Source organism: Taibaiella soli, from assembly GCF_003236175.1.
Taxonomy (GTDB): domain Bacteria; phylum Bacteroidota; class Bacteroidia; order Chitinophagales; family Chitinophagaceae; genus QKTW01.
On record NZ_QKTW01000022.1, the window covers coordinates 115,343 to 173,013 of the forward strand.

Sequence of the window (57,671 nt, forward strand, 5' to 3'; positions counted from 1 at the left end):
CAGGATTCCATGCGTTGTATGCAAAATTGCCACCTTGCAGGAAATAACTGTTGCTCATCGACATGTTTCCCGTTCCGAACTGGCAGAGATAAGTTCTCCAGGTATTGAGTGTTGCACTCAGCGTACTGCTTGATGCATCCCAGCCGAGTGTAAGGTCCGCCAGGAAAGGATTGAAATTGTCTGGACTTGGTTTTGCAGCATTGCCCGAACAATTAGGGAGCGGCATAGTCTGCATACCGCCTAAAAGGATGTGATCGTTACCGTCCGCACTTTCCATAGCTTCTAATGACCATGCACCGTCACCAGGATCTTTTACACGCATACGGCTTTTGGCCGGTGTCGCATAGATGTTGAAAGAGCTGTTGATATGTGTGATCATAGTCGATTTCGGAGCAATATTGAGCAGGCCGTATTTAAAATAGTCGGCGCTGTTTGAAACCACGTTATAGCCGCCATTTACCTGATCTTCCATTAAAGCTACACCGTATTCACCATAGGTAAATGGGTTGGTGTAATAATCAGCAATGAAGGATGTGTTACCTGTATTTTGCACGGCGAGTGTATTCGGGTTAAGCGCGAGATTAAGTGTGCCTGCGCCAATATTATATGTGGAGGCTGACGCGATTGGTTGAATTGCATTCGCACTGCCGGTTACATAGAGCGTACCACTGCTCGTAAGTGTAAGGTTTACGCCCATATCGGCATCAAAGTACGCGACGCTGGCGGGTGTGTACACAAAGTCAAAAACCTTGCTGGTCATTACCGTGTTGGTATTGATATTGTAACGCATCACAAAGATCTGCTTCGAGGTGATGCCTCTGAAACTCGGGCTGGTGGGGTCTGTTATTGGTTGATTGCTGACAAACCCGGTAATGTACAGCGTGTCATTGTTGATCAGGCTGTGCATCGGATAAATGTTGGTGTAATTAGTGCCGTTTATTGCCTGTGTGTTTTGAATGATCCTGTGATCAAGCAGACTACCATCGCCTTTTACGAAGTAAAGTTCGAGGACATCGCGACTGGTGCTGGATACCGGCACATCACGACGTAGCGATGTGATGATGTATTCGTTGTCGGAATATGCTACGAGGTTAGTAGTATGGTGCTCGTAATTGCCTAATGGATCACGGTAGTACTCATTGGCAAGCATGTTACCCATTCCACCGACATGAATGAAATGCACGGCCCTGTTTTCCAATGTGCCGGCCATCACATACTCGTCATTGTTCTCGACAGGCAATATGGTATACTGTTTTAAATCGTCGTAACTCCTGAAAGTTTTTACGAAATCCTGAGCATGGCTGGAATTGCTGATGCATGCTGCAAGTGCTACAGGTAGAAGCGCAACGGCCATTTTCCGGAACGGTGTGCGGAAGTGTTTTCTCATAGCGTGTTTTTAAATTATGGTGAAGAAAAAATAGTCGGTAGGTGTAGTAGCAATTTATATTTTATGGGAAATAGATGACACGCTATTTAGTGAATGATGGTATTGTGAATGCGAAATACAAACTTGATACAGACAGCTCAATTGGCCGTTGATAACAGGCAAGTGGCAGTTGTGTTTTTGTGGAATGAAAAGCCCGGTGAAATACGGTGTGGGCTCAGTTTTTTGTGGGTAATTTCCTTTCGGTTGACGGTGGACAGTTGACAGTGAATGCGAGTTTATAAATCACACGGTCATGTCGGCGATAGGGGGAGTTCTGCGATAAAATGAATTTTACTGTTTGAGTACTGGAATGCTTAATCGACACAATACTGTAATGATAAACGACTCATTTAGGTTTTGAATTTTTAATTGATCAATCGTCTGTGATAATTAATTTGTCCCAGGTGATAATTCAAATGGGCCAGCAGATGCGTCAAAACAAAATCAACCGTTTGGTCTTCGGCGAGTGCGAGAACAGGCGGGTAGGGGCCTGCGAGCTGCGCCGGAGAAAGCTTGCGCAATGATTCTTCAACAACCGATTCTGTGTCGGTTAGTAGTAAAATCAAATCAGGTCGTTCGAATCTACGTTCATTAAATTCGGCATCGCGATTACGTTCATAAGGTAGACCACCTAACTCGCGACCGATAAATGTTTTCAGATTACCTACTAAATGCTGGCAGAGATGGCCAGCGGAGTTTTTAATTTCGCCACGAACTAACCAGATGTCAGAATCGTTCTGATATTGATTCAGTTCGTCGATTACTTTGCTGAGTTCTCTTTTGAAGAGTGATGCATATTGTTCCGTGGTCATTTTGATAAGTTAATTGGTTAAATGAGTAATTGGTTTAATCGATAAAATTTAAACATCAGTCGGCTGCAGTAAGTATTCGCGACCATTTATCGCTTTAGCATTTTAACCTTTTAACCGCACTAAGCCAGTGCCTCCCGCGTAAAGGTCACCGTCGTATCATGAACACCCATGATTACAGAATCCGCCATGTTTACAAATAAGCCATGTACAAGGATGCCCTCAATTTCATTAAGATGTCTTGACAGAATAATGGGTTCGTTGATCGGTCCGAAATCGCCGTCGATAATATAATTGCCCTGCTCCGTCACAAACGTCTGACCATCTTTCATTCGAACTTCACCGTTTCCGTTTAGCTTTTTAAGTTGCTGCCGGACATAGTTCACCGCAAAAGGTACGACTTCGATGGGGACTTTAAATTTACCCAGCGCATTTACTTTTTTCGAAGCATCTGCGATAATGATCTTTTCCCGGCTCATAGAGGCTACGATCTTTTCTTTAAAAAGTGCACCGCCGCCACCTTTGATCAGTTGCAGGTTGTCATCAAATTCGTCCGTACCGTCAATGGTGATGTCAATACGCGTCACGTCGTTGATGTTGAGCATGGGAATGCCCAGCGCAATTGCCTGTTGGTACGAAGCATCAGAAGTGGCGACTCCTTTGATTTGCAGGCCGTTTTTTACCAGCGTTCCTATTTCTTCAATAGCAAAAAAAATCGTAGAGCCCGTTCCCAGACCTACGATTTGACCGTCTTTCAATAAAGTGACCGCCTCTTTTGCGGCAAGCTGTTTTTCTTTTTCAGGATTGTTATGCATGGCCGCGAATTTTTTTAGTTATCAGAGATATTGTGCAATCGAAAAACAATTTACACCATCTACCTGTTTAAACGAGTCGGTGGTATAAATTTCATCCACCTCATCAATAGAAACACCTTTGCTGAAAATACCATGACTTACAATCAATACAACTTTCACGGCTCCTTTTTCTTTCAGCATTTTCGCTGTTCCAGCAAAGGTACCCCCGCCGTCGCAGATATCGTCTATGATAAAACAAGTTTGTCCGGAGAGATCCGTTACAGTCGTTTTAAAACTGAGCAACGCGCCGGTTTTTACGTCCCGTTCCTTCATGCATTCCACTACATTGTCGACGTTCAGATATTGTGCGAGCTTATGAATTTTTTTGAGTGCGCCGGCATCCGGAGATACAATGCAGAAAGGTGTTTTACTATTTTTTTTGAAATAATCTGTCAACGCCTCCTTCACATAATCATGGTTCGTCACCGCATAAGAACGGTCAATCAACGCGGTGCTCACTTCGGAATGTGGATCGAAAATGCGGATCTTTTTAAAGCCTGCCAGGTTTAGCAAATTGGCCACCACCTTAAGTGAAAAAGGTTCTCCATCCTGCATCACACGGTCCATTCGGGCAGCCATCAAATAAGAAACATTCAGTTCAATCTGTTCAAATTCAAGATAGTCGAGTGTGTTTTTGGCGAATAAAACCATCATCAGATCATTGGCATTAGCAAGCCTGGTATTGATTTGCAATGGCGCCTTTCTGTCAAGTGCAGCGATGCTGTCCATATCGATTTTTAAATGAGGTTGGCCGTCTGGAAAGATCATTGTCTTGAATCGGATCGTTGATTGCTCCGGATAAATGAAATGAAGTGTGTTCATCGTCTTTTAGTTTCTTCCTTTTTCGTTTGGATAAAATGATTGTACTGGTTCGCTTTGAAAAACTTCTTTTGTATCAACATTCATGCCCGACAGTTTGCCATAATATGCGGCGCCTGTGTCTACGTTCCACACATTGTAACCTTGCATTGGCATCATTTCGTTATAATTAAGCGTTGGCGTATGGCCCACGTAAATTTCGTGAAAATGCCTGAGTCTTTTTGGAAAAAGCATGGAGTCTTTTGGAATTGTTTTATCCATTGCTACCGCCATTTCCCAAAGCGTACGGTCCCACCAGTAATTGCTTTCATGATGTTCCTGTGCGGGGCCGTGTATGGATGTGTACCCTGCGTGGATAAACAAACGGTTTCGCTCATCGATATGATAATTACGCATCCGGTTGAAAAACATCAGATGTGTTCTTTTCTGTTTGGCACTGAATGATTGATAACTGTTAATAGTTGCTTGTCCGCCGCTAAACAACCATTTATCGTCTGGTTGCATGCCCCGGAGCCATTCTTCGCACCAGGCATCATGATTCCCTTTAATAAAAATACAACGGTAGGCAGTATCAAGGTACATCAGGTAGTCGATCAGCATCGCCGCTTCTGACCAGCCGTCTACATAGTCTCCCAGAAAAACCAGGACATCATTTTCCTTCGGCTGCATCCGGTCCATCAATTGCTGCAAGGCTTTCAGCCCGCCATGAATATCGCCGATCACGAAAGTGTTTCCGCTCATTGTTGCAGTTTAAAAGTTAATGTACTTTGCCGGTACTTGATCAGTCAGCCAGACGCCGTTTTCGGAAAGATAGAAAACCACTCCGTCTTGGTGCATTTCCCCGCTTCGTACTGTAAGAATAACAGGTACACCCCGTCTGCTACCTACTTTTTCAGCAGTTGTTTTGTCTTCGCTTAAGTGTACGTGTTGACGACTCATTTTCTGTAGACCTTCTTTTCGAATCGCTTCCACAAATTTGGAAACAGTACCGTGAAAAAGGAACTCTGGAGGCTCCGCTGTTTTTAGGGCCAGATCTACTTCAATTGAATGTCCCTGATTCGCTCTGATTTTAGTATTGTCTTCATTAAATGCATAACGTTGTTTGTCATTCGTTCTTACGATTTCTTCCAGATCTTCCTGGGTAAATGTTTTACCGCGTTTTGCACAACGACTGATCAATTCGGCTGTATCTGCCCAGCCGTTTTCATCGAGTTTTATCTGAATGGTTTCCGGGCTATGTCTCAAGATCAGGCTTAAAAATTTGCCAATCTCTTTCTTTTGTTTTTCGTTCATAGTAGGTTTGTTTTTTAGGAGAACACACGTTCAAAAGCACCAATGTTCTCCTGATTCTTACTTCGGTCATAAACTGCAAATACGATCGATTTAAAGCACTTGCCATATTTTCCGCCTTGATTTAAATAGTGGTGAAAATAGTGTGCAATATCTTTTGGATCATTCTGAAATACGCCACAACCCCAGGCGCCGAGCAATAGATGCTCCACATTGTTTAGTACAAAAAGCCCCAGTACTTTGTCCATCCTGCGCAACATCGTTGCCTCGACATGTTCCATCTCCTCGGGTCTGTTGTTGCGGATCGCACCAATATTTGTTGCCGGACTGGTAATGAACGACATCCGGTAAGGTTGTTCCAGCAATTCACCATCATCGTTTCTAAATACCGGTACTTCCGGGCTATAGATCATGTGGTCTGAGTATAGGTATGTTCTTCGACCACGATTGAATTCATACATTTCGAAGTTTTGCATCAGCGAACCGTAGAGTGCTGAAGATAAAGCCAGACTTTCTTCCTGCGCTTGTGCGCCACCAAGGAACCCACCACCGGGATTGTTAGCGGATGCGAAATTTAAACATCCGATGTTTTGTTTCGTTTGCATCATTTCTTCCGCAGCCGCCAAAACCCTTTGTTGCTGTACGGTAATCACAGTATGCTCGTTTAGCGTTTTTATTTTCTCTGCGGCTGCTAGTAGAATGGGCTCAAACGAGTCTTCCCGATGCAGTACAGCGTGCTGAATACTGTGTTGAATGCATTGTTGTATATCTATTTTTCGGTCGTTGACGAAATAATGTCCTTCTTCTATAATGGAAACCGTTTCTTTCGCTTTTGTAATTCGGGTACTCTGTTTCATTTTCTCTTTGTTTATAGTATTATGTAATTAGTTGGTCGCGCACCGCCATCAATGCGTATCCCAGTAGGTTGTCTCCTCGCCATTTCAACGGATTTTCAATTGCTGGATGATCAGCTGCCATGCCAATTCCCCAGATCGCATCAACTGGACTTGCCTCTACCAGCACACGCTGACCAGTGCTAATCAGGAATTCTCTTAACGGTTCATGCTGCGAAAATTTGTGGAGATTTCCCGTTGCAACGATGTTGAATTTATGTTCATCCCAAACTGTTGGATCGAACCTTGAGATGTTGCGGCCTAATTTTTTAGCTTCGGCAGGTGTTTTTGCCTGAATGACTTTTTCAAGTATTTCTGCATCATTAAACAGTCTCGCCTTTTCAGCCATCATCCAATGTTCTGCTGTTTTGTAGGTGAGGCCATCTACTGTAAACGGTGCGTGCCACCATTGACTAAAGCAGCTTTGGGTAACGTTTCCATCCTTTGCAGGCTGATGCCCCCAGAAGAATAGGAACTTTATTTTGTCGCCGGCTCTGAATTTTTTTATCAACCAGTCGTTATTGTATTTCATCAGTTAATCTTTTATCAAGCAAGCAATTTTTCCAACGCTAAAACAACTTCAGAAAGCGTTTCGTATTGCGGAATGCCATATCGTTCACAAACAATGTCAACGTTTCCTTTCCGGTGAAATCCTTTTTCGCAGAGGACCATTATTTTGTTGCTACGCGCATAAAGTCCAAGCTCCAGCAGCGTAATAGGGGAGATGGTTCCAGCCTGAAGAAAGTATACGATGCAATCCGCATTTTCCAGTCCTTCCAATTCCCAGGATACCTGTTCGTGAAAAGGAGCATTTTCCTTTTCTTGCACCCAGGAGCTATTCCAATCGTCTCTTCTTGGATTTAGTATAAATAAATCCTGATCGCCGAAAACGTTTTTAATTTGTGCGATCAATTCTTCCTGCCATAAAACGGCCTTGCCCATTTCAATGGAACCAGCCATGAATATAGTTTTTAACCTGGTTGCGTCGTAAGGATTCGGCGCTTGAACGATCTGGATCATCGCTGTTTACTTTTGGAAGTGTTTAAGGTTGTCTGCAATCAAAAGATTATCCGGCGTTTCAAAATTTGCTCCAAAAAATGCTGCCACGATTTCAATCTTGCCAACAATATTTTCATTGAAAGTTTCTAACGCTTCTGCCGGTACCCAGAACTCATTGTGCATTTCATTACCTACATTCTGAACTTCATAAACCGCATAATGTGCTGCGTTCAATTCGAATTTGGTGACTATACCGCAATATCCGGAGAAAGCATCCTCCGTATTCCATTCTTGCGCGATCTGACAAGCATAAGCTTTGTTTAACACTGGATAAAATATCGGTTGCCATTCCAATCTCGGCGGATACTTCTGGAAGCCGCTTTCGGCGATCAATTCCAGTTCTTTTAGTCCAACGGGTCTATAAAGTGTCACTGTGTTCATAAGTTTAATTTTCTTCGTTTTCCTTTGAAATGCCAATTCTGTTGCGGGTTTTAGCATCGTTTATATAAGTGGTTCTTTCTACTGGAATCATCAGATGATTTAGCTGTCTCGATTTTACGTACTCATGTTGTTCCTTTACAAAATCAGTGACGTCTTCAATCAATGTGATCTCCTGTTGTCCGAATTGTTCCAGCATTTCGCCTTTCAATCCTAATTGTATCGCTCGTCTTTCCGGTTTTCCACCGTACGGACTATGATCTGGATCCCACTGCAACCGTACTTCTTTTTGTTTTAAGTCTCTTTGCCAATCTTTTATATCCTTGTACAGATGCGGTTTATAGGTTGACGGCACCGCTTCAGAAAGAATCTTTTCCAGGAACGATTTTTTCATCCAGAGTGCTAGTACGCGTTCCTGATTTTCCTTTTCTGCCCAGCCACAACGAAACATCATCCACAGGAAATTCGGTTTAATCCATGACATACGTTCGTAACTGAATTTACTTCCACCGAGCTTCTGATTTGCTACTGTGTAGTTGGCGATACTGTTGTTATAGGCCTGGTATACTACTATTTCATCCAGTTGTTCATGACCTATGATTTGTTTTCCTGCATTTGGTAAATGGAGCAGGGAGGATTCATAATTTTCAATTTCTATTTTCATTGTTATTCTATTGCCGGAATCGCTTCCGTTGCAGCTTTCGTTGTGTAAGCTGCATGTTGTTGTACTGTATTTCTGATCGCTGCCAAAGTCCAGTCTATGGTGAGTTCACCGTCTTTGAAAATTGTTTTCAGTTCGCCCTGAGCTTCTTCTTCCCAGGTACATTGGTCTTTCAATGTTAATTTTCCTGTTACTGCATCTCTATAGATTTGCATCAGACCTTTGGCAGATTTTTTAGTTCCGTCATCCGTTTTAGGATCTTTATAAATGTCGCGGCCAATACCATTTACCTCGCCATAAGTCGCTTTCATCGCGAAACCAAATGTGTCGCGGGTTACATATTCGTAGGTGTAAGAACCAATGCCCAAAACCACGTTGTAACTCGCAAACCCTTTTTGCTTCAGGCTTTCGAGAATAGCCAGCTGGCGTTCTGTTGTAATGCTGTCGCCGTAAATCAAACCGATGTGCCCGTCAAGTAGTTTGTAGCCTTTTTCAGTAATTGTACCACCGAATATTTCCCACATGCATTCAATGGCGCCTTTGTATTCTGGGCTGCCAATCGGTGCTTCCGGATCGCCCGCAATAATCTTTACCGGATCACCACTGTCGGGACGAATCACGACTTTGCCATTGCGTACCAGAATTTTCTCTTTCAGTTCTGGTAAAAATTCGGTGATCACTTGCCAGAAATCCCAGGTGTCGCTTACAATAGAAACCACACCAGCAGGGTAGACTTCAGTGATCAAGCGTTCAAAAGTGCCAATCTCGTTGTCTTGTGTGCCCATACACATCACGCTGTGTTCTGTTGCTGGTACAGATCCGCCGATCAGTTCTGTTTCACAATTTGCGTTGTAATATTGTTCCAGAAAATCAATAGCTGGGATGGTATCACTGCCCGCGAAAGACAACAGATGTCCTGCGCCGCTCATCACTGCGTCTTCGATGCCACTCATGCCTCTGAATGAGAAATCATGCCCCTGCCATGGAATGAAACTATTGTCAGCGCCGACCGTTTCTGCCGCGTAACGGTTGAATGTTTTTAGGTATTGGAAAGCGGTTGTGGCAGAAGTACAAGGTTTCCACAGAATAGCGCTCAGCAAGGTTTCCAGCATATTGGTCAGCCAGAAAAACTCAGGCAATGTATTCTTGATCGTGAAGATTGGCACACGCATTGGTACCAATGTTCCTTCCGGTAATGCTTTTATCTCCAGCGGTAAATAACCTAAGTCATGCAGCGCTGCAATATGATCATAGCTAATGCTGTCTTTACCCAGGTAGTTATCTATGCGGCGCGCATATGTTTTCAGCACTTCGTCTTTTGGTCTTTGAAAGAAGTTGGTATTAAACTGTTCAATCAAATATTCTTTGATAAAGTATTGAAGTCCGAAGAAAACGATCTCCTCAATGCCTTTATCTCTGGATTTGCGTGGTGTAAGGTTAGAATACACCAGGGTAGTGCCTTCTGGGTATTGAAATTTATGTCCTACTTTATAACCGTCTTTTAAGAGAATGGGTAACGTTTTCATTTTAGTTGATGTTTAACTGAAAGTTATTTTGTTTGAGTTTCTTGTTGAATTTATATAAATCCGCTGGTCTGTTTTGCTGGCCTTCGCGGCGGCTGCCTGTTTCAACGATATATTCCGAAGCGAGTAGTTTTCTGCTGAAATTCCTCCGGTCAATTTTAGTTTCCAAAATGCATTCATACAGATGATGTAGTTCAGGCATGGTAAACGTTTCGTCCAATAATTCAAAACCAACGGGGTAATAGAGAATTTTAGATTTCAATCGTTGGTGTGCCGTCTTAAAAATTGTTTTGTGGTCGAAGCCGAGCGCTGGTAATTTGCGCACATCAAACCATTGCACGTCATTTGCCATTTTACCTGCTACGACTTCAAATTTCTTTGGATTGATCAATGCGTAGTAAGTTACTGAAATTACCCGTCCTCGTGGATCACGAGCTGGATCATCAAACGTGAATAGCTGTTCCATGTACACTTTATTCATGCCCAGTTTTGTTCCCAATACACGATCACAAGCGTCCTGAAAACTTTCTTCCATTTGTAAAAATGCGCCAGGTAAAGTCCACTGATCTTTAAACGGTTCGTCTTTCCGATTCAGCAGTAAAACAGAAAGTCGATCGTCGTGATAGCCGAACACCACAAGGTCAATGGCAAGCGCCGGATTTTTATAGGAAGAAAATGATTTCATTTATTCTTGTTTGCGTCAATTTGACACAAAGTAAATGTGTTTTATAGAAACCACAAAAAAAACTTTAAAGGCATAGTAGTACGGTAGATGAAAAGTGCGACGCAACGGAGTTCAATCGGAGTGACTTCGTCGACTGCAAAAGGAGATTCACGAGTGGATATAGGTTCCTGGTCAGAACAGTTTGAATCCTCTGACGAAGAAGAGAAAAATAAAATTTGGAAATTAAAAAATTCTGCCGCTACCTTTGCAAATATGGTCGCCAGACGGCCTTTTGAAACAACAACCTGTATAAAAACAGTATTATGAACAAGCAAACAACAGCCGCTTCTCTGCATCTGACAGTCCGCAACCGTGCAACTGTTATGGCTGCTTGTTGTTGTACTCGTACTTGCTGTTGTTGTTGTATGTAATCTCTTCGTATTCCAGCAATAAGATCGAAATCATGAATGTATAGTGCTCGGCACTTTATCCTTGCGTCTTTGCGCGCCCGTAGGGTACATTTCTGCTGATTTCTTCCATTATTTCCTTTTACAAATCATTCAGAATGAGTACGCAGCTTCAGCATGCGGCTTCATTGCTTGCCCGTGATGTTGCGGGTCAGGATGTTGCCTTTGTTTTGCAGTTATTGTCGGGCAGATTCTCTGGTGCCGTCACATTTTCTACCAGCTTCAGTAAAGAAGATCAGGTCATCACACATTTGCTGCAGCAATATGCACGAGATGTAGCTATTTTCACTTTAGATACCGGTCGTTTTTTTCGTCAGACCTATGATGTCTGGGCCAGTACCAATGCGCATTTCGGCATTCGCGTCGAATCTTATTTTCCCGAACGTCTGGAAGTAGAACAATATCTGGACCAGAACGGCCCCAATGCATTTTATCAATCAGTGGAGTTGCGCAAACAATGTTGCCATATCAGAAAAGTAGAACCGCTGAAACGTGCACTGGCAGGTTATTCTATATGGATCACAGGTTTGCGGGCTGCACATTCTCCATCAAGGCAAAGTTTAAAGCAGATTGAATGGGACGATACACACCAGATTATTAAATACAATCCATTGCTGCATTGGAGTGATGACGAAATAGATAATTATATCCGAAAATTTCAGCTGCCGTACAATTCGCTGCATGACAAGGGTTATATAAGCATCGGCTGCGAACCATGTACGCGTCCCATCAAACCAGGAGAGGATTTCAGAGCTGGTCGCTGGTGGTGGGAAGATAGCGGTAAAAAAGAATGCGGGCTACATACATCTGATGTTTCAATCAAAAACTAAAAATAAAATGAGCAAATATCAATTGGATCATCTGGCACAATTAGAGTCAGAAGCAATTCATATTCTTCGCGAAGTAGCAGGACAATTTGAGCGACCTGCACTGTTATTCAGCGGCGGCAAGGATTCCATAACATTGGTGCATCTGGCGTTGAAGGCATTTCGTCCCGGAAAATTTCCTTTCCCGCTGGTGCATATTGACACCGGACATAATTTTCAGGAAGCACTTGATTTCAGAGATCAGCTGGCGGCAGAGATTGGCGAACGATTAATCGTACGTAAAGTGGAAGACACCATTCGCGCCAAAGGTCTGACGGAGCCCAAAGGGAAATTCGCGAGTCGTAATGCATTGCAGACATTCACACTTTTGGATACAATCAAGGAATTTGCCTTCGATGCATGTATTGGCGGAGCAAGGAGGGATGAAGAAAAAGCCCGGGCGAAGGAGCGTATTTTTTCGGTGCGCGATGAATTCGGTCAATGGGATCCGAAATTGCAACGACCGGAGTTGTGGAATATTTATAACGGTAAAATTCACAAAGGAGAAAACGTTCGTGTATTTCCCATCAGCAACTGGACGGAACTAGACATCTGGAATTATATCCGAAGAGAGCAGATAGCCTTGCCTTCCATTTATTTTTCTCATGAACGGGAAGTGATCGAGCATGAATCACAATTGGTAGCTTATTCACCATTTATCCGGATAGATGAAGCGGATGTGATCGTGAAAAGAAGAGTGCGTTACCGAACGGTCGGTGATATGACTTGTACAGCGGCAGTCACTTCAGAAGCCAGTTCAATAGACGATATTATTCGTGAGATCACTATCTCCAAAACCAGCGAACGTGGTGAAACCCGCATTGATGACAGGGTTTCGGAAGCAGCAATGGAAGATCGGAAGAAGAACGGATATTTTTAAAAGTCAAAAGTCAAAACTCAGAATGGTTAGAAACATTTTAGCGAACCGCAATGAGCTCGCTCGCGTTCGTCATGCTGACAAAGAAAACGTCTCGCGAAAAACGAATGCTAAAACTTAGAACTAAAAAATAAAAAACTTACAACTCAACAAAAAATGGATATACTACGTTTTATAACAGCAGGTAGCGTTGATGATGGCAAAAGCACACTCATCGGACGTTTGCTTTACGATAGCAAAAATATTCTTACAGATCAGCTTGAAGCAATTGAGCGACAAACAAAAAATAAGGAGCAGGGAACGATCGACCTGGCCTTGCTTACAGATGGTCTGCGTGCGGAACGCGAGCAGGGCATTACAATAGACGTTGCTTACAAATATTTTGCGACGCCCAAACGTAAATTCATTATAGCGGATGCGCCCGGTCACATTCAATACACGCGCAACATGATCACCGGAGCATCAAATGCGCAGCTCATCATTATTCTTATTGATGCAAGATCGGGTGTTGTAGAACAAACACGGCGACATTCTATTATTGCGTCCTTATTAAAAATCCCTCACGTGGTTGTTGCCGTAAATAAAATGGACCTGGTCGATTATTCGCAGGAAGTTTTTTTCGACATCGTGAATGATTATGCTTCGGTTGCCCGTTCGCTGGATTTGCCCGATGTGACGTTTATTCCGGTGAGCGCATTAGACGGTGATAACATTGTGGAATCCTCAAAAAACATTCCTTGGTATGAAGGTGCACCGCTCTTAGAACTGTTGGAACGTGTTGAATTACAAAATGATGTAAATTTGGACAATGCCCGGTTTCCTGTTCAGTATGTCATTCGCCCCCAAACAGAAGCCTTGCACGATTATCGCGGGTACGCCGGAAAAATTACGAGTGGTATTTATCGCAAAGGTGAGCAAGTAACCGTGTGGCCTTCGGGTTTGTCGAGTACGATTCAGTCGATAGAAATTGATGGAAAAGAGGTAGCGGAAGCGTTTACACCGCAAAGTGCCGTACTGCGATTATCAGATGATATTGACAATAGTCGTGGAGATGTGATCGTCCCCCAATCACAACAACCGACGGTAGATAAGGAAGTAGAAACCTTGATTGCCTGGCTGGATCAGAAGCCACTTGCAGTTGGTAACCGGTATTTACTGCAGCACAACAGCAGGGTAGTTCCGGCGGTTGTACAAGAGATAGCATACAAGTTGGATGTGAATACACTTGAACGAGCGTTAGGACCACAGCAGGTACTGCTCAATGAAGTGGTGAAAATAAAACTGAAAACAGCGGCTCCATTAGTATACGATTCTTATGCAGAGAACAAGCACAATGGCAGTGCGATACTGGTTGATGAAACAAGCCTTGTAACTGTTGGCGCAGCGTTATTACAGTAGGAAGTTTAACCAAACAATTTATAGTTTATGAGTCAGGGTTTCATGGAACAACTTTTTCAGCGTGGGCAGGGTAATTTCCCCAGTTTCCCGGATAAGAAGTTAGCCATCTCTTTCGCAGATCAGTTATTTGCGTTTTTATTCACGCCAAGGCGTGATTCAATAGAGCAATTGCTGGCTATCTATGAAGGACTGCGAGATATTTTTTCTTCTCTGGTATTTGACGTGCTCAAGGACGAGGTGATCGCGAAGCAACAAGCTGTTGTTTTTTTTGACGCCATTCCCGATATCTATCAATGGCTGTTGAAGGACGCTGCTGCAATCGTTGAGTTTGATCCTGCTGCGGAATCTATAGAAGAGGTATTGGTGGCTTATCCTGGCTTTTTTGCAACGGCAATTTATCGTTTCGCGCATCAATTGCACACGCAGCAGTTGCATACATTGCCAAGATTGTTTTCAGAATATGCACATAGCCGGACGGGGATTGATATACATCCGGGTGCGCAGATCGGGACATCCTTTTTTATTGATCATGGCACGGGCATTGTAATCGGTGGTACGGCAGTCATCGGAAACCATGTGAAGATTTATCACGGCGTTACACTAGGGGCACTCAACGTCGCAAAAGAATTGGCACATAAGAAAAGACATCCGACGATTGAAGACAATGTTATTATTTATTCCGGCGCCACAATTCTCGGTGGAAACACAACCGTCGGAAATCATAGCGTCATCGGTGGAAACGTATGGCTGACGCACAGTGTAGAGCCTCATTCCATTGTTTATCATAAAAGTGAGGTAGTAGTAAGAGATAAAAATCCGTTACCGGAGCCACTCAATTTCGTCATCTGAAACTCATAATAAATAACTTTTAAAACATTAAAAATGAAGGTCCAAAACATCTTACAGACAATTGGCAACACGCCGCACCTGCAACTTAATAAAGTATTGGGGAATGATCACGAAGTCTGGATTAAACTGGAAAAAGCCAATCCTGGCGCTAGTATTAAGGATCGTATTGCATTGGCAATGATAGAGGATGCCGAGCAGAAAGGCATTCTGAAAAAGGATAGTGTGATTATTGAACCAACTTCCGGAAATACAGGGATCGGATTGGCGTTAGTCGCTGCTGTGAAAGGTTATAAACTGATCCTGGTGATGCCCGAATCAATGAGTATTGAAAGAAGAAAGCTGATGTCGTCATACGGTGCGACGTTTGAATTGACACCAAGAGAAAAGGGCATGAAAGGCGCGATTGAAAAGGCCAATGAACTGGCGGAACAAACACCGAATTCATGGATTCCGCAGCAATTTGATAATGCAGCAAATGCAGAAGTACACCGCAAAACTACTGCCCAAGAAATTATTAATGATTTTCCCGAAGGATTGGATTACATCATTACCGGCGTCGGTACCGGTGGACATATTACCGGCGTAGCGGAAATTTTAAAACAGAAATTTCCAAACTTGAAAGTGTATGCAGTAGAGCCGGAACTGTCTCCAGTATTGAGTGGTGGTGCTCCAGGCCCGCATCCGCTGCAAGGTTTGGGCGCAGGCTTTATTCCTTCTGTGATGAATACGGGCGTGCTGGATGGTGTGATTCAGGTTGGCAGAGATGAATCGTTTGATTACGCACAGCGTCTTGCAAAAGAAGAAGGATTGCTCGCTGGTATTTCTACAGGTGCAGCAGTAGCCGCCGTGGCAAAAAAACTTCCGGAGCTTCCTAAAGGCGCTCGTGTGCTCACTTTTAATTATGATACCGGCGAGCGCTATTTATCTGTCGAAGGACTGTATTAATTTTTGATTGAAGATTTTCGATTGATACACAATATGTCAATTTAACCAGCAAAACGGTTTACGTATCTGCCTGGCTCAATGTAGATCGTTTTGTTTGTTACTCCTACGTGGTTTTTTAGCGGGTTATATAAAACCTTATTTGCCTTTGCTTCTTACGCGTCTTTGCGTGAAACCAAAACAATACAATACTTAAAATAGCAAACAATGCATACAGGAAAAGTTGTGATTGCAGGCGCTGGGCCTGGCGATCCGGAATTGCTTACTCTAAAAACTGCCCGGTATTTACACATGGCCGAGGTAGTACTCACTGACAGACTCGTCAGTGAGCAAATATTACAACGGTACGTAAATCCCGTTGCGGAAATCATCTTCGTCGGTAAAGAAGGCGGGGAAAATAAATCAATCGCTCAAAAAACAATCAACAAATTGCTGGTGCAATATGCACAGGAAGGAAAGTTTATTGTTCGTTTGAAAGGAGGTGATATCTCCGTCTTCTCCAATATTCTGGATGAACTTGAAACCCTCAGGGCGCATAATATTCCTTATGAGCTGGTGCCAGGAATTACTGCTGCGTCGGGAGCTGCGGCCTATGCGGGCATTCCACTCACAGCGCGGGATAATGCCAGAGCAGTACGCTTCCTTACTTATCAGAAGACTGATATTCTTTCTGCTGCACATTGGCAAGACCTGGCAGATACAGATGATACACTTGTCTTTTATATGTCGGGTGAAACGTTGAACGATTTGGTTCAGCATTTATCATTGCACGGTATTTCCGGCAAAAAGTCGGTAGCGGTGATTGAGCAGGCTACAACACCATACCAGCGTGTGTTTACCCGGAAATTTTCAGATTTGAACAGTCAAATACTTCGGCGCGGATTTGTTTCGCCGACCTTGTTGATTATCGGAAATGTGGTGAATTTACATCAATCATTTCGGTGGCTAGCGAATAGCAAAATATCCAAAAGTTATTTTCGCGCTGCCGGTGAAAACCAGCCAGTGCAGCAGTATAGTCTCTCCTCCCTGATTTAAAAATCTCAAAACAATGTTGGCAAATATTAAGCAAAATGCGCTCAATGAGCTCATTGATGGGGCGTCGTATGACGAGCTGATCTGGATCAACGGGTATCTGGCCGGCGTGCTTTCGTCTGGCAAACGCCCGCTACAGCAGTCTGCGCCTGTTAGTTTTTCGGGGAAAGTAACTGTTCTGTATGGTACCGAAACTGGCAATGCAAAAAGTCTTTCGGCAAAATTAGCATCGCTTGCAAAGCAAAAGGGTATTCCTGCGAAAGTAGGTGCGCTGGATCAATACAGATTATCTGATCTGACTAAAGAGGAAGTTCTTTTCGTGATAATCAGTACGCAAGGTGATGGTGAGCCGCCAGCTGCAGCTAAGAAATTTTACGATCATTTGTATCAGGAGACGTTGCAATTGAAGCAGTTAAAATATGGAGTGATCGCGCTAGGCGATAGTTCTTATCCTTTGTTTTGCCAGGCGGGAATTGATGTAGATATACAGTTGGAAAATGCTGGTGCTTTTAGAATTGCTGCTTTGCAAAAATGTGATGTAGATTATGAAGCCGGCGCGATTCTGTGGTTTGATAATGTGCTACAATCGTTGTCTGGTCAGAATGTAGACATAAAGACATCTGATGTCTCTGTGAATCCTGTAGGAAAGAGAATCTATAATGGCCGGATTTTATCGAACGTCAATTTGAACGATATCGGTTCAAAAAAACAGACCCATCATATAGAGATTGAAGCGGAGGGAGTGCTGTATGAACCCGGAGATTCACTGAGTATTATTGCTGAAAATAGTCAGGTGCATGTGTCGGAAATACTGCGATTGGTGGGCGTTGCGGCAGATAGACTTGTTGACTATAAAAACGAATCACTGCCTTTAGAGATATTATTACGAACCAAAATCAATATTCGTTACCTGCATGAAAGAGTAGTAAAACAATATGCAGCGTTGGTGCAACAGGAAATTCCGGAAACAAAAATCAGTCTCGTAGATCTTTTGCGTATTTATCCGGTGCGTAGTAGTGATGAATTTGTGAAAGTAGTTCAGTTATTGGAACCGATTATGCCGAGGCAATATAGTATAGCCTCTTCGCCTTCGTTGCATGGAGGGGAAATTCATCTTACAGTGAGTCGCAATCAGTTTTATGTCAATGAAGAATTGCATTATGGGCTTGCCTCTGACTATCTGTCGCAATTGGAAGAGGGTGCAGGAATTCAATTTGCCATACATCAAAATAAACAGTTCCGATTACCGGATGCAACTAAAGATATCATTCTGATTGGGCCTGGAACTGGTATCGCACCATTCCGCTCGTTTCTCTCAGAGCGGGATGCACTGCAGGCATCCGGCAGGAGCTGGCTTTTCTTCGGGGAGCAACATTTCACTACAGATTTTCTTTATCAGACCGAGATACAAAATTGGCATCAAAGCGGATTACTTACCAAGGTAAACCTGGCCTTTTCGCGAGATCAGCAAGAGAAAATTTATGTGCAACACCGGTTATTAGAACAAGGGAAAGATGTTTATGAATGGCTGCAGAATGGTGCGTCAGTTTACATCTGCGGCAACAAAGAACCGATGAGTGTTGACGTAGAAGAAGCATTGCTGGCGATTATTGTAACTCATGGTACTTGCTCAAAAGATGCTGCACGGGCCTATCTGGAACAACTGAAAGACGAAGGGCGTTATCTGAAAGATGTTTATTAAAAATTGAAAATAATGAGCGAACAAAAGAAATTATCCGCAATTGAGCATATAAAAATAAAGAGCGAAGGGCTGCGTGGTACGCTGAACGAGAGTGTCTCTAATCAGATTACCGGTAGTATCAGCGAAGACGATCAGGCATTGATCAAATTTCATGGAATGTATCAGCAGGATGATCGTGATCGGCGAGAAGAACGTGCTGTGAAAAAACTGGAAAGACTGTATTCATTTATGATCCGGCTTCGCCTTCCTGGCGGTTTTTTGACTGCGGAGCAATGGGAGGCTACACATCATATTGCTGGGGAGAATAGTACTGGGGTTATTAAAATTACGACCCGTCAGACCGTTCAGCTGCACGGTTTACTCAAATCGAAAATTAAACCGACCATTCAATCTTTCAGTTTGGCGAAACTGGATTCTATTGCTACTTGTGGGGACATTAATCGCAATGTATTGTGTAGTTCACATCCAGGTCAATCTCCATTGCATGCCGAGATATTTGCTTACGCAGATAAAATCAGCGAGATGCTGAAACCCAAAACCCGCGCCTATTATGAGATCTGGCTTGGTGAAGAAAAGCTGGCAGAGCGTACAGAAGAAGATCCATTATACGAAGACCGTTATCTGCCGCGAAAATTTAAGATTGCAATTGCGATTCCACCGAACAACGATGTGGATGTGTTTGCAAATGATATCGGGCTCATTGCCATTATTGAAAATAATCGGTTGAAAGGTTTTAACATAGCCGTTGGCGGTGGTTTATCAACAACTCACGGTAATCCGGATACCTACGCAAGACTGGGAACAGTGATTGGCTTTGCGGATTCCGAAGAGAAGGTATTAAAAGCTGTTTATGAGGTACTCACCATTCAGCGTGATTATGGCAATCGTACTGATCGGAAATTTGCCCGGCTGAAATACACGTTGGATAAATTGGGCGTGGATGCTTTTCGTGCGGAATTGGAAAATAGAATTGGTTTTAAACTGGAAGAACCGCGATCCTATCATTTTTCCGAGCGTAAAGATTATTACGGCTGGATGCAGAATGAAGCCGGGTTTTGGTATTATACCGCTTTCGTTGAAAATGGCCGGGTGACTGATTTAGAAGGCGCGGCGTTGAAGACTGCGTTTTTCGAAGTCGCGCAAACACGGAAGGCAAGTTTCCGTTTTACCTGTAATCAAAATCTCATATTGAGTGATATTCAGCCGGAGGATAAATTAATTGTCGAGGAGATTTTAGCAAAGCACGGTGTCATCCAGCACACAGAAAATGCTTCGGTGATCCGTAGAAATGCAATGGCTTGTGTGGCATTGCCAACTTGCCCGCTGGCGCTTGCAGAAGGTCAGCGTTACTTGCCGCAGCTGATTTCAAAAATTGAGCCGATACTGAATAGACATCTACTGAGTGATGAAGAGATTACCATTCGTATGACTGGCTGTCCAAATGGCTGTGCGCGACCATATGCCGCAGAAATCGGCCTGATTGGCACTGCTTCGGGAAGGTATAATCTATATCTAGGTGGCGATTATCAGGGGCTTCGTCTCAATAAAATTTATAAAGAACATCTGGATGAAGCCCAGATTCTGGAAAATCTGGATCAGCTATTCAGTATATACAAGAATGAGCGCACTTCGGGTGAACGCTTTGGCGATTTCGCTGTTCGAAAGTGGTGGGTTGCTTCTGTTTAAACAAAATCAAACGTATGATGTTTGTCAAAAATCCTATACCAGATAGTTTGTTGGGCGTGAAAAAATATTGTCCCCACGGGGACCGATAGGAAATGCTAATCCAGTTAGAATGCCATTTTTCATTTCACGCAAACAATATTTATGCAATCAAAACATTTACAGATTTTTCTACTGTTGCTGCTAGTGGCGGTTTATAAAACTGCTGCACAGGATGCTTATTTAGTCTCGGGGCGGATCCTGGATTCTGTCAATAGTCAATTACGCAACAACGCAACTGTGCAGGTAAAAGGAACGACCATCGGAGCCATTACAGACGATGCAGGCAATTTTCAACTGAAAGTGGCCCAAAAACTGCCGATCGAATTGTTGATTTCGGCAATCGGATATCAATCCCAAACCTTTCTGATTACTGCGGTTGGCAAGGAGGTTAATATACTACTGCAACCACAGGCGATGGTGATGGATCAGGTGGTGGTGAGTGCTTCCAGAGTTTCTGAGAGTATGATGAAAACCCCGGTGAGCATTGAAAAGCTGGATATCCGTGCAATCAGGCAGAGCGCAGCTCCAAGTTTTTATGATGCGCTCGAAAATCTGAAGGGAGTACAGATGACCACATTAAGTCTAGGCTACAAAGTGCCCAATACGCGTGGTTTCAGCGGAACTACCAATTCGCGGTTTCTGCAGATGGTAGACGGTGTAGATAATATTTCTCCGGGTATAGGTGCGCCGGTTGCCAACGCAGTGGGGCCTACGGATTTGGATATAGAAAGTGTGGAACTGATACCCGGTGCGGCTTCTGCCTTGTATGGATTAAATGCGGTGAATGGCATTTCAAACATGAAAACGAAATCTCCGTTTAAATACGAAGGGCTCAGCGTATACCAGAAAATCGGTGTAAACCATATTGATGATGATTTGCACAGTCCCACACCGCTGTATGAGACGGCGGTTCGCTACGCCAGGGTAATCGGAAAACGTTTTGCATTTAAGATCAATGCTGATTATATGCGTGGCTATGACTGGATCGCTAACAATATGCGCGATCAGAATCCGAACGCAAATGTATCGGTTGGTCTGACGGGAGCGAATAATCCTGGTGCTGATCTGATCAATAATTACGGTGATGAAAGCAGTGACCGGAGAACCCTTACACTCGATGGGAAAAAGTATGTAGTGAGCAGAACAGGCTATGCTGAAAAGGATTTAGCAGATTATAACCTGCATAATCTGAAATTTGATGCGTCATTGTATTACAAGCTGGGAAAAGGTGCGGAGCTTTCTTATACTTATCGCATCGGCAATGTGACTAATCTTTATCAACGTGGTAATCGTATTGAGCTGGATGGTTTGCAGATACAACAGCATGTAGCCGAGTTGAAAGGAAGCAATTATTTTCTGAAGGCTTATTATACCGGTGAGAACACTGGTAATTCTTATAATCTGCGACCGTTGGGCGAAAATATGGATCTCGCATTTAAGAGTAATAATCAATGGTACAGTGATTACTCCAATGCATTTCTCGCGGCAACAGACAATGGTTCCGGTGTTGCAGACGCACAGGCGGCAGCACGCGCCGCTGCAGACAATGGTCGTTATCAGCCGGGAACGCAGGCATTTGACGACAAAAAAAATGAACTCATCCACATCAATAACTGGGATAAAGGTGCCGCGTTAATTATGAAAACGGGTTTTGTTCACGGCGAAGGCCAGTACGATTTTTCTAAGTATGTATCCTGGATAAAGCTGTTGGCGGGGTTTAATTATCGCGATTATATTATTCATCCGGACGGGAATAGTTATGTAAATCCTGAGTCTTATACGGATTCGACAAAGCTCAATACAATATTTCACTATTATAGTTACGGCGGATTTGCGCAGGCTACCAAAACATTTTTCGAAGAAAAATTGAAAGTAGTGGCCTCTGTTCGTGCAGATAAAGTACAGTATTTCGACCCCAGGATCAATCCGCGAATAGCGCTGGTATACACGGTTTCACAAAAACATAATTTCCGGATTTCATTCCAGAATGGCTACCGGTTTCCTACTCTTTTTGAAGGATTTTCTTACGTCGATAACGGTGGTGTGAAACGTTTGGGTGGATTAGAAGTAATGTCAAAGTACTTCGGTGTTTTTGAAAACTCCTATGTGCGTACATCGCAGGATGCTTTTATCGCGGCTGTAAATAACGACATCAATAAGAATGGTTTAACACAGACGGCAGCCATTGAAAAGAACCAGCATCTGCTTATAAAAAGCAATTACAATTACATTAAGCCGGAGCATATCAATTCGCTGGAAGCAGGATATAAAGGCATATTGTTTGGAGGAAGACTGTTTATAGATGCGGATTATTATTTCAATGTCTACAAAGATTTCATCGGACAGGTTGAATTGACGAAACCTGACAAAGGCACAATTGGTGTGGATGATAGCACTGTTTTCTATGCATACGATAAAACAAAGTCGACGGTCTATCGCATGTGGACCAACTCCACGGGCATTGTCAGCAATCAGGGAGCCAGTCTCGGATTGCGCTACAATTTGCCGCGGCAATATTCTGTGAGTGCGAATGTCTCCTATGCGCAACTGTTGCATATTTCAGCGGGTGATGCATTGATCCCTGCATTTAATACACCGCAGTGGATCACCAATATTTCATTGGGTAATGCACAAATATTTAAGAACACTGGTTTTAATATTTCCTGGCGCTGGCAGAGTGGATTCGATTGGCAAAGTCCGTTGGCAAATGGTTTTATTCCTGCTTATGATGTGGTCGATGCACAGATCAATTATGCTGTTCCGAAAATCTATACAACGTTCAAACTCGGTGCCAGCAATCTTTTCAATAAAAAATATTACCAGTATGAAGGAGGTCCGGTAATTGGCGGACTCTATTATTTCACCGTCATTTTTGATGACAATTTTCAACGTAAATGAAGGCAGCTATTTTAGGAAAAGCGACAACAGATAGTGTTGCAGCTACAGAGGTAAACCCACTTTTTCCCGTTTTTCTCAAGCTGGATCAGCTTCAGCTGTTGATTGTGGGTGGCGGAAATATTGGCTATGAAAAATTGCAGACTATTTTAAACAATGCGCCTGAAGCGAATGTGCGTTTAATTGCGTTGGAGATTAGTGATGCGGTGATTGCATTAGCTGCCTATTATCCTAATGTAAAACTGGTGCAGAAAGCATTTGAATCTTCAGATCTTGATGGTGTTGATTTGGTGATCAGCGCAGTGAATGATGCGGTAGTCAGCGAACATGTTTATCGTTCGGCTAAAGAACGGGCAATATTGATTAATGCCGCAGACCAACCGCGGTATTGCGATTTCTATCTGGGATCGATCGTCACAAAGGGGCATTTGAAAATTGCGGTTTCTACCAACGGGAAATCTCCGGTACTGGCAAAGCGGATTAAAGAATATCTGAATGAAGCTATAACGGATGATATACACGGATTGATTGATAGTATGAGTGAACTGCGGTCTCGTCTTTCGGGCGATTTTAATGAAAAGGTCAGACGTTTAAATGAGTTGACACAATCATTGGCTTACAGCGAAATCGCACAAAAAAATGGAGAACGTCGCTGGCGGAAAATTGCTTCCTGGAGCTTGTTCGCGTTCTTCTTTATGTTTCTCGGGCATCTTATTTTATCCTACGTTTCGTTGGAAACATTAGTGACTAGTGGTCGTCATTTCATCATTCAAATGGATCCAAAGTTTTACATAATGATACTCGCCGGTTTTTTTGCACAGCTAGTAGATGGCGCGTTGGGTATGGGTTATGGTGTTACTTGTACTACAGTTTTGCTTTCGGCCGGTGTGCCATTGCCCGCAATCAGCGGTAGCATCCATACCGCGGAAATGTTTTCTAGTGGCGCTTCGGGTTTTAGTCATTACAAGTTTGGTAACGTCAACAAGAAGTTGTTCAAGTACCTGGTGGCGCCCGGCGTGATTGGTGCTATTCTTGGTGCCTGGCTGCTTGCAAAATACGGAAACGACTATGCCAATTATTTTCGGCCGGTGTTGGCCGTTTATACTTTGTTGCTTGGCGCTCGTATCATTTGGAATGCGTTCCGAAAAAATAAGAAAGTAGAGAAGCTGAAAAGAGTAGGTTGGCTGGCTGCTGCCGGAGGCTTCCTGGATTCTTTTGGCGGAGGTGGCTGGGGACCGTTGGTGACGAGTACGCTGATCTCTAAAGGAAAGACACCGAAGTATGTAATCGGCACGGTAAGCATCACTGAATTTTTTGTGACCCTTGCCAGTGCACTCACGTTTTTCTCCTTAATTGGTATCAGCCACTGGATGGTTATCGCCGGGCTCATCATTGGTGGTCTGATTGCGGCACCTATTGCGGCGCGTCTGGCTGGGAAGCTGCCGCTAAAGACTATGTTTATCGGTGTGGGGGCATTGGTGATTATCTGGAGTTTGAATGTGATTATTAGAGCAATTCTATAAGGCAAAATTCAAAAGTCAAAAACGCAATTTCTGTAACCCCGAGCGTAGGCGAGGGGTTCGCGACGCACACAACGGCACAAAGTTTGTATTACTCGCACTGTGACGCAACACCGTATTAACCTATCAACCTACTAACGTATTAACTGAACCGGCCGCGGTATTTATAGGGTGATTTTTGACCGCGCCCAGTTTTTTTCACCTTAATTAACCTGGCTTTCACAGATATTTGCAACGTAACATTTCTATGAAAGCCGCCATAAACTTTACCATATTTTTATTGATTTTTCTGTTTTCGTTTTCCTTTAAAAGTATTGCCCAATACACGATTCAGGGAAGAATGACGGATCAGAAAAATGAAGCTGTTCCATTTGCGAACGCGGTGCTTTTGCATTTACCGGATAGTGCTATCGTTGTCACTGCTATGACCGATACCGCCGGGTATTTCAGTATCAATGCTCAAAGCGTAGCACAAACCTTGTTGAAAGCTATTGCCAGTGGCTATCATACACAAACAAAACTCATTACAGAAACCGGGAACGATATCAAAGTTGATTTTGTGCTGCATTCAGTCGACCGTATGCTTTCGGGTGTAACCGTGACTGCTAACAAACCGGTGATAGAGCGTAAAGCAGATCGTACAGTATTTAATGTAGAAAGCAGTGTATCGAGCGTTGGGGCCGATGCGTTGGAATTATTGAAGCGTTCGCCGGGTGTGCGCGTCAACAATGATAATATATCGGTGGTAGGAAAGAGTACGGTTTCCATTATGATCAATGATCGTTTGGTACAGCTTTCTGCCGATGAACTCGCTGGATTGCTTCGGTCCATGCCGGCCGAAACGATTTCGAAAATTGAAGTGATCACCGCACCGCCGGCTCGTTATGATGCCCAGGGTAACGCGGGAATTATCAACATAGTCACCAAAAAACAACAGAAAAACGGACTCAACGGCAGTATCACCACCGCTTATGAGCAACATACTGCTGGCGGTTTTCAGACAAACGGCAATATCAATTACCGGTTCCAGAAATTTAACTTCTTCGGCAACGGCAACTATTTCACGCTCAATCGGTATCCGACAAGAACATTCACTACTTTTTATCCTGAGGAGAAATGGGTACAGACGGACGATCAGAAAGACCAAAACGTGTTTGGCCGTTTTCAAGTTGGCGCCGATTATAATATTAATAAGAAATCCATACTGGGCGTAGTTTACACCCACGGCTGGGGAAGTCCGGTGCATCACAGCCAGGAGGATATTTATACAAAAGCTTACAGTCTTGCAACAGGTATGCTGGATTCCGTAACACGGACCATTGCTGAAACATTCGATAGTGGTCGCAGAGATGTGGGCAATCTGAATTATGAATGGCGTATCGATACCAGCGGTAAAAAGCTCAATGTTGACCTCGATTATTTTACCCGCACCGGCAAAAAAAGAAGAGATTTTGTTTCCAATAATACACTGCCAGATGGTAGCCTGACGTCGGACTCCAGCAATAATCAGACGTTTGGAAAGCAGGTCAACAACATCGGTTCCGTAAAGCTCGATCTGGAATGGCCAACGCATTTCGCTAAATATTCCTTTGGTGGAAAGGCGTCGTTTGTACACAATATCAGTGATAATGTATTCAATTACCTCGATGGCGGCGATTTTGTGATGGACCCTAACAAGACCAATACTTTCGACTACACGGAGAACACGCAGGCATTATATGCAAGCGCACATAAAGATTTAAAAAAATGGGAACTGCAATTAGGGCTTCGTGCGGAAAATACGCAGAGCAAAGGTTATTCGCCGACACTCAATCAAACCACAACCAATAATTACTTCAAGCTTTTTCCTTCGGTTTTTGTGCAGTACAATCTGAACGAAAATCATAAATTCAATTTCAATTATACACGCCGCATCAACCGTCCCGATTTTTGGGATATGAATCCGTTCCGGGTGTATAGCACGCCAAACGCTTATGAGCAGGGAAATCCGTTCCTGCAGCCATCTTTCAGCAATAACTTTGAAATAGGGTATACGCTGAAATCTAAATACACATTCTCACTGTTCTCTGAATCCGTGCAGAATTATTTTACCCGCGTTTCAATGGTGGATACCGTCAATAGCACGTTTATTTTCACGAGAGTCAATGCCGGTAATAATTTCAGCGCCGGGTTGCGAGCAAACGCAGTTGTGAACTTTACCAAATGGTGGGAATGTAACCTGCAGGGCAGTGGTTTTTATACGCAGTTCACACCCAAAGTATATGGCGTAAGCGGTACTTATAGTCAACCCAGTTTTTATATCGAAACCGATAACACCATCTCATTCAATAAAGACAAAACCCTGCTGGCCGAAGCCAATTTTTATTATCTGAGCAAACAACAGGCCGATGTAGACCTGCAATCGCCCGTGTATAGTTTGGGGCTCGGTTTCAAGGCATTACTCTTTCACAAACAGCTGACGATTGGCGTGAGCGGCTACGATGTATTGCGGACGGAATGGTCTGTTTATACCAACGATTACAATCATACCGTCCAGAATCTTTACTTCGACGATCGCTCTGTTCGCGTAGCGCTTACCTGGAAATTCGGCAACGCAAACATTAAACTCCGGGAACGCAATACAGGAGCCGATGAGGCGAAGCGAGCCAATTAATAAAAGTTTAACGAGCCCATTGTTTTTTTTGTGTTGCTGTAAGCCTTGGCAGTATTGGGTTGTGCGTTGTTTTTCTAAAGCTTCAATCCGGCGATAATTAAAAATTATTTGGCGGGCTAAAATAATTATTAGAGTTTTGCTCACATGAAACAATCGAATATTAAGACGAATAACTGCTGGATGTACTTTCATATAGGAAGGGCATAGGTGTTATGTTTTGATATCAAAATCATAAAACTAAAAGCCCTTCGGAAATCCCGAGGGGCTTTTTACTTTACGAAAAACAAAAAAATGCAAAAGACAATACTATCGGTAACCAATAAGATGCATCAATGGACGCGTTGTTATTTTATTAATAGCAAGGGGGCGCGACATTGTATGGTTACGGACAGATAACTGATACATAGTTACCTAAACATTCGCCCCCTTGCTGCTCAGACCGCAAGGGGGCGTTTCTTTTTAAACCATTTTTCACTACCAAAAATTTAAGATCATGAGACTGGAATTTGCTATACCCGCTTTAGAATTATCCACAGCAGCCACTTTTCTGCTGGTGTTCAATAACCGTATGTTGCACGCTTCACAACACATCCGTGAGTTGACAGAGCGTTATAAACAAAGCCGCGATTCAAAAATCGTAGGTCAGGTACGCAAGATGCACCGTCAGGTATTGCTGCTGCGCGATATAAAAATTGTAACCATCATTAGTATCATACTCTGCGTGGTAACGATGTTGCTGATGTTTAATAAACAGATGGCAAACGCAACAATCGCATTTATGATTTCGCTGATTGCGCTGGGCATCGCGTTGGTGTTGACAGTTGTGGAGCTAATCACAGCAACCAACACACTCAATTACGCACTCGATAAAAGAATGAAAAGCAATTATCCGTTTTTAAATCTGCGCAGATTGTTTAAGCGGCCATCGTTCGACGAACAATTGTTTAAAGAAGAAATACTTAATTAATCAACCATAATAAAAACCAAAAATGAAACTGACTTCAGAGAAAGCAAAATTCAACCGGCAGAGCCCCGGCAAAACATTTGTGATACCCGAGCCCAAAGTAGGCAAGGGTCTCAATCAGGGAATTCTGATCGCAGAAATCTTCGATGCTGCAAATGCAGCTATTGATAAAGTAGCGAGAATGTACGATTACAGAAACATCACAGAATCCAGCAAACAAGTATTGTTTTTCGGCAACGTTACAGCCGGTGATACCATTGTGCTTACTACAAATATTGTACGTCGTATAAAAGACATCAAGGTAACCGTTGCGCTGAAGAAAATTAAAATCGGCAATGACGAAGTTGTAGCAACCGGAAAATTCTTGTATGTGGCAGAGTAGTTGTGATGATGACAATAGCGGAAACAATTGACAAGGGACAGTTGATGGCCCTCATGTTGATTCAAATGTTTCCGCTATTTTTTCTATTCAATATCAAAAATACGTGTCGCCCTAAGCACAGTCGAAGTGTGTTCACGCTTAAGTGTCACCCAGAGCGTAGTCGAAGGGCAATCAAGCCTAGGTGTCATCCTGAGCGTAGTCGAAGGGCGTTCAAACCTAAGTGTCACCCTGAGCGTAGTCGAAGGGCGTTCGCAAAAAGTATTTCTTTCTTTTGTTACCAGCTTCTCATGCTCCGGTTAAGCATCCGTTGCGTCGCTCCGTTCATCTTCAGTGCTACTATTGAGCATGCTCATCGGGAGAAGGTGATCATATTCCGCGGGACTTCTCCTTTGTACCAATGACACGTTTAAAATTGAGTTCAATTTCAAGGCCCTTAGTTTGGCAGTACAGTAGCAATGAAGCTCAATCGAGCGACCGTCTAAGCCACGGAGTGATCTGGCTTAGACTGCCCTTTTTTGCCTACTTTTTTACTCGCGTTCATATCATCTCGGGTCGCTCATGAGGGCTTCGCCGTTTGGCATAAAAAAAGTAGGAGCATGATGGTTCGAAGCCAGATTTGAAGGACTATTGCTAAATCAAGGTGTCATTGTCTTTTGATTGTGGGTACCGAATAATTAGTCAAAGTGACAATAGGAGCCTCTCCAGTAGTGAGCATCGCTAGAAAATACCTTAGCGTCTTTGCTTCTTACGCATCTTTTCGGGAAACCCACGTCAAAAAATTAGTGATCAGTAAGTTGGAGCACCTTCGATGTTCTTGCGCGCATTTTCATTGCCAGTTCCTTATTATTTGCCAGCGACTGACCATAAGACGGAATCATCTCTTTCAGTTTCGCCTGCACATTCGGTGCACTCACACGATCTTTAAAACAACGGTTAATCAGATCAAGCATAATAGGAACCGAAGTAGACGCACCTGGCGAAGCACCCAACAGTGCAGCAATAGAACCATCCGCAGACGAAACTATTTCCGTACCGAATTCCAGCACGCCGCCTTCTTCCTTATCTTTTTTTATCACCTGCACACGCTGACCTGCAATAGCCAGTTCCCAGTCTTCCATTTTTGCTTCAGGGAAATATTCCTTCAGCGCTGCCAGACGATCTTCCGGTGATTGACGCACTTGCTCAATCAGATATTTCGTCAGCGGAATATTATGAAGACCCGCGGATAACATCGGACGAATATTCGCGACTTTAATTGACGCAGGTAAATCAAAGAAAGAACCTTCTTTCAGGAATTTCGTAGAGAATCCAGCGTATGGGCCGAAAAGTAATGCATGTTTATCGCCCATCGTACGGGTGTCCAAATGCGGAACAGACATCGGAGGCGCGCCCACACTGGCTTTGCCATATACTTTTGCATGATGGCGTTCAATAACTTCTTCATTGGTACAACGCAACCATTGACCACTTACCGGAAAGCCTCCATAGCCCTTCGCTTCCGGAATGCCCGATTTTTCCAGCAATGGCAACGCTCCGCCACCGGCACCAATAAATACAAATCGTGCAGTCGTTTCTTCGCGTTTTCCGGTTTTTGGATCCTTCGCAATCAGATACCAATGATTATTCTGGTCACGCTGCAACGTACGTATTTCATGACCCAGATGAATTTTTACACCATCCTGTTTTTGCAGAAAATTAAATAAAGCACGCGTCAGTGCGCCGAAGTTTACATCCGTACCCAGATCCATTTTCGTAGCCGCTACTTTCTGGTTCACATCACGTCCTTCCATCACCAGGGGAATCCATTTCTCTAAAGTCGCACGTTCTTCACTATACTGCATCGCTTCAAAAAGATGATTCTTGATAAGCGCGTCGTGTCTCTTGCGGAGATAGTTTACATTGTCGTCGCCCCATACGAAACTCATGTGCGGAATGCTGTTGATAAACGTCCGCGGATCATCAATCATATCTTGCTCCACCATATAAGACCAGAACTGTTTCGATACTTCAAATTGTTCTGCAATCTTCAGCGCCTTGCTGATATCAATTGATCCATCTGCTTTTTCCGGCGTGTAATTGAGTTCACAAAATGCTGAGTGTCCCGTTCCTGCATTGTTCCAGGCGTCAGAACTTTCTCCCGCAATTACATCAAGTCGTTCAAAAATTTCAATTGTAAGATCGGGACGAAGCAATTTTAAAAAAGTCCCCAATGTTGCACTCATAATACCTGCACCTACCAAAACCACATCCACCGCGTGCGAAATCTGTGTATCCTTATTCATAGCCAGTGATTAGTCTTTAAATCGTTCACTAAAATTAGGGCTTTGTGATCAATGGTGAATGGTCAATCGTGAATGACGATATAGCGAAGGCTGATAGGTTGATTCCTGTGAGATGCTTTCTCCGCATTGAGCTTGAAAAGAACCTGCAAGCTCATGTTCCGCGGGACTTCTCCTTCGTCGAAGTGACAAACGCGGTGATCCTTGATAGTTTGATATGTCGCAGCGCCTTTGTGACAGCCGCGAGATTTTTTGACGCTCGACTTTTGATTTTGGCTTTATTTGAATTTCATAACTTCGCTCTATGAAAAAAGTGGAAACGATTGAGGATTTGTACAAACGTAGACCCAATGATAAAATGCCGGATTGGAGTGCAGCGGTGCACAATGGTTACGGGCATTTTAATGTGTTTTTGCGGGCGGATTATGCATGCAGAAGCATTACGCCATACAGTCGTAAAGATTATTATAAGATTACACTTTTGATGGGCAACGGAGTAGTGCACTATGCCGACCGCAGCATCGAAGTATCCAGTCCCGCGCTTTTGTTTTCCAATCCAACCGTTCCATATTCCTGGGAAGCAACCGACGAAGTGCAGGATGGTTATTTCTGTTTATTTACAGAATCCTTTATTCGCTGGGGCAATAAATTTGATCGGGGCGGTGAATTGCCTTTATTCAAAGCGGGTGGCGATCCATTGTTTTTTCTGGGTGAAACACAGGTGCAGCGCATCTCTGGTATTTTTCTGAGAATGTTCGAAGAACGCGACAGCGAATACGTCTATAAGTACGAATTATTGCGTTCTTACGTGGACCTGCTGATTCATGAGGCGTTGAAATTAAAACCTGCGGATACTTATTTCCGGCATGCCAATGCCTCTTCACGCATTTCCAGTCTGTTTCTCGAACTGCTGGAACGCCAGTTTCCAATTGATACACCACAAAATAATTTTGCATTGAAAACCGCAAAAGATTATGCAGGAAAATTATCTGTGCATGTAAACCATTTGAATCGCGCTGTAAAAGAGACAACCGGCAAAACGACGACGGAGCATATTGCGGAGCGCATTACGCAAGAGGCGAAAGCTTTATTAAAACATACCGACTGGAATATCTCCGAAATCGGATATGCACTCGGCTTTGAATATCCTGCTTACTTCAATAACTTTTTTAAAAAGCAGACGAGTACCACGCCAAAATCATTTCGCAATTGATTGTTTGAATTGTTTAAGTTTTGGTTTGAAATGCTTAATTGCTGAATCTCCGACGCTGATACCTTTGTCTTACAAAATCAAAATCTATGAAATACAGGAATCTCGCTAATACAGGCGAAAAATTATCTGCAGTTGGATTGGGTTGTATGGGGATGAGCTTTGCTTACGGTCCTGGTGATGACGAGGAATCAATTGCCACTTTACATAAAGCACTCGACTTAGGCATTAATTTTTGGGACACAGCTGATATGTATGCGCTTGGCAAAAATGAAGAACTGATTTCAAAAGTGCTGGTGCCGAATCGCGATAAAGTTTTCATTGCTACAAAATTTGGCTTTCGTGTGAAAGACGAAGGGGCGGGTTTCAGCGGTACGCCGGGAACTTATATCGATGGGTCTCCAGCTTATCTGAAAACCGCAGTAGAGGCAAGTTTAAAGAGATTGAAGATCGATACGATAGATCTGTATTATGCACACCGTATTGATCCGAATGTGCCGGTAGAAGACATGGTAGGCGCGATGGCTGATCTGGTAAAAGAAGGTAAAATCCGTTATCTGGGTTTGTCCGAAGCATCTGCAGCTTCTTTGCGTAAAGCGCAGGCTGTGCATCCGATTGCGGCCTTACAGAGTGAGTATTCTGTGCTTACCCGCGATCTGGAAGCAGAAATTTTACCAACCTGCCGCGAACTCGGTATTACACTGGTGCCGTACAGTCCATTAGCTCGTGGCATTATCACCGCAACAATCGGTGATGCTTCTTCTTTGGATGCTACAGATTGGCGCCGTACGCTGCCACGTTTTGAAGAAACGCACTGGGAAAATAATCAGAAGCTTGTAAATGAATTTGCGGCATTGGCTAAAGATAAAAATGCAACGCCCGCACAACTGGCATTGGCATGGGTTTTAGCGCAGGGTGAAGATATTATTCCAATTCCTGGTACTAAGAAAAGAAAATATTTAGAAGAAAATGCAGGCGCGGTAAATATCGAACTTTCAAAATCAGACCTGGATGCAATCGAAGCATTGCTGCATAAATATCCTGACGTCGGTCAGCGGTATAGCGATGGTGCGATGAAACTGGTGAATCAATAGATTGGAAAGTCAAAATTCAAAACCTAAATGTTATAACATGGTTCATGTCGACGAAAGGAGACATCCCGTGAGATGTTTTTCTTGTTATAATTAGAGTCCGTAGAGACGTTGCATGCAACGTCTCCAAATAACGGGATACAAAAAAATGCTCACGATTTCGTGAGCATTTTTAATTTCTTATCGATCGCGAAAATCATATTTCGCACATTAAACCACATTCCTCACATTCCACTATCCGCGCGGAATCTGCCCTGCACCTGCATAATATCTTTGCCAGTATTTATCGTTCAGGCTGCTGATCATTACACCCTGACTAACTGATGCGTGAACAAAAAAGTTATTCAGCAGGTAAATGCCCACATGAGAAATACGACGTCCATGAATTTTAAAGAAGACCAGATCTCCTTCTTTCAATTGCCCTGAATCCCAAACCAGACGGCAGTTGTTGAATTGTTCAAAAGCTGTGCGGACGAGGTTCACATTAAAAACCCGTTCGTAAAGCCGCTGCACAAAAGCAGAACAATCGATGCCCGATTTATCAGTGCCGCCGAGATGATAAGGCGTACCATACCATTCGTCGATGAAAGAATACAGAGAGAAATTAGTAATCGCGTTTGGCACTACCTGCATCAGGTCTGCATATTTTACCTGCAGCGTATTGGTGATCGATGGATCATATGCCGCATCTTTCTTGTCGTGAGAACGGAGTGTTACACTATTGGAATTGCCCGATAATGTAATGTCGTCAATAAATTTTGGCGACTTGCTTTTACGCGAAGCGCCATTGTCTGCCATCTTATGGGAAGAGGAACATGCCGTGAAAATAGCAGATGCCGCAATCCCCAGTGCAAGCAGGTGTTTTTTCAGTTTAAAAGTCAGCATAGCAAACAAAGTTGTGAAATCAAATAATGAGTTGGGTCCCACAAAGCTACGACAACAACGCTAAATACAATATGATAGAAGAAAAAAACCATGAGCAAATTTCGTGCCACGTAACAACGTTATAACAAAATCGTCTGTTTAAATTTAAAATTCAAATGTCAAAATTCAAAAACGAAGCGCGTGGCCGTGAAAGTTTGCGTGCCCTCTGCCTACGTCTCTAGAAAATAAGAGAAGAAAATCAGCGATTAAAAAATCAACCATCAGCCATAAAAAAAGGCTGCCGAAGCAGCCTTTCTTGTTTTATACGTTCTCATTTTCTTTTTCCATCCGTTCTCTATTCTTTCGGATTTCCGCAACTTCTTCTTCTCTTTCCTGTTCTTTGTCGTAAGCCCTGATGATCGCTTTTACCAGTCGGTGACGTACTACGTCTGCTTCGTCGAGCTGGATATGCGCAATACCTTCAATGTTTTTCAAGATGCGCGAAGCTCTGATCAGGCCCGATTTCTGATTTTTCGGAAGATCAATCTGCGTAAGATCACCGGTGATGATCGCTTTTGCACTTGGTCCGATACGTGTTAAGAACATTTTCAGCTGAAGTTCGGTGGCATTCTGAGCTTCATCGAGAATGATGAAAGAGTTATCGAGTGTACGGCCACGCATGTACGCCAATGGCGCAATTTCAATGATACGGTTGGCCATATAATAGTTGAGCTTATCGCTCGGAATCATATCGTCTAGTGCATCATATAGTGGTCGCAGATATGGATCGATTTTTTCTTTCAGATCGCCGGGAAGGAAACCTAAGCTTTCGCCGGCTTCTACTGCAGGACGTGTCAGGATAATCTTGCGAACCGCCTTGTTTTTTAACGCACGTACGGCAAGAGCTACCGCAGTATACGTTTTACCGGTACCGGCAGGACCGATGGCAAAAATGATATCATTTTTCTCGGACACAGCAGCCATGAGTTTCTGGTTCTGTGTTTTCGCTTTAATCACTTTACCGTTCGGACCAAAAACAAGTACATCATTACTTAATTCATCAACGGTGCTCGGCTCTCCGCCTTCTTCATCTCCCAAAATTCTTGAAAAATAATTTTCCGACAGATGTCCGTTCCGCTCTAAATATTTAATGACCTGTTCGATTTTCCCCTGTGCTGCTGCTACTTCTTCCGCCTGCCCCGATAGCTTTATCTGCGTACCGCGAGACAAGATCTTCAATAAAGGAAACTTACGTTTCAGAATATCGAATTTGCTATTGTTAATCCCGAAAAACTCAATAGGATTAACTGTTTCCAGGTTTATTATTGCTTCTGTCAAGGTACTATGAGTTTTGGTTCAATTTAAATATACAACATTAGTGCCGCGAAGTCAATATTATCGTTTAGTTAAAGTTGAACCCTGATATTTTGTGCGAAACAAGGCTGATTTTGTGGAAAAATCAAACGCCTTTATTGCGGTCAAATGACCTGCAATAAAGGCGTTGAATATATTTAAAACTGACTCCGTACTTAGATACGGTATTCATTTGCTTTAAACTCAGCAACTTTTGCAGCGATTTTTTCGTCGCTCAGTGCAAAAATGCGAGCACAAAGAACTGCAGCGTTGCGCGCACCTGCTTTACCTACAGCCAATGTACCGACTGGCAGACCTGCTGGCATTTGAACGATGCTGTACAATGCATCAATACCACCTGGCAGACCGCCATCCAATGGAACACCCAATACAGGCAATGAAGTGTAAGCAGAACATACACCCGGTAATGCTGCCGCCATACCAGCTGCTGCTACTACTGCGCCATAACCGTTTGCTTGTGCATTTACCATCAGGTCGCGTACTTTATCAGGATTGCGGTGTGCAGATGCTACAATCATGTCGTTTTCGATACCAAACCAGTTCAGCCAGTTCTGACATTCTTTCATTACTGATTCGTCGCTCTGAGAGCCCATAATGATCATTACTTTCATAAGATGTAATTGTATGTTGTTTGATGTAAAATTTCAATTGTTCAGTATACCTTTAGCCGCGAAATAAAAACTATGTCCTCTTTTACGAATAAAGTTGTTGTTATTACCGGTGCATCTTCAGGAATTGGCATGGCCCTTGCCCTTGATGCATTGCAACGTGGCGCAAAAGTAGCAGTTTGTGCCCGAAATGAAGAAAAATTGAAAGAATCCTATTCTAAATTTTCTACGGAACAGGTTTTCTGCATGGGTGCAGACGTGAGTAAAGAGGCCGATTGTAAGGCATTTATTGAAGCTGTGATCGCTAAATGGAGCAGGGTGGATATGCTCGTTAATAACGCCGGAATCAGCATGCGTGCGTTGTTTGAAGATGCGGACGTAAGTGTGATTAAAGAATTGATGGATATAAATTTCTGGGGAACGGTTTACTGTACGAAATATGCCGTGACTTCTATCCGAGAAAATAAAGGCGTAATTGTAGGGGTATCTTCCATAGCGGGTTATAGAGGTTTGCCCGGCCGTACAGGCTATTCTGCGTCCAAATTTGCGATGCAGGGCTTTCTGGAGGCGCTCCGTACAGAGTTACTGCACACGGGTGCGCATGTGATGTGGGTTTCACCAGGGTTCACGGCGTCCAATATCCGCAACGTAGCCCGTAGCGCGGACGGTTCTTCGCAGGGCGAAACACCACTTGATGAAGGCAAACTGATGAGTGCGGAAGAATGCGCCCGCATTATTCTTGACGGTATGGAATCGCGTAAGCGCTCTATCATTATGACTGGTCAGGGTAAATTAACGGTATTGATCAATAAACTTTTCGGTGGACTGGCAGATAAACTGGTCTACAAACATTTTCTGAAAGAGCCAGGTTCGCCGCTAGCTAAGTATGAAGGTTAGTTGGTTGAAAAATTAACTGGTTAATTAATCGATTTTATAAAAGGAAATCCGGTGCCGTTAGTGCCGGATTTTTTTGTGTACTCGTATTGCCACTTATTCCGGCGGTTCCACAATATGGGGTGTGGCGCCGTTGAGAATCTCAATACCGGCTGGATATTACCGGCTTATTCCTTTCGCCTTTTAATCAATTGATTTTATGTTTAATTAGTATTTTTAGTTATATTTATATGTGGAATGTTCAAGAATAGCATTTGAACATTTTCTAATAACACGTGTAAAATACCCCCCTCCGTTTGTATAAAATGCCCCCGGTTGGTTTTTGGTCAGGAAAGAAGTGAATCGTTACTTCGCATTAACGACGAATTGAGCCCCGATAGACTCTTTTTCAACCCTGTTGACCCGATGACCAAACCAATCACCAATATAACTGTTCCTGTCACCTCTTTTTACGAAAATGGCCTGGCCCCTTGATGACCCAAGGCAAGTGCCTGTTTTACCATGAAACATCCCAAACCTACACCGCTTTGCCCCTAGATAGTGATACCGTGCATTGCACGAGGACCACAACGCACATCTACCGTATTGGCCCAGTGAAGGCCGTGCAACACGCAAGTTTCACAGAAGAGACCTCCTCGCGTTTCCGCAAGGAGGTTTTTTTATGCCGATTGTTTTTACCAATTAACTACACTATTTGGTTATGGATTCGCCAGGATGAAATAAAGTCTATAACGCAAAACCGACGCATAAAAAAGCCTCCGCAATTGCAGAGGCTTTTATTCGGATGAGATCTTAAACTTTATTAAGCGATTTCTACCAGTTCGATTTCGAAAGTCAATGGTTCACCTGCCAGTGGATGGTTCGCATCCAGCAGAACTGAATCATCAGTTACTTCAGCAACGATAACCGGGAAAACATGACCCTGATCATCGCTCATATGCAGTTCCATACCAACTTCTGGTTTGATATCAGCTGGAAACTCAGTGATTGGGTAGCGCACCATATTTTCATCGCTGCGTTCGCCATAAGCCTCATGCACAGGAATAGTCACCGTTTTCTTTTCGCCGACTGCCATGCTCATTACCGCGTCGTCGAAACCTTTAATTACCTGACCGTTACCCACTACAAATTCCAGCGGCGCACGACCGTCAGATGAATCGAAAGTAGAACCGTCATTCAGTTTTCCATGATAGTGTACGCGAACGGTGTCACCTTTTTTAACTTGTTGCATGATAATTTCTTTTAATAAAACTTATAATGACGCAAGATACAGGATATAATGAGAAACCTGCGATTATCTTGGAGAAAAAAATAATTGGCCGCAACTTTGCATCTTCTTTGAAGAGAGATCACTTATGAAGTTTCAGCTTAAGTTTTATAGCATATTAATTTTTTCATTCCTGTTTATCGCAGGTGGTTTTTCGGCGAAGGGTAAAGTAATTACCGGGGCGGAAGACATGGGCGCGTATATTCCGGATCTGCAAGGCAAAAGGGTTGGGCTCATCATCAATCAGACTTCTGTTGTCGGTACTGCAAGAACATTGCTGGTGGATACGTTGCTGCGTCGTCACATAAATGTGGTGAAAATTTTTGCGCCTGAACACGGTTTTCGTGGCAAAGCAGATGCCGGAGCACATGTAAACAATGATCGTGATAGCGCAACAGGGTTGCCGATTATTTCTCTTTATGGAGATAATAAAAAGCCAAAACAAAATCAGCTTGAAGATATCGATGTACTTGTGTACGACCTCCAGGATGTGGGCGTGCGTTTCTATACCTATATCTCCACGCTGCAGTACGCTATGGAAGCTTGTGCTGAGGCTGGCAAAACTTTGATGGTGCTTGATCGTCCGAATCCTAATGGACATTATGTAGATGGGCCTGTACTTGATACCGCTTTTCGTTCGTTTGTAGGTATGCAGCCAATACCCGTTATATATGGTATGACGCCGGGTGAATATGCACAGCTGTTATGTGGTGAACATTGGTTTAAAGATGCCGCGAAGCTAAAACTGCTGGTGGTTCCCTGCAGAAACTACGATCACAAAACGAAGTACGAATTGCCAGTAGCGCCTTCCCCGAATTTAAAAAGCATGACCGCTATTTATCTGTATCCATCTTTATGTCTTTTCGAAGGAACCGTGGTAAGCGTAGGCAGAGGTACGGACAAGCCATTTCAACAATTTGGTCATCCTGATTTTAAAGGTAAATCAGAATACAGTTTTACGCCTACAGGTCAAACAGGTGCCAGCAAGCCATTGTACGAAAACAAAGCCTGCTATGGTCTACTCATTGCCGATAGCGAGGCCGCAGCTTTAAAATTGGTGAATAATCAGTTTTCGCTGCAATGGCTGGTTCAGGCTTATCAATGGTGTCCTGACAAAACGAAATTCTTCAATAGTTTCTTTGAAAAACTGGCCGGAACAAATGTATTGCGTCAGCAAATAGAAGCTGGAAAAACAGACGCGGAAATTCGCAAAAGCTGGCAGCCAAAACTGAAAGCGTTTAATGCCATCCGCAAAAAATATTTGCTCTATCCCGACTTTCAATAATCCCCAAGACAATCCGAGGTATACTTAATACATGCAAGCCTTTTTCGTATCCGTATATGATTTTTTCCGCCGCTACAAAGCGTTGTGCTGGATTTTATTTTTCAGCAGTCTGGCTTTGTGGGGCTTTCTGACATCGCGTATCAAATTTCAGGAAGACATTACCAGCATGCTTCCCGACAGCAAAGCCATCAAGGCCATGAATGATGTGATCAGTCATACGCAGGCTGGTGAGCAGGTGATCTTTATGATGTCGTTTAAAGATAGTTCGGTTATCAATCCGGATAGTCTGATCAGTGCTGCAAATGTTTTTCAGGACCAAATGCTGCAAACCTGCAAACCTTGGATCGATACGATTTCCCTGCAAATGGGCAGTGGTTACGAAGAGGCGATGGTGGATATTTTCCAGAACAACACGCCGCTTTTCCTTACGGAAAATGATTACCGCCAGTTAGATACTTTATTGCAACCGGAGCATATTCGTGCTACGCTAGAGATGAACCGGAAGATATTATTGTCGCCGGCGAGTGTGGTGTATAAGCAAATGGTAGCGCAGGATCCTGTTGGCGTTTCACGATTGGTTTGGGCAAAACTGGCTACGCTGAAATTTGATCCGGGTTATGAAACCTACGACGGATACCTCTTTTCAGGCAATCAACGCAATCTTACTTTCTTCCTGAAGCCAAAATATAAAGCGGCTGAAACAGGTAAAAACAGCAAGTTCTTTACTGAATTAAATACACTGATTGACAGCTGGCAGGCAAAACACGAAGGTATTTCGCTCACCTATTTCGGTGGACCAGCGGTGGCGGCAGGGAATGCGATGCAGATGCGCACGGACACCATTGTAACACTTTCTGTAACGATTATTTTACTGCTGGCGCTGACGTATTATTTCTTCCGGAGAAAACGCACGCCGCTTTTACTTTTGGTGCCCGTAGTGTATGGCGCCGCCATGGGATTAGGCGTGGTGTATCTGGTACAAGGTTCTATTTCGGTAATAGCATTGGGTGCGGGTGCGATCATTCTTGGCATCGCCATCGATTATTCAATTCATTTTTTATCGCACGCAAGACATGCGGATGATTTACGCAGCACGATTCACGAGCTGGCATTTCCACTTACGATCGGAAGCTTTACTACAATTGCGGCGTTCCTTTCTTTACGTTTTGTAGCTACACCAATCTTAAAGGATTTGGGTCTATTTGCGGCTGCAAGTCTTACGGGCGCTGCGTTGTGTACATTGGTTTTTCTGCCGCATTTTCCTTTGGGTATCAAACATAACGATGATCGTCCCACGATTTTCGATAAAATGGGTCGCTGGCATCCGGAGAAAAATAAATGGCTGGTGCTGCTTATCGTTTTACTGACGCCAGTGATGTTGTATTTCAGCTTTGGGGTGCAGTTTGATAGTGATTTAATGCACTTAAATTATCTGTCGCCACGTATGGAAAAGGCGCAGGACGAGGTGAGCAAGGCGAATGCTTATGCTTTGAGTTCGGTCTTTCTTGTAGCGAATGAAAATAATGAAGAAAAAGCGTTGCAACAATTGGAAACATTGACGCCAACACTCGATAGTCTGAAAGCAAAGGGCTGGGTGAGAAGTGCGAATAATCCAACTGCGTTGATTCCTTCATTACAGGAGCAAGAACGGAGAATAGCACGCTGGCAGAATTTCTGGACTGATGCGCGTATTCAAAGTGTGATGCAGTCGGTAAACAGTGCTGCGAAAGAATTTGGCTATACGGCCGGAGCTTTTGATCATTACAGCGAAACCCTAAAACAAAGCTTCCATCCGCTAGATTCATCTTCGGTAACATTGCTGAAAAGCTTTTATCCTGGCGGATTTTCAGCTGGTAAAAACAGTCATTACGCTATTGCTGCTATCAAAGTGCCTGCAGAACATCGTAAAGAAGTGTTCAATGCGTTATCGCATCAGCATGCAGTGAAGGTAACAGACAAGCAGGAAGGCGCTGTGCAGTTGGTGAAAGTGTTGAATAACGACTTCAACAACATCGCTATTTATTCTACGTTTATTGTATTCTTCGCGTTGTTGATTGGTTACGGGCGTATTGAGCTTGCCTTGATTTCCTTCTTGCCAATGGCAATTTCCTGGATCTGGATTTTGGGATTAATGTCTTTGCTCGGTTTGAAATTCAATATCGTCAACATCATTATCTCCACACTTATATTCGGTCTGGGCGATGATTATTCCATTTTTACGATGGATGGCCTGATTGAGAAATACAAACACGGAACGCATAAACTGGAATCCGTGCGTGCGGCTGTTTATTTGTCTGTGCTTACGGTGTTGATCGGCTTAGGCGTGTTGTTGTTGGCGAAACATCCGGCGCTGCGTTCTATTGCGGTGATATCCGTTACCGGAATGATTTGTGTGTTGTTTATTTCACAGACGCTGCAACCTTTCCTATTTAACTGGTTTATTCAAAATCGTGCAGATAAAGGTTTTCAGCCGTTCACGCTACGCAGTTTCTTTATTTCTGTATTTGCATTCGCCTATTTCTTTACGGGCTCATTAGTACTTACGATACTAGGTTTCATCTTTACGAAGATGTGGCCGTTCGGTAAGGAGCGCGGCCGGTATTATTTTCATGTGTGGCTGAGCCGTTATACCTGGAGTATGATGTACATCATGGGGAATGTGCGGAAGCGTGTAATTAACCGTCAGCTGGGTGATTTCTCAAAGCCTGCTGTGTACATTGCCAATCATGCTTCTTTCCTGGATATTCTTTGCACGACGATGTTGCATCCGCGATTAGTTTTGCTGACGAATAAATGGGTTTGGCGTTCGCCTGTATTTGGCGCTGTCGTGCGAATGGCAGAATACTATCCGGTGGCGGAAGGTGTAGATGATAGTTTAGACCAACTGCAAAGTCTGGTGGATCGTGGTTATTCAGTGCTTGTGTTTCCGGAAGGAACGCGTTCGTATGATGATAAGATCAAGCGTTTCCATAAAGGGGCGTTCTACATTGCTGAAAAACTGAAACTGGACATTGTACCGCTGGTATTGCATGGCATACATTATACGATGCAAAAGGGAGACTGGTTATTGAAAGACGGTACGGGTTCTATTTATTTCAATGAAAGAATAACGCCGGACGACGCCCGTTTTGGAACGACTTACAGCGAACGTGCCAAACAGTTTGGTAAATGGATGCGTGCACAATTGACGGATATTAAAACCGAACGCGAAACGCCGCGTTATTTCCGGGAGCAATTGATTCGCAGTTATACTTATAAAGGTCCCGTGCTGGAATGGTATTGCCGGGTGAAAACGAAACTGGAAGGTTATTACGAACAGTTTCATACTTTGATCCCGCGCGAAGGAAAGTTTTACGATCTCGGCTGCGGTTACGGATTCATGACTTATATGCTGCATTGGGCGGCACCAAAACGGGAATTTATTGGTGTTGATTATGATGATGAAAAGATTGAGACCGCACAACATAATTTCCTCCGCGATGAAAATATCAGCTTTCAGCAGGGCGATTTGACGCAGTTTACACCTGAAGCTTGCGACGGTATCATTATCAGCGATGTACTGCATTATTTAGTGCCCGAGCAACAGGAATCTTTGCTGGAACGATGCCTGGCTGCGCTCAACAACGGAGGTACGCTTATCATTCGAGATGGGGTGGCCGAACTGCAGGATCGTCATAAGCGGACGAAGCTCACGGAGGTTTTTTCAACAAGAATTTTCAAGTTTAATAAAACACAGAACGATTTGCATTTCATCAGTCGCGCCTTTTTGGAAGGCTTTGCAAAAAAACATGGACTTGAAATTCAGACACTTGATTTTGCGAAGTATACTTCGAATCTGATTTTTGTTTTACGGAAAAAGTAAATTTTCCGAAGGACGCGCGGATTTAGAAATGGTCCGACGGCTTTAAGTCGTCCGACCATTTTTGCAAAACGCTAAAAAGATTCAACTTACAACCTTCAACTCCATTTTAACATTTACCCGTTTTAAACCGAATCATTTTTCCCGCGTCTTAATAGCAAATCATTTTTATGAAAAAGCTATGGACTATGGCGCTCGTTTTCTGTGCGCTAATGATATCACAAATGACCTTTGCGCAAGGCGGCGGCATGCATAATAACCAAACGCCGGAACAACGCGCACAACAGCAAACAAACAAACTGACTCAGGAATTGAGTTTGAATGCGGATCAACAAAAATCGATCTACAGTGCTAACCTGAAAGCAGCTCAGGATATGCAGGCTGCCATGCAGTCGGGCGACCGCTCTCAGATGAAAACCATTCAGCAGACCAGGGATGCTTCTTTCAAACAGACGCTCACTGCTGATCAGTACAAGAAATACGAACAACTGAAAGAACAAATGAAGGAAAAAATGAAAGAACACCGTCAGATGCAACAACCATCCGGCGATGGCACTCCAGCGAATTAGGTTTGATATATAAAATAGGAATGATTCATGTGCTCCCGATTTCTCGGGAGCTTTTTTTATTTTTACTGGAACATTTTACCTATGATCTTACGTCGCTTTGTGATCGTTTTATTTACTGCTGTATTGTTTATTAGTTGCTCGACCGGTTCATCTCAGGCGGACTATTCCAAGGATCGGCTTATTGAATTCTTTCGGACAGATGATGTTAGCATCATCCAGAAAGGAGAGCGTCTGGAGATCCGCGTTTTGGATTCCAAGAAGATTGAAAAGACAAAAGAGACTCTTGGGAATAAGTGGATAAACGCGGAAGCGATAACGTCTGTAGGAGTAGTTGATTTCGTAAAACAGGTGGGTCAATTTAAGGGTATTGAATCTCTGGTTGTGGATGTACTATATGAAGGGAAAGGCGAACGATATGTGTATGCTGTAAATGACATCAGCCATATTATAGAATTTGAGTCGACGGGCAAGGATTTTTTGCGTGCTGGTAATGACATAGGTGCATCAGAAGCAAAACAATATTTGGGGACTAGTGTTCTGGATAAGGTTCCCGGCAATAAACTCGATACACTTTGTTCCAGTATTTTTTTAAAACAAAAAATTACCAAAATAGAAACGGTGGGAGTTGCGCTTAAGAATGGAAAGGCGAGCATTTACTTTAACGTCTACTATATAAATGGAGAAGGGCAGACCTATGCTTTGACCTATTACATGAATGGTGATGGAAAAATTGGAGGGATTAAGGTTCCGCAAGCATCCTAGAAGGGCGTGCCTATCACTTACTGGCGCGAGAGTTAGCGCAGCGCTCTCGTGTCGGACAAAACGCCAGTCTCCCGACTGGCACCGTGTATAAGGCTTCCAATGGGTAGCAATGTCCAATACCTGCACCGTCGATGAAATGTGCGACGCAACCTGGTTTAACCGGAGTAGTAGAGTTGGTTGCAAAAAAATAAAATAACAAATCAGGCATCCGATATCAGCGATCGGCGATTTTCACTAGCTTAGAACTAAAACCGACCAACAATGGTGACGCTGCCTTCATTTCTGGATAACGACTTTTATAAGTTTACCATGCAGCAGGCTGTGGTAAAATTGTTTCCCAATGCCAAAGTCAGTTATGAATTTATCAATCGCGGCAAACATGAATTTCCCGAAGGTTTTGCTGCGACACTGAAGGCTTCGGTGGATGCCATGGCCGATCTGAGACTTACCCGCGATGAAAAACAATTTCTTACAGTTACCTGCCCGTATTTAGATCCCACTTATCTCGACTTTCTGCAAGGCTATCGTTATGATCCGTCGGAGGTTTCCATTCATCAGGATGGAGCGTCGCTAAGTATCACTATCACTGGATACTGGTATCGTACTATTTTATGGGAGGTGCCGCTGCTTTCATTGGTGAGTGAATTGTTTTACGAAGCACATCATATGCAGCGGGTGAGCGACGATGCGGTCATTGCCATTACCAAAGCGAAGGCGGATAATTATAACGATATTGGTGTAACAGTTGCAGAGTTCGGTACGCGCCGCCGGCATTCTTATAAAGTGCATCGTTTGGTGCTGGATGCGCTGAAACAATATGGCAGTCCCAGTTTCATCGGCACCAGCAATATGCATATGGCGATGCTGTATCAAACCAAGCCGATTGGTACGCACGCGCATGAATGGTTTATGTATCATGCGGCGCATTACGGCTTTAAAATGGCGAATGCAATGGCGCTGGAACACTGGGTGGACGTGTATCGCGGAGATCTGGGCATTGCACTTTCGGACACGTACACTTCCGATATTTTCTTCGAACAGTTTGATCGCAAGTTTGCAAAGCTGTTTGATGGCGTGCGGCATGATAGTGGTGATCCTTTGGTGTTTGCCGATAAAACGGTACAGCATTATAAAAAGTTAGGGATCGAACCGCTGTACAAAAACATTATTTTCTCAGACTCGCTCAATTTTGACAAGGTCGCGCAAATCGCGCAATACTGCAAGGGTAAGATCAATTGCTCTTTTGGTATTGGTACGAATCTGACTAACGACGTAGGTCTGCCGCCGATGAATATTGTGATTAAACTCAGCGCCGCGCAACCAGGTAACAAATGGCTGCCAACTATAAAGCTTTCGGACGAACCTGGCAAACATACCGGCGATCCGAAGATTATAGGGCTCGCGGAAATTTTACTGGGCCTTCAACCGCTGTGTTAAAATCGATTCTTTCTCGCGGCACAACAACGACACAACGTGCAACATAATCCGAATAGTGCTGCGCCGTAGTGCCGTCGTGAGAGGATTTCTATGCCTTTGCGGAAAATTAGCGCAGCAGCGTAACGTTCCCTTGATAATGCTCTGGGGCTGTGCCAGCGATCACCACATCAATCATGTAAATGTATACACCTGTCGGTTGATCGACATTGTTGAATTTCCCATCCCATCCGCGACCATTCACGCTCGTTGTTTCAAAAATGCTTTGTCCCCAGCGATTAAAAATCTGCATGCGGAAAGCTTCAACTGATTTAGAAAGGAATTGACGGGGGAAGAAATAATCGTTTGTGCCGTCACCATTTGGTGTAAAGGAATTCGGAATATTGATATAACAATCGCGACGCACATCTACGCTGTCGCTTACAGAGCAACCATCTAGAGTTGCAGTTGCATAATACAGCCCTGGCTGTGCAACCAATATTTTATAAGTTGAATCGCCCGTATTCCAAATCCATTTTACATCCGGGTTGCTGGCGTTGCGGAAATCAGCAAGTACAATCGGTCCTGCGTTTGGACACATTGCTGTATCGCGGCCCAGATCCATTCTTGGATACGGTTTTACTTTTACCTGCGTGCTGGCTGTTGTATCCGGACAAATGCGATAAGTCGCGGTTACTTTTACGGTGTAAATACCTGCGCTGTCGTAAGCGTGCTGCACTGCAGTACGGCCTGTAATGATGGTGCCGTCGCCAAAATCCCAACGCACGCCGGTATTGCCGATACTTTCATAACCCACATTCATCTGAATCGCTTTGCCCTGGCAAATGAGGCTGTCGCCATAATCCATATTAATGCTCGGAATCGTGTCTACATATACGATATGCATGGCGGTATCGCTGCAAGGAACAAAATTCTCTACGGCAAATTTTACCGTAAAGATGCCCGCTTTCACGAATGTGTGTGATGGGTTTTGTGTGGTGTCCGTATTGCCATCGCCGAAATCCCAGAAGTATTTTGGAGCGATATTGTTTTGTGTTGTTGCAGTAGATGTGTTGGTGAAATTGATCGTCTGGTTTTGGCAGATCGTGTCTTTGCTATAGTTAAATGCGGCATGCAGCGGGTGCTGTAAGTCTAAGCTTTGGCTGACGGAATCGCGGCAATAATCACCTTTGTTTTTCAGCATTACGTTGAAAATGCTTTTGGCTGTATAAATATGCGATACCGTTTGTAGTGTGGAGCCGGTATTATCGCCAAAACTCCATTCGTAATTGCCGCCGCCCACAGAGAGGTTGTTGAACACTACAGAATCTACATCACAGCCATAGTGAATATCGTAAGTAAACGCTGCCGATGCATTATCATGCACCTCAACGGTAATAGCAGCCAGCGGACTTTCGCAGTTGCCGGATTTTTGGCTTACGTAATAAGTGGTATTGCCCGACGTCGCCGTGCTGGGTGTTGGAGGCGTTGAAGAAGCAGTACCTCCGGAAGAACTTGTGTACCATTGCAGACCGGTGCCAGTTGCGGTGAGCGGGCTAGCCACATCACCGACGCAATATTTTATGGGAGACGTCACTGTTGGTGTTACCGGATTATTGCCGATGTACACGTTCTTCAATACCGTATCTACGTCACAGCTACCATTGCTCAGAATGCAGCGCACCTGCTGCAGCCCAATCGTGCTCCAGGATACCGATGGATTGGATGCGGTTGAAGTAGCTGGTGTAGCATTGGTGCCAAAGCTCCAGTTATAAGTGATGCCGGATGCTGGCAGATTGCTCACGGTAAAAGTTTGATTTACGTTTTGACAAATAGTGTCAGCACTTACCATTTTAGGTGGTGTGGTAAATGTGAGACTGATGTCATCTACAATCATGCCGAGTGTGGCATAGCCAGTAGTATTATCTGTCAGTGATATTTTAAGTTTTACGATGGTGCCCAGCGGAACGTTGAAAGTTGGAATGCCCGTTACCGGGGTCAGCGAAAAACTAGTATTTGTGCGGCTAAAATCCATGTCGACCAATGCTGCGCCTACTACTGTGTTAGCAGTATTGAGTCCTTCTATTTTTATATGCGTCGTTACGGGGTTGGGGGCGGTGCCGTTACCAGTTCTCCGCGAGGCATTCATGTTGAATGTATAATTCATGCCCGGCAGCACACAAACAGTCTGGTAAAAACAGGATTCATCATCTACTTCTGCAACGTGATTGGTGCTGGATGTACCACCGTAGGTTGTTTCGTAATATTGTGCTTCAACAGATGTGCATGCTGTGGTCCAGTTGGCGGTAGTGCTGTTGAATGATCCGTTCTTAATAAGTTCCTGAGCGGAGGCTTGATTCAATATAAAACAGAGGGGGAGGGCATATAGGCATTTTAGTAGATTATAACGCTGCATAAAACTATTGGTGGCTTTTATGGTAAAACCATTAAAATAAGCCAGCTTCAAATGTTATAAAATAATTAAAAATGGGGATATTGGGAAGGGAAGTACCCTGCATAGTGAGGGCCTCCACGGCCATGCCGCGCATTCCAGGAAGATATGACGTCGGAATCTGATTTCGCGGTTAAGTTATAACGTAGAAAACAGTTTACGGGAAAAGCCTGATAGTAGCATTGTTGATGAACGAAATGCGACGCAACGATGATGAACCGGAGCTACGAAGCTGGTAACCCCGGAAATTTAAAACTTCAGTTACGTCAAATAATTGACGTCGCTATGATTGGAAAAGACCTCAGCGTTTTAGGCTTTAGGCTTTAGGCTTTAGGCTAAGTTTCTTCACATCGCCCTTTATCTCCATTACCATTCTCGCTATTTCCTGCAGCGAACTTTCTGATTCCGGAAGACTGTCACTGATGTAATTTTTGAACTTCCAGATTTCAAGGATATCACCTGTGTGCACTTCATATGGTGCATACTGCGTATTGAGGGATTTCAATCGCATGGCTCTTTGCTCTGGTAAATTTGTTACCAGTTTAAATACGATGCCGTCATTTTTCGTGATCACGATGCAGGGCATGTCTCCTTTAATAGAATGCCAGTCTTCCAGATATTCGCCAATCACATACGCGTTTTCCGGAATCGGCAGCATAGAATCACCCGTGGTTGGAAACATTCTATACTTGCGATCTTTTGGTAAATAAGGCAGATTAAAAACCGGTAGTTGTGCAATAAAATCAGGATCGCCATAACCGGCAGCATAACCAGCCTTGGCTTTCACCGGCACCATTTCTACATTTTCATTGTTGTCTTTATCGACGGTTGTTGCCAGAATCCGCATTTTAGTGCCCATTGCATACACGTCATTTCCCGATTCCAGTTCCCGCAATTTGAGTTCGCCGAGCTTACTTAAATCCACCTTCAGGAGATTATCGATACTGATTTTGTAAAAATCGGAGATCCGGACGAGGTCTTCTACCGGAGGATTTTTACTGCGCCCATTTTCATGCGCATTCAGCTTTACCCGAGTGATACTCAATCGTTCAGCAAGTTCATCCTGGCTTAAACGCTTCCGGTTGCGGAGATATTTCAGGTTCGAAGCCCAAAAAAAATTTTGTGTATTCATTTTAGGTTGGTATTATTGATATCGAAACAATGATATTATTGGTATCAAAGTTAACACATGGCTCGCTTTTCGCAAAATAAAATAACTGTCAATCCGAATGCCGTCGTGATGTACGTCGACATGAACAGTTTTTTTGCGAGCTGCGAACAACAAGATAACGCAGATTTAAGAGGAAAGCCAATTGGCGTTTGTACTTATAACAGTCCGAATGCTTCTGTGATTGCAGCTTCAATCGAAGCCAAACGAATGGGAGTAAAGACAGGAATGCGGTTGCCGGATTGTAAAATGTTTTGTCCGGATATTATTCCGGTCACTACCAGACCAGCCCGTTATCGTGAGTATCATTTAATGATCATGAAAGTGCTGTTTCAGTATTGCGATGATGTGATCGCGAAGAGTATTGACGAGGCGGTGATGAATTTTACGAGTTATCGATGGGTTTATAAAGACTTTAAGGAAATAGCGCTGAAGATTAAAGCAGACCTGCGGAATGTATGTGGTGAATGTGTGACTTGTTCCATCGGTATTGCGCCTAATTCCTTTCTGGCCAAGCTGGGAACCGAGCTGCAGAAACCAGACGGATTGGTGGAGATTACACCGGAGAATATTGATGGGTATCTCAAAACAATGAAGCTGACGGATCTTCCGGGTATTGCCAACGCCAACGAAAGACGTTTGCAGACAATTGGCATCCGGACGCCGCTCGAAATGAAAAACAGCTCTCAGGCTTTGCTGCGAAAAGCCTTTGGTGGAATTGTAGGATACTATTGGCATTGTCGCCTCAATTTCATGGAAGTAGATCTTTATAAGAATGATTACCGGGCCATGAGCGCCACCCGTACCACCTCGCCGGAACAGCGAAGCACGGTGCAGGGATTGGATTCTTTGCTGATTGCGCTTTGCACCAGACTGGAACAACGGTTAGTGAAACAGAAAGTTTTTTGTCGCGGATTGAGTTTCCATCTTCGGTACAAAGATTTCACAAACTGGGATGCGCGTATTCAGTTTCAATATCCTGTTCAGGATGCCATGGAGATGCGCAGTTATATTATGGACCGGATGCAGGCATATGAAAAATCACACGGGCTGAAAACCTTGCTGCATGACCAGACGGCAAATATCGGCGTCACGGTTCATGATTTTATCACTGATGCAGCAGTGCAATATAGTCTGTTTGACAACCGCATCAGTCAGGATAAACTGCGGCTTGTGATGTACGGTATAAAAGATAAATATGGGAAGAACAGTGTGCGTAAAGCTTCAGAGACGATCAATCCATATGCAATGAAAGACGCCATTGGTTTCGGGTCGGTGAAAGACCTCTACGAAGGAGACCATTTTAATAAATACTTGCTGGAAGAAGACGAGCAATGATCGATAGACGAATTAAAGAATGACATGTGAAAAAAGAGCCCGAGGCCCCTGTGTCCTATCACTATGAAAACAAAAAATACCGGTAGACCGGATTTAACCAACACACATTTTAACTACTTAACAGAGAAATTATGATTAGTCAGAGAGCAGATGGCCGTTTTGATAAGGGAAGAGGTGCGCAGTTTAATCCGCAAAACCGATTTTTGAAAGGTGCGTACATCCAGGAGCATGTGGAGGCCATCGATGACTGGGAGCGTGAAGACCGTAAAACAGAATACATTTATGACGACAGTAAAACGCTGGTCAATGAAGTGAAAAGTCCGGATGTGGGCATGTTGTATTCTGCCAATCCTTATCAGGGCTGTGAGCATGGCTGTGTGTACTGTTATGCCCGCAATTCACACGAGTACTGGGGCTATAGTGCCGGTCTTGATTTTGAAAGCCGCATTGTAGTAAAGAAAAATGCACCTGCGTTGCTGCGCAAATTCTTCGAAAACAAAAAATGGACACCAGCACCGATTTCATTGTCGGGAAATACGGACTGCTATCAGCCAATTGAGCGAAAAATGCGTATTACGCGCAAGTTGCTTGAGATCTGTCTCGAGTTTAGAAATCCGGTAGGTGTGCTTAGTAAAAATGCGCTGATGCTTCGTGATATCGATATTTTCCAGGAGCTGGCGAAACATAATCTGATTCGTGTGTATAGTTCTATTACTTCTCTGGATGAAAATCTGCGGCTGAAAATGGAACCGCGTACAGCATCTTATCGTTCACGTTTGAAAGTGCTCGAAACGATGGCGATCAATGGCATTCCGACAGGGGTTATGAATGCGCCAATCGTTCCGGGGCTCAACGACAATCATATGCACGATGTGTTGAAAGCCGCATCAGAAGCTGGCGCGCAGTGGGCGGGTTATACAGTAGTACGGTTGAATGGCGCGATTGGCGGGATCTTTGAAGATTGGCTGTTTAAAGCATTTCCCGATCGTGCAGAAAAAGTTTGGAACCTCATTTCTGCTTGCCACGAAGGGCACGTAAATGACAGTCGTTTTGGAAACCGTATGGTAGGCGATGGCAAATTCGCAGAGCTCATCCGCGATCAATTTCATCTGTACTGCCGCAAATTCGGACTCAACCAAACAACCAAAGAACTAAACACAGAAGCATTTCGCCGTATTCAAAACAGACAATTGCCGTTATTCTAAAACGGATTAAGATACATGTTAGCAACAGTCCGGTAAACAAGCGCGTCAGCAATGGCGCGCTTTGCTGTTTTGCATCATTTAACTCATTTAAAGGAAAAGGATTTTCAGCGCGGGTTTGTCACCCGGAGCGGTGTTGAAGGGGCTCACGGCGGTCTCTGCGGTGCTGTGCGGATCCTTTGATGATGGAAGAACTGACGCCCGAAGGGAAGGGGAAAAAAGTCAATCTTGTTTTAAAGGTTATTGTATTTTCCCTCATAAAAAACCACAGAATCATGGGAATGCCACAAATAGACGGCAAATGGGGACAAATGCGGTGTTTAAATATGGGAACACCGTCGGCTTTTGGGTATATCGGATATAATCCTGCTTTGCCTAAGAAAAAATGGATCGAACTGTCGGACGCAGATACAGCATTTCGCGTCAAGTGGGTCGTCATCAATGGTGATTTGTTTCTTCAACGCGATGACAATCTTTTCTTAGATGTAAATAAGGATGTGCAGCTGGCGTGCTGGACGACCGCTGGATGTGCGATTTTGTACAATGACGACACGAGCATTTCGTTAAAATCAAACCCTGACCAGAAGCTTTGTATCGACCCCGGACTTCCTGCTAATAATGATTTTTTTTATTTTTTTTCAGTAGGGCCTGAAGGTGCCGATGAATCACAGGCTTTTAAATGTTTTTTAGAGTAAATTATGTGTCCCCTCGACGGAAGGAGAGGTCCCGCGTAATGAGGGCGAAGGACGCGATGGAAAATAGCTCATAACCCATAAATAGGGGCGTGCCCCTTCGGGTCGGGCTATCCGCTGCAAGTCCTCGCTCCACTTCGTTTCGCTGTGGGCTTTCCGCTACTATCCCTCACGCGGTCCAAATTGGCGCAGGCGTTGGCGCAGCGCTCCTGTGTCTATAAAGTGGCCAGTCTCAGACTGGCAGGTCGTTTAGACACAAGTCACCCTTTGGAAGACTCCGCCAGCCTATCGGTTCGGATAGGTGGACCTATTCTTTAGTATAGGAGGACCTATCTTTCGGTATAGGAGGACCTACCCTTTAGTGTAGGTGGACCTACTCTTTGGTGTAGGTGGACTTACCTGTTGGTGTAGGTGGACCTACCCTTTGGTGTAGGTGGACTTACCTGTTGGTGTAGGTGGACCTACTCTTTAGTGTAGGTAGACCTACATGTTGGTATAGGTGGACCTACCCTTTAGTGTAGGTAGACCTACATGTTGGTATAGGTAGACCTACCCTTTAGTGTAGGAGGACCTACCCTTAGGTATAGGTGGACCTACTGCCGAAATAAATCAAGATATTAGTTTATAGCGTTTTAGGTAGGTATTCTGTCGTGTTTGTTCTTTTCGACGCAAGGGGAGGTGACGCAATGTGAGCGAAGGACAGTATGAGCCATCCACTCGCGTTTGCCACCTGACGAAGGAAGGGGCTTAGGTAATGATGGTCTTGCGTATTGCGTTTTTCCTCACCGCGAAATCAGGTCGCCACATCCTCTGCGTCGTCTTCGCGATGACCCGCGAGAGTGTTGCCCCTAGCGAGTTTTACCCCACGCGAGTTGTATAAAAACAAGGTCATCGCGAGGCACGTGGCGATCTGCAAGTTTATGTGAGCGAAGGACAATGTGGGCCACTCGTGTTGGTCACACTGAGGAAGGAAGTGTCCCGCGGAATGAGGGCAGGAGTGTAATGTTTTTCCCGGCGCTAAATCAGGTTGCCACTTCGTTTTCACAGCTTCGCTGTTTGCCAACTCATCGCAATGACCCACGCGAGTGTTGTCTGTGGCGAGTTTTACATTATTTATGGTTACAAAACATGGTCATCGCGAGGCACGTGGCGATCTGCAAGTTTATGTGAGCAAGGGGCCACAAGAGTTGTCCACTCGCGTTTGCCACCCTGACGAAGGAAGGGGCTTAGGTAATGATGGTCTTGCGTATTGCGTTTTTCCTCACCGCGAAATCAGGTCGCCACATCCTCCTGCGTCGTCTTCGCGATGACCCGCGAGAGTGTTGCCCCTAGCGAGTTTTACCCCACGCGAGTTGTATAAAAACATGGTCATCGCGAGGCACGTGGCGAGCTGCAGGTTTGTAAGAGCGAAGGACAATGTGGGCCACTCGTGTTGGTCACACTGAGGAAGGAAGTGTCCCGCGGAATGAGGGCAGGAGGGTAATGTTTTTCCCGGCGCGAAATCAGGTTGCTACTTCGTTTTCACAGCTTTGCTGTTTGCCAACTCATCGCAATGACCTGCGCGAGTGTTGTCTGTGGCGAGTTTTACATTATTTATGGTTACAAAACACGGTCATCGCGAGGTACGTGGCGATCTGCAGGTTTGTAAGAGCGAAGGACAATGTGGGCCACTCGTGTTGGTCACGCTGAGGAAGGAAGTGTCCCGCGGAATGAGGGCAGGAGCGTAATGTGTTTCCCGGCGCTAAATCAGGTTGCTACTTCGTTTTCACAGCTTTGCTGTTTGCCAACTCATCGCAATGACCCGCGCGAGTGTTGTCTGTGGCGAGTTTTACATTTTATGGTTACAAAACATGGTCATCGCGAGGCACGAAGCGATCTGCAAGTTTATGTGAGCGAAGGACAATGTGGGCCACTCGTGTTGGTCACACTGAGGAAGGAAGTATCCCGCGGAATGAGGGCAGGAGTGTAATGTTTTTCCCGGCGCGAAATCAGGTTGCTACTTCGTTTTCACAGCTTTGCTGTTTGCCAACTCATCGCAATGACCCGCGCGAGTGCTGTCTGTGGCGAGTTTTACATTATTTATGGTTACAAAACATGGTCATCGCGAGGCACGTGGCGATCTGCACGTTTATGTGAGTAAGGGGCCACAAGAGTTGTCCACTCGCGTTTGCCACCCTGACGAAGGAAGGGGCTTATGTAATGATGGTCTTGCGTATTGCGTTTTTCCTCACCGCGAAATCAGGTCGCCACATCCTCCTGCGTCGTCTTCGCGATGACCCGTGGGAGCGGGTTAACGCATTTTGTGCAGTTTGCTTTGTCGTCGTTCCTCCTCCACGCAATGAGCGAGGAAGCACCCAGGGTGTATAATCCAAATTCCTGAGATGTATTCTTCCGTCATGGCAAGTAAAATAATTCTGCTGCAACAACATAATCAGGAATGATTCTGGCGTTGAAGCGTGCGACGCAAGGGAGTGCAATCGGAGTAATGATGCCGGTGGCAAAGAAATACACTCGCGTTTACGTTTTGACTTTTGACTTTTGAATTTACTGCTGCGGCGTTTTCTTTTTGCTCTGGAATATCTTATAACCTACCGAAAACCGTACATAAGGCTGTGTGAGCACGCTGCGTATATCGGCGTTTGACACATTGGTCATTTTAGAGAAAGACTGCTGGATGGTAAGGTCAAACAGCACGCGGTCCTTGAGCAGATAATTCATGCCAAGTAAGTAACCAAAACGGAGCGGGTTGGTGGTAGAATTTTGATCGGCAGTTGGATTGTAACTGCTATATGGCTGCGCTGTATGGTGGAAGCTATCGTTTACACTGATCGGGTAGTTTGGGTTATTGTGCACATTGACTACTGAATCCTGCAGCGTAAGGCCAGTGTAGGTTTTCGTGGATGATGAAACCGTTGGGATGTTGCCGAAATTCATGGTCACACCTGCCAGCAAAGAAAGATTTTCGGCGATGGCATATTTAAAGATCAGCGGAATCTCAAACTCTACGTAGTTTTTGGTGCTAGTGTGACTTACGTGCATGGAATCGTAGGTCTGCTTATAATAATAATTATAGACTGTATCATAGAACGGTGGCGCAGAGATAGAGTCCGTGCGCTGTGTACTGGAAACAGTGGTGCCAGTCACATTATAAAAGCTTTGGCTCGAATTGATCGTTTGGTTCATTTGTGCAAACTTCACCGAAGGCTGAATGAGGAACGCAGCTTTCGGCGTAAGATTATACTGCAGGTAAATGGTGGCTACCCATTTATTGGCTGTCGTGGTACTGAATCCTTTTTCAAATCCGAACTTGGCACCGCCTTCAAGCATGCTGGGCGCTTTACGGTCAGGGCGTACTGATGGCGACATGTCTCCACCCGCACCACCTGCAGGATTTACGATTTCTATTTTCTTTTTATCTGCAGGATCGTCTTCGTCATACTCTGGTTTTGGCTGCGGAGCTACAGCCTTGTCGATATAGCCGCTTACGGGAATACCTGCACGCGGATCATGTTCGGCGGCAGGTTGTGGTTGTTGCGGTTTTGGATCGTTGTCATCATCATCGTCATTTGTCATTGGTGTTTTATCATCTTCTTCATCGTCCTTTTCGTTGTCCAATCCTTTCTTTTGTTCTTCTGCCGGTTTTACCAATAAATTATTAGGTGGATTTGGGGTCGGCTGGAAAGTATTTGTTTTTGCAACAGCGTTATCCGGTTTCTGTTGGGGTAAAGGCTTTTTGTCCTGGTCTGCAGCCGGAACCACAGAAGTCTGTTTATTCGTATTGTTGGCTGTAGCCGGAGTTTTTGTTGTTTTATTATTTGCCGCAGGTTGTGCTGTTGTTGTTTTTTTACCGGTTACGGTATTTTTTTCAGTTGTTTGTTTTTTGCTGTTATCGGGAGCAGCGGTTACCGCTACAGCTTTTGCCGGATTTGATTGCGTCGCCCTTGGTTTATAGGGGCTGGTGTTAGCATTCGGTGTTATGGAAGATTTTTTCTGGCTGGTATTATTGTTCTTTTTGTTTTCAGCTGGCTTGTTGATAGCTACTTCATTTGATGTTGTACTGCTTGGCGTTTTTTCTGCAACAACATTTGGCGTAGGCGTGCTATTGCTTTGAGCTTTCGGCTGTTTGCCCTGAGCTTTTGCGGCAGATTTTTTTGCCGTTGCGTTATGTGTTTCTTTGCTTCCGGAATCTTGCTCGTTTGCCGCAATTTTATTTGGTGTAGTTGCGCTTTGAGTTTTTTGTTTTTTGTTTTGCGCTTTGGTTATTGCAATACCACCTGCCGTCTGGGCGGCGGTATTGTTTTGCACAGGTTTTGCGCTTTGAGTTTTCGCCGCGCTATTAGTTTTCTCATTATCTGCTTTTGGGTTATCAGCGATATTATTTGATGTAGTATTGTTTTGCGTTTTTTGCTTTCTGCTCTGAGTTTTTGTTGCCGTTACAGCGCTTGCTGTCTGCGCTACGCTGTTTTGTGATTTCTGTTTTTTGTTTTCCGGTTCTGTTGTACCATTTGTTTGCCCGTTTTCTGCGACTGGTCCGCTTGCCGCAACGTTATCGAACGCAGTGGTATTTGGCATTTTTTGCTTTTTGCCTGGCTTTTTAGACATAGCTGTACCGTTTGACGTGTGGGTCACATCGTTTTGGACATTAGGCTTTTTGTTTTCTGCTTTCGGTACGGCGCTCAGTTGTTTTTCCTCAAAA

The 57,671-nt window shown here is 44.1% G+C and carries 45 protein-coding genes (2 of these 45 running past the window's edge); 24 read left to right on the top strand and 21 right to left on the bottom strand.

Going from position 1 to position 57,671, the window contains the following annotated elements; genetic code table 11:
- From DN068_RS16370 to DN068_RS16430, 13 genes are all read right to left on the bottom strand, one after another.
- A protein-coding gene (locus DN068_RS16370; RefSeq protein WP_111000016.1) for a T9SS type A sorting domain-containing protein crosses the window boundary here: on the bottom strand, positions 1–1,387 show its 5' portion. 632 nt of this gene lie to the left of the window's left edge; 1,387 of the gene's 2,019 nt are visible here — the first part of the coding sequence; the start codon lies at positions 1,385–1,387; its stop codon lies off the left edge, out of view.
- Positions 1,388–1,791: 404 nt separating this feature from the next.
- Positions 1,792–2,238: a DUF1572 family protein gene (locus DN068_RS16375; RefSeq protein ID WP_111000017.1), complete on the bottom strand. Its 447-nt coding sequence runs from the start codon at positions 2,236–2,238 to the stop codon at positions 1,792–1,794.
- Between the two features lie 119 nt (positions 2,239–2,357).
- On the bottom strand, positions 2,358–3,050 hold the full coding sequence (gene rpiA, locus DN068_RS16380; RefSeq protein WP_111000018.1) for a ribose-5-phosphate isomerase RpiA: 693 nt from the start codon (positions 3,048–3,050) through the stop codon (positions 2,358–2,360).
- A gap of 21 nt (positions 3,051–3,071) precedes the next feature.
- On the bottom strand, positions 3,072–3,911 hold the full coding sequence (prs, locus tag DN068_RS16385) for a ribose-phosphate diphosphokinase (RefSeq protein ID WP_111000019.1): 840 nt from the start codon (positions 3,909–3,911) through the stop codon (positions 3,072–3,074).
- 6 nt (positions 3,912–3,917) lie between these two features.
- Positions 3,918–4,649, bottom strand: coding sequence for a metallophosphoesterase (locus DN068_RS16390; protein WP_111000020.1), 732 nt, complete (start codon positions 4,647–4,649; stop codon positions 3,918–3,920).
- Positions 4,650–4,658: 9 nt separating this feature from the next.
- Positions 4,659–5,201, bottom strand: a complete 543-nt coding sequence (locus DN068_RS16395) for an RNA 2'-phosphotransferase (protein ID WP_111000021.1) — start codon at positions 5,199–5,201, stop codon at positions 4,659–4,661.
- 14 nt (positions 5,202–5,215) lie between these two features.
- On the bottom strand, positions 5,216–6,055 hold the full coding sequence (locus tag DN068_RS16400) for a TIGR02452 family protein (RefSeq protein WP_111000022.1): 840 nt from the start codon (positions 6,053–6,055) through the stop codon (positions 5,216–5,218).
- Between the two features lie 19 nt (positions 6,056–6,074).
- A complete protein-coding gene (locus DN068_RS16405; protein WP_111000023.1) occupies positions 6,075–6,623 on the bottom strand; it encodes an NADAR family protein in 549 nt (182 codons plus the stop codon).
- 14 nt (positions 6,624–6,637) lie between these two features.
- The gene (locus DN068_RS16410; RefSeq protein WP_111000024.1) at positions 6,638–7,111 is read right to left on the bottom strand and encodes a nucleoside 2-deoxyribosyltransferase domain-containing protein; all 474 of its coding nucleotides are present in this window, start codon (positions 7,109–7,111) and stop codon (positions 6,638–6,640) included.
- Between the two features lie 6 nt (positions 7,112–7,117).
- Positions 7,118–7,531: an ADP-ribosylation/crystallin J1 gene (locus DN068_RS16415; RefSeq protein ID WP_111000025.1), complete on the bottom strand. Its 414-nt coding sequence runs from the start codon at positions 7,529–7,531 to the stop codon at positions 7,118–7,120.
- A 4-nt stretch (positions 7,532–7,535) separates the two neighbouring features.
- On the bottom strand, positions 7,536–8,192 hold the full coding sequence (locus DN068_RS16420; RefSeq protein WP_111000026.1) for a DUF4291 domain-containing protein: 657 nt from the start codon (positions 8,190–8,192) through the stop codon (positions 7,536–7,538).
- Positions 8,193–8,194: 2 nt separating this feature from the next.
- Positions 8,195–9,715 (bottom strand): nicotinate phosphoribosyltransferase, encoded by a 1,521-nt coding sequence (locus DN068_RS16425; protein ID WP_111000027.1) that lies wholly within the window; start codon positions 9,713–9,715, stop codon positions 8,195–8,197.
- 1 nt (position 9,716) lies between these two features.
- A complete protein-coding gene (locus DN068_RS16430; RefSeq protein ID WP_111000028.1) occupies positions 9,717–10,397 on the bottom strand; it encodes an NUDIX hydrolase in 681 nt (226 codons plus the stop codon).
- 544 nt (positions 10,398–10,941) lie between these two features.
- Between DN068_RS16430 and DN068_RS16440 the strand changes: the two genes are divergently transcribed.
- The 13 genes from DN068_RS16440 to DN068_RS16500 all read left to right on the top strand — a co-directional run bounded on the left by DN068_RS16440 (position 10,942) and on the right by DN068_RS16500 (position 28,648).
- On the top strand, positions 10,942–11,673 hold the full coding sequence (locus DN068_RS16440; RefSeq protein WP_111000030.1) for a phosphoadenylyl-sulfate reductase: 732 nt from the start codon (positions 10,942–10,944) through the stop codon (positions 11,671–11,673).
- A 7-nt stretch (positions 11,674–11,680) separates the two neighbouring features.
- A complete protein-coding gene (gene cysD, locus DN068_RS16445; protein ID WP_111000286.1) occupies positions 11,681–12,589 on the top strand; it encodes a sulfate adenylyltransferase subunit CysD in 909 nt (302 codons plus the stop codon).
- 153 nt (positions 12,590–12,742) lie between these two features.
- On the top strand, positions 12,743–13,984 hold the full coding sequence (locus DN068_RS16450; RefSeq protein WP_111000031.1) for a sulfate adenylyltransferase subunit 1: 1,242 nt from the start codon (positions 12,743–12,745) through the stop codon (positions 13,982–13,984).
- Positions 13,985–14,011: 27 nt separating this feature from the next.
- Positions 14,012–14,833 carry a serine O-acetyltransferase EpsC gene (epsC, locus tag DN068_RS16455; RefSeq protein ID WP_207798991.1) on the top strand — a complete coding sequence of 274 codons (822 nt, stop codon included), beginning with the start codon at positions 14,012–14,014 and terminating at the stop codon, positions 14,831–14,833.
- Positions 14,834–14,866: 33 nt separating this feature from the next.
- Entirely contained in the window at positions 14,867–15,778 is a 912-nt protein-coding gene (gene cysK / locus DN068_RS16460) for a cysteine synthase A (protein WP_111000032.1), read from the top strand.
- Between the two features lie 204 nt (positions 15,779–15,982).
- Positions 15,983–16,810: a uroporphyrinogen-III C-methyltransferase gene (gene cobA, locus DN068_RS16465; protein WP_111000033.1), complete on the top strand. Its 828-nt coding sequence runs from the start codon at positions 15,983–15,985 to the stop codon at positions 16,808–16,810.
- Between the two features lie 13 nt (positions 16,811–16,823).
- Entirely contained in the window at positions 16,824–18,509 is a 1,686-nt protein-coding gene (locus DN068_RS16470) for a diflavin oxidoreductase (protein WP_111000034.1), read from the top strand.
- A 12-nt stretch (positions 18,510–18,521) separates the two neighbouring features.
- Entirely contained in the window at positions 18,522–20,195 is a 1,674-nt protein-coding gene (locus DN068_RS16475; protein ID WP_111000035.1) for an NADPH-dependent assimilatory sulfite reductase hemoprotein subunit, read from the top strand.
- Between the two features lie 141 nt (positions 20,196–20,336).
- A complete protein-coding gene (locus DN068_RS16480; protein WP_111000036.1) occupies positions 20,337–23,132 on the top strand; it encodes a TonB-dependent receptor in 2,796 nt (931 codons plus the stop codon).
- Positions 23,129–24,652: a TSUP family transporter gene (locus DN068_RS16485; RefSeq protein WP_111000037.1), complete on the top strand. Its 1,524-nt coding sequence runs from the start codon at positions 23,129–23,131 to the stop codon at positions 24,650–24,652. Before DN068_RS16480 ends, DN068_RS16485 begins: the two co-directional genes overlap by 4 nt.
- A 244-nt stretch (positions 24,653–24,896) precedes the next feature.
- Complete coding sequence (locus DN068_RS16490; protein ID WP_111000038.1) at positions 24,897–27,302, top strand: TonB-dependent receptor; 2,406 nt, start codon at positions 24,897–24,899, stop codon at positions 27,300–27,302.
- Between the two features lie 493 nt (positions 27,303–27,795).
- Positions 27,796–28,269 (top strand): DUF2721 domain-containing protein, encoded by a 474-nt coding sequence (locus DN068_RS16495; RefSeq protein ID WP_111000039.1) that lies wholly within the window; start codon positions 27,796–27,798, stop codon positions 28,267–28,269.
- A 22-nt stretch (positions 28,270–28,291) separates the two neighbouring features.
- The gene (locus DN068_RS16500; protein ID WP_111000040.1) at positions 28,292–28,648 is read left to right on the top strand and encodes a hypothetical protein; all 357 of its coding nucleotides are present in this window, start codon (positions 28,292–28,294) and stop codon (positions 28,646–28,648) included.
- Positions 28,649–29,427: 779 nt separating this feature from the next.
- On the opposite strand, the gene DN068_RS16505 is transcribed toward DN068_RS16500, so the two are convergent.
- Complete coding sequence (locus DN068_RS16505) at positions 29,428–30,930, bottom strand: malate:quinone oxidoreductase (RefSeq protein ID WP_111000041.1); 1,503 nt, start codon at positions 30,928–30,930, stop codon at positions 29,428–29,430.
- 301 nt (positions 30,931–31,231) lie between these two features.
- On the opposite strand from DN068_RS16505, the gene DN068_RS16515 reads away from it, so the two are divergent.
- Positions 31,232–32,140: a helix-turn-helix domain-containing protein gene (locus tag DN068_RS16515; RefSeq protein ID WP_111000043.1), complete on the top strand. Its 909-nt coding sequence runs from the start codon at positions 31,232–31,234 to the stop codon at positions 32,138–32,140.
- A gap of 86 nt (positions 32,141–32,226) precedes the next feature.
- Positions 32,227–33,231 carry an aldo/keto reductase gene (locus DN068_RS16520; RefSeq protein ID WP_111000044.1) on the top strand — a complete coding sequence of 335 codons (1,005 nt, stop codon included), beginning with the start codon at positions 32,227–32,229 and terminating at the stop codon, positions 33,229–33,231.
- Positions 33,232–33,462: 231 nt separating this feature from the next.
- Here the strand turns inward: DN068_RS16520 and DN068_RS16525 are convergent, their stop codons facing one another.
- The 3 genes from DN068_RS16525 to purE all read right to left on the bottom strand — a co-directional run bounded on the left by DN068_RS16525 (position 33,463) and on the right by purE (position 36,077).
- Positions 33,463–34,113, bottom strand: a complete 651-nt coding sequence (locus DN068_RS16525) for a C40 family peptidase (RefSeq protein WP_111000045.1) — start codon at positions 34,111–34,113, stop codon at positions 33,463–33,465.
- A gap of 300 nt (positions 34,114–34,413) precedes the next feature.
- The gene (locus tag DN068_RS16530) at positions 34,414–35,430 is read right to left on the bottom strand and encodes a PhoH family protein (RefSeq protein WP_111000046.1); all 1,017 of its coding nucleotides are present in this window, start codon (positions 35,428–35,430) and stop codon (positions 34,414–34,416) included.
- A gap of 191 nt (positions 35,431–35,621) precedes the next feature.
- Positions 35,622–36,077 (bottom strand): 5-(carboxyamino)imidazole ribonucleotide mutase, encoded by a 456-nt coding sequence (purE, locus tag DN068_RS16535; protein ID WP_111000047.1) that lies wholly within the window; start codon positions 36,075–36,077, stop codon positions 35,622–35,624.
- 72 nt (positions 36,078–36,149) lie between these two features.
- Here purE and DN068_RS16540 point away from each other — a divergent pair, with 72 nt between their 5' ends.
- A complete protein-coding gene (locus DN068_RS16540) occupies positions 36,150–36,971 on the top strand; it encodes an SDR family oxidoreductase (RefSeq protein WP_111000048.1) in 822 nt (273 codons plus the stop codon).
- Positions 36,972–37,770: 799 nt separating this feature from the next.
- Here DN068_RS16540 and DN068_RS16545 read toward each other — a convergent pair.
- Positions 37,771–38,199, bottom strand: coding sequence for an FKBP-type peptidyl-prolyl cis-trans isomerase (locus DN068_RS16545; protein ID WP_111000049.1), 429 nt, complete (start codon positions 38,197–38,199; stop codon positions 37,771–37,773).
- Positions 38,200–38,323: 124 nt separating this feature from the next.
- Here DN068_RS16545 and DN068_RS16550 point away from each other — a divergent pair, with 124 nt between their 5' ends.
- From DN068_RS16550 to pncB, 5 genes are all read left to right on the top strand, one after another.
- Complete coding sequence (locus DN068_RS16550; protein WP_111000050.1) at positions 38,324–39,520, top strand: exo-beta-N-acetylmuramidase NamZ family protein; 1,197 nt, start codon at positions 38,324–38,326, stop codon at positions 39,518–39,520.
- A 31-nt stretch (positions 39,521–39,551) separates the two neighbouring features.
- Complete coding sequence (locus DN068_RS16555) at positions 39,552–43,382, top strand: trifunctional MMPL family transporter/lysophospholipid acyltransferase/class I SAM-dependent methyltransferase (protein WP_111000051.1); 3,831 nt, start codon at positions 39,552–39,554, stop codon at positions 43,380–43,382.
- Between the two features lie 167 nt (positions 43,383–43,549).
- Positions 43,550–43,948 carry a multiple ligand-binding protein 1 gene (locus tag DN068_RS16560; RefSeq protein WP_123985385.1) on the top strand — a complete coding sequence of 133 codons (399 nt, stop codon included), beginning with the start codon at positions 43,550–43,552 and terminating at the stop codon, positions 43,946–43,948.
- An 81-nt stretch (positions 43,949–44,029) separates the two neighbouring features.
- A complete protein-coding gene (locus tag DN068_RS16565) occupies positions 44,030–44,710 on the top strand; it encodes a hypothetical protein (protein WP_111000053.1) in 681 nt (226 codons plus the stop codon).
- Between the two features lie 261 nt (positions 44,711–44,971).
- Positions 44,972–46,147, top strand: a complete 1,176-nt coding sequence (pncB, locus tag DN068_RS16570; RefSeq protein WP_111000054.1) for a nicotinate phosphoribosyltransferase — start codon at positions 44,972–44,974, stop codon at positions 46,145–46,147.
- Positions 46,148–46,253: 106 nt separating this feature from the next.
- On the opposite strand, the gene DN068_RS16575 is transcribed toward pncB, so the two are convergent.
- Both DN068_RS16575 and DN068_RS16580 read right to left on the bottom strand, forming a co-directional pair.
- Positions 46,254–48,485: a PKD domain-containing protein gene (locus DN068_RS16575; RefSeq protein ID WP_165836426.1), complete on the bottom strand. Its 2,232-nt coding sequence runs from the start codon at positions 48,483–48,485 to the stop codon at positions 46,254–46,256.
- A 406-nt stretch (positions 48,486–48,891) separates the two neighbouring features.
- Positions 48,892–49,707: an XRE family transcriptional regulator gene (locus DN068_RS16580; protein ID WP_111000056.1), complete on the bottom strand. Its 816-nt coding sequence runs from the start codon at positions 49,705–49,707 to the stop codon at positions 48,892–48,894.
- 57 nt (positions 49,708–49,764) lie between these two features.
- On the opposite strand from DN068_RS16580, the gene DN068_RS16585 reads away from it, so the two are divergent.
- The 3 genes from DN068_RS16585 (at position 49,765) to DN068_RS16595 (ending at position 52,978) form a co-directional block, all read left to right on the top strand.
- Positions 49,765–51,081 (top strand): DNA polymerase Y family protein, encoded by a 1,317-nt coding sequence (locus tag DN068_RS16585; protein ID WP_111000057.1) that lies wholly within the window; start codon positions 49,765–49,767, stop codon positions 51,079–51,081.
- A gap of 131 nt (positions 51,082–51,212) precedes the next feature.
- Entirely contained in the window at positions 51,213–52,286 is a 1,074-nt protein-coding gene (locus DN068_RS16590; protein WP_111000058.1) for a PA0069 family radical SAM protein, read from the top strand.
- Between the two features lie 182 nt (positions 52,287–52,468).
- Positions 52,469–52,978: a hypothetical protein gene (locus DN068_RS16595; RefSeq protein WP_111000059.1), complete on the top strand. Its 510-nt coding sequence runs from the start codon at positions 52,469–52,471 to the stop codon at positions 52,976–52,978.
- A 2,541-nt stretch (positions 52,979–55,519) separates the two neighbouring features.
- Here DN068_RS16595 and DN068_RS16600 read toward each other — a convergent pair.
- Positions 55,520–57,671, bottom strand: partial view of a hypothetical protein gene (locus DN068_RS16600; protein WP_111000060.1) — the 3' portion only. The gene runs 362 nt beyond the window's last position; 2,152 of the gene's 2,514 nt are visible here — the last part of the coding sequence; its start codon lies off the right edge, out of view — the gene reads right to left on this strand; its stop codon occupies positions 55,520–55,522.

Excerpts from the sequence above, each read along its gene's own strand:
- DN068_RS16375 (WP_111000017.1), bottom strand. The coding sequence starts at position 2,238 with ATGACCACGGAACAATATGCATCACTCTTCAAAAGAGAACTCAGCAAA.
- rpiA (WP_111000018.1), bottom strand. The coding sequence starts at position 3,050 with ATGCATAACAATCCTGAAAAAGAAAAACAGCTTGCCGCAAAAGAGGCG.
- prs (WP_111000019.1), bottom strand. The coding sequence starts at position 3,911 with ATGAACACACTTCATTTCATTTATCCGGAGCAATCAACGATCCGATTC.
- DN068_RS16390 (WP_111000020.1), bottom strand. The coding sequence starts at position 4,649 with ATGAGCGGAAACACTTTCGTGATCGGCGATATTCATGGCGGGCTGAAA.
- DN068_RS16395 (WP_111000021.1), bottom strand. The coding sequence starts at position 5,201 with ATGAACGAAAAACAAAAGAAAGAGATTGGCAAATTTTTAAGCCTGATC.
- DN068_RS16400 (WP_111000022.1), bottom strand. The coding sequence starts at position 6,055 with ATGAAACAGAGTACCCGAATTACAAAAGCGAAAGAAACGGTTTCCATT.
- DN068_RS16405 (WP_111000023.1), bottom strand. The coding sequence starts at position 6,623 with ATGAAATACAATAACGACTGGTTGATAAAAAAATTCAGAGCCGGCGAC.
- DN068_RS16410 (WP_111000024.1), bottom strand. The coding sequence starts at position 7,111 with ATGATCCAGATCGTTCAAGCGCCGAATCCTTACGACGCAACCAGGTTA.
- DN068_RS16415 (WP_111000025.1), bottom strand. The coding sequence starts at position 7,531 with ATGAACACAGTGACACTTTATAGACCCGTTGGACTAAAAGAACTGGAA.
- DN068_RS16420 (WP_111000026.1), bottom strand. The coding sequence starts at position 8,192 with ATGAAAATAGAAATTGAAAATTATGAATCCTCCCTGCTCCATTTACCA.
- DN068_RS16425 (WP_111000027.1), bottom strand. The coding sequence starts at position 9,715 with ATGAAAACGTTACCCATTCTCTTAAAAGACGGTTATAAAGTAGGACAT.
- DN068_RS16430 (WP_111000028.1), bottom strand. The coding sequence starts at position 10,397 with ATGAAATCATTTTCTTCCTATAAAAATCCGGCGCTTGCCATTGACCTT.
- DN068_RS16440 (WP_111000030.1), top strand. The coding sequence starts at position 10,942 with ATGAGTACGCAGCTTCAGCATGCGGCTTCATTGCTTGCCCGTGATGTT.
- cysD (WP_111000286.1), top strand. The coding sequence starts at position 11,681 with ATGAGCAAATATCAATTGGATCATCTGGCACAATTAGAGTCAGAAGCA.
- DN068_RS16450 (WP_111000031.1), top strand. The coding sequence starts at position 12,743 with ATGGATATACTACGTTTTATAACAGCAGGTAGCGTTGATGATGGCAAA.
- epsC (WP_207798991.1), top strand. The coding sequence starts at position 14,012 with ATGAGTCAGGGTTTCATGGAACAACTTTTTCAGCGTGGGCAGGGTAAT.
- cysK (WP_111000032.1), top strand. The coding sequence starts at position 14,867 with ATGAAGGTCCAAAACATCTTACAGACAATTGGCAACACGCCGCACCTG.
- cobA (WP_111000033.1), top strand. The coding sequence starts at position 15,983 with ATGCATACAGGAAAAGTTGTGATTGCAGGCGCTGGGCCTGGCGATCCG.
- DN068_RS16470 (WP_111000034.1), top strand. The coding sequence starts at position 16,824 with ATGTTGGCAAATATTAAGCAAAATGCGCTCAATGAGCTCATTGATGGG.
- DN068_RS16475 (WP_111000035.1), top strand. The coding sequence starts at position 18,522 with ATGAGCGAACAAAAGAAATTATCCGCAATTGAGCATATAAAAATAAAG.
- DN068_RS16480 (WP_111000036.1), top strand. The coding sequence starts at position 20,337 with ATGCAATCAAAACATTTACAGATTTTTCTACTGTTGCTGCTAGTGGCG.
- DN068_RS16485 (WP_111000037.1), top strand. The coding sequence starts at position 23,129 with ATGAAGGCAGCTATTTTAGGAAAAGCGACAACAGATAGTGTTGCAGCT.
- DN068_RS16490 (WP_111000038.1), top strand. The coding sequence starts at position 24,897 with ATGAAAGCCGCCATAAACTTTACCATATTTTTATTGATTTTTCTGTTT.
- DN068_RS16495 (WP_111000039.1), top strand. The coding sequence starts at position 27,796 with ATGAGACTGGAATTTGCTATACCCGCTTTAGAATTATCCACAGCAGCC.
- DN068_RS16500 (WP_111000040.1), top strand. The coding sequence starts at position 28,292 with ATGAAACTGACTTCAGAGAAAGCAAAATTCAACCGGCAGAGCCCCGGC.
- DN068_RS16505 (WP_111000041.1), bottom strand. The coding sequence starts at position 30,930 with ATGAATAAGGATACACAGATTTCGCACGCGGTGGATGTGGTTTTGGTA.
- DN068_RS16515 (WP_111000043.1), top strand. The coding sequence starts at position 31,232 with ATGAAAAAAGTGGAAACGATTGAGGATTTGTACAAACGTAGACCCAAT.
- DN068_RS16520 (WP_111000044.1), top strand. The coding sequence starts at position 32,227 with ATGAAATACAGGAATCTCGCTAATACAGGCGAAAAATTATCTGCAGTT.
- DN068_RS16525 (WP_111000045.1), bottom strand. The coding sequence starts at position 34,113 with ATGCTGACTTTTAAACTGAAAAAACACCTGCTTGCACTGGGGATTGCG.
- purE (WP_111000047.1), bottom strand. The coding sequence starts at position 36,077 with ATGAAAGTAATGATCATTATGGGCTCTCAGAGCGACGAATCAGTAATG.
- DN068_RS16540 (WP_111000048.1), top strand. The coding sequence starts at position 36,150 with ATGTCCTCTTTTACGAATAAAGTTGTTGTTATTACCGGTGCATCTTCA.
- DN068_RS16545 (WP_111000049.1), bottom strand. The coding sequence starts at position 38,199 with ATGCAACAAGTTAAAAAAGGTGACACCGTTCGCGTACACTATCATGGA.
- DN068_RS16550 (WP_111000050.1), top strand. The coding sequence starts at position 38,324 with ATGAAGTTTCAGCTTAAGTTTTATAGCATATTAATTTTTTCATTCCTG.
- DN068_RS16555 (WP_111000051.1), top strand. The coding sequence starts at position 39,552 with ATGCAAGCCTTTTTCGTATCCGTATATGATTTTTTCCGCCGCTACAAA.
- DN068_RS16560 (WP_123985385.1), top strand. The coding sequence starts at position 43,550 with ATGAAAAAGCTATGGACTATGGCGCTCGTTTTCTGTGCGCTAATGATA.
- DN068_RS16565 (WP_111000053.1), top strand. The coding sequence starts at position 44,030 with ATGATCTTACGTCGCTTTGTGATCGTTTTATTTACTGCTGTATTGTTT.
- pncB (WP_111000054.1), top strand. The coding sequence starts at position 44,972 with ATGGTGACGCTGCCTTCATTTCTGGATAACGACTTTTATAAGTTTACC.
- DN068_RS16580 (WP_111000056.1), bottom strand. The coding sequence starts at position 49,707 with ATGAATACACAAAATTTTTTTTGGGCTTCGAACCTGAAATATCTCCGC.
- DN068_RS16585 (WP_111000057.1), top strand. The coding sequence starts at position 49,765 with ATGGCTCGCTTTTCGCAAAATAAAATAACTGTCAATCCGAATGCCGTC.
- DN068_RS16590 (WP_111000058.1), top strand. The coding sequence starts at position 51,213 with ATGATTAGTCAGAGAGCAGATGGCCGTTTTGATAAGGGAAGAGGTGCG.
- DN068_RS16595 (WP_111000059.1), top strand. The coding sequence starts at position 52,469 with ATGGAAGAACTGACGCCCGAAGGGAAGGGGAAAAAAGTCAATCTTGTT.